Source organism: Streptomyces sp. BE303, from assembly GCF_036290945.1.
Classification (GTDB): domain Bacteria; phylum Actinomycetota; class Actinomycetes; order Streptomycetales; family Streptomycetaceae; genus Kitasatospora.
Genome location: NZ_JAQYWZ010000283.1, coordinates 1 through 56,662 on the forward strand (window position 1 = coordinate 1; position 56,662 = coordinate 56,662).

Genomic DNA, 56,662 nt, shown 5'->3' on the forward strand with positions numbered 1-56,662 from the left:
ACATTCCGAACCCGGAAGCTAAGCCTCACAGCGCCGATGGTACTGCAGGGGGGACCCTGTGGGAGAGTAGGACGCCGCCGAACAATCATTGTGGAGAACCCCCGTCCGGGATACGGACGGGGGTTCTTTGCGTTTCCGGGGGATTCCGGGCGAAGGGATCAGCCGTAGATGCCGGCGTAGAGGTCCTGGATCTGGTCGGCGGTGGGCACGGCGGGATTGTTGGCGGGGGAGCCGGAGGCCAGGGCCTGCTCGGCCATGAGGGGCGTCAGGCGGGTCCAGGCCTCCTGGTCGATGCCGTGGGCGCGGGGTGTGGGCACGTCCAGGTCGTGGCAGAGGCCGCGGAGCGCGTCGACGAGCTTCCCGGCGGCCACCTCGTCGGCGTCCGTGGCGGTCGCGGCTCCCAGGGCACGGGCGCAGTCGGCGTACCGGCCGGGCGCCGCGTGCACCGAGAAGGCGGTCACGGCGGGGAACAGCATCGCGTTCGACAGACCGTGGGCGACGTGGAAGTGGGCGCCGATCGGACGGCTCATGCCGTGCACGAGGGCGACGCTGGAGTTCGAGAAGGCGATGCCGGCCTGGGTCGCGGCGAGCATCATGGCCTCGCGGGCCCGAACGTCCGAGCCGTCGGTGTAGGCGGGGCGCAGGTGGCGGCCGATGGTGCCGATCGCGGTGAGGGCGAGGCCGTCGGAGAAGGGGTTGGCCTTGCGGCTCACGTACGCCTCGACGGCGTGGGTGAGCGCGTCGATGCCGGTGTCGGCGGTCAGCCGGGGCGGCATCGACATGGTCAGCTCCACGTCGACCACGGCGGCGATCGGCAGGAACGCGGGGCCCAGACAGAGCATCTTCTCGTCCGTGCCGCTGTCGGTGATGACCGTGAACTGGGTCGCCTCCGATCCGCTGCCGGCGGTGGTGGGGACCGCGATCACCGGGAGCGCCGGGCCGAGGTTGACGCGCGGCGCCTTGTAGTCGCGCATGTGACCGCCCTGCACGCCGAGGAGGGCGAGGGCCTTGGCGGTGTCCATCGGGCTTCCGCCGCCGAACCCGATGACCGAGTCCGCCTCGTGGTCGTGCAGAGCCTTCAGTCCCGGGGCGAGGGAGTCGGTCGTCGGGTCGGGCACGGTGTCGGAGAACAGCCGCGGGCTGAGTCCGGCCTTGAGCAGGGCCGCCGCAAGGCGTTCCGCCGCACCGCTTCCGACCAGGTACGCATCCGTGACGAGGAGCGGCCGGCTCAGCCCCAGCCCCGCGATGACGTTGCCGAGTTCCTCGGCGGCGCCGCGGCCGACGCGCATGATCCGTGGCAGGGACAGGCTGGCAACCATGGAGAACCCCTCAACGCTGGGAGGAACTTGGGGAGGAACCTCGGAAGGAACCGGGGGACGGACGGCGGCCGGGTACGCCGGCCGGGAAGGTTCGACTGTGACCCCCGTGAGGTTGTGCGTTCAATCGCCAATCGTGCAGACGAGGTGTGCGGAAATGCAGATACGCTGATCGCGTGCGCTCCCGTTCCCGCCCGGTCGGTGATGATCCGGCTCCGGCTCCGGCGCAGGTCCCGCCCACGCGGACGGACCGTAGCGGTCTCGATCCGCGCAGACTCCGCGCGGACGACCTGCGTTACCTGCTCGCGGTCGCCCGTACGGGGCGTCTGGTGACCGCCGCCGAGGTACTCGGGGTGGACCACACCACCGTGTCCCGCCGCATCACCGCACTGGAGAAGAGCCTCGGGGTGCGGCTGATGGAACGCGGTGCGGAGGGCTGGGCCCTGACGGACGCCGGGAAGGCCGTCTCCGCGAGCGCCCGCACGATCGAGGACGCCCTCGTCCGCGTCGTCGACGCGGTGTCCGGTCAGGACGCGCCGTCACTCCTCGGCACCGTCCGGGTCAGCGCTCCGGACGGCTTCGGCACCGTCTTCGCCACCCCGGCCCTGGCCCGGGTGCGCCGGCGCCACCCCCGACTGCACGTCGAACTCATCACCGCAACCCGTCAGTTGAACCTTCGACCGGCCGGCTTCGACCTCACCCTGACCATCGGCAGGCCGCCGAGGAGCCGTCTGGTGACCGAGCACCTCACCGACTACGCGCTGGGGCTGTACGCCAGCGACGAGTACCTCGCGCGGTGCGGGCCCCCCGGCGAGGTCGCCGACCTGCGCGAGCATCCGCTGATCTTCTACATCGAGTCGATGCTCCAGGTCGGCGACCTCGACATCGAACGTCATCTTCCGGGCATGACACCCGCGTTCTCCTCCACCAACGTCTTCGCCCAGCTCGAAGCCACCCGGGTGGGTGCCGGGGTCGGTGTGCTGCCGGCCTTCCTCGCCGATCGGGCCGGGTTGCGGCGGCTGCTGGTCGACGAGGTCGACATCCGACTGCCGATCACGCTGGCCGTGCGACGGGAAGCGGTGACCCACCCCGCCGTCCGGGCCGTGCGCGACGCCCTGCACCACGAGGTGGCCGACCGCACCGCCGAACTGCTCCCGGGGGAGTCCGGCCGCACGCCCCGGTCGAACGCGCGCCTGCTCTGACGGGCGACGGGGACGGGCGACGGCGACGGTAACGGGTGCCGGGTGACGGGTCCGACGGCGCACGTGACGGGGGGTGTCCGGTAGGGCCCACCGACGTCGGTGCCGCGCGAGCGCGCAGGTCAGGAGCAGGGCCGGTGGCGCGCGGGACGCCCGGCGGCCACGAGAATGGTGCGGACGATTCCACGGAAGTACAGAGAAAGTGAACCCCCACATGGACCTCGGCGTGCGCTGGAAGCTGCACGGTGACGGGCGGACGCCCGCACCGGGAGCGGTCGTCCGCCCCGACGAACGACTCTCCTGGCCACGGACGGCAGGGCTCGGCGCCCAGCACGTGGTGGCCATGTTCGGCGCGAGCTTCGTGGCGCCCGTGCTGATGGGGCTGGACCCCAACCTGGCGATCATGATGTCCGGCGTCGCGACCGTCATCTTCCTGCTGGCGACCCGCGGCCGGGTGCCCAGCTACCTCGGCTGCTCGCTGTCCTTCGTCGGCGTGGCCGCGGTGATCCGGGCGCAGGGCGGTACCAGTGCCACGGTCACCGGCGCCGTGTTCGTGGTGGGCGTGGCGCTGTTCCTGGTGGGCCTGGCGGTCCAGCGGTTCGGGGCACGGATCATCCACGCCGCGATGCCCCCGATCGTCACCGGCGCCGTCGTCATGCTGATCGGCTTCAACCTCGCGCCCGTCACCGCCTCGACCTACTGGCCGCAGGACCAGTGGACGGCGTTGCTGGTGATGTCGTTCACCGGGTTGGCCGTGGTGTGCCTGCGGGGCTTCTGGTCGCGCGTGGCGATCTTCCTCGGGCTGCTCTTCGGGTACGGGATCTCCTGGCTGTTCGACCGGATCTTCGGGAAGATCCACTCGGTGGACGCGAGCGGACAGCTCACCGACCACTGGCGTCTGGACCTGTCGGGCGTGGGCACGGCGGACTGGATCGGCCTGCCCGCCTTCCACGGCCCCTCCTTCCAGTGGTCCGCGATCCTGGTGGCCCTGCCCGTGGTGATCGCGCTGGTCGCGGAGAACGCCGGGCACGTCAAGGCGGTGGGGGAGATGACCGGTGAGACCTTGGACGACAAGCTGGGCACCGCGATCTCCGCGGACGGCGTCGGCTCCATGCTCTCCACCGCGCTCGGCGGCCCGCCGAACACCACCTACTCCGAGAACATCGGCGTCATGGCCGCCACCCGTGTGTACTCCACCGCCGCCTACTGGGCGGCCGCCGGCTTCGCGCTGCTGTTCGGAATCTGCCCGAAGTTCGGTGCCGTCGTGGCCGCGGTCCCCGGCGGGGTCCTCGGCGGCATCACCGTCATCCTGTACGGCATGATCGGCCTGCTCGGCGCGCAGATCTGGACCAAGTCCGGCGTGGACCTGCGCAACCCGCTGAACCTCGTGCCGGCCGCCGCGGGCATCATCATCGGGGTCGGCAACGTCACCATGACGTTCACCGACACCTTCAGCCTCAGCGGCATCGCGCTGGGGACCGTGGTCGTCATCACCGGCTACCACGTGCTGCGAGCGCTGGCGCCCGCGCACCTCAAGACGCAGGAACCCCTGCTGGACGCGGGCACCTCCTCGTACGACGCGGGCACGGAGGACTCCGGAGAACCCGGCGGGGCGCCGCCGCGCAGCTGACCGCTTCCGCGGCGGCCTTCCGGGTGGCCTCGGCCTCCCGCGTCGTCGCGTCCGTGTGCCGTCCCGCCACGGCCGACGACAGGTGCGGGCGAAGCCCACGGCGTGGGCCCGGGGAGCCGGACCGGTGGAGTCCCGGTCGGTCAGCCGGTGTGCGCGGCCCGGTCGCAGTGCGGGCAGACCTTCCCGCTCCCGTGCCACTTGGGCGGGTACCAGGAGGAGCCGGGTTCGGCCGGGCGGTAGTCCACGGCCTGCATCCGTCGGGTGTCGGCACCGCACAGGGTGGAACCACCGGGAGCGCCGGGCACGGACGGGTCGGCCCCGGCCGCGTGCACGGCGCGCACGCCCTCGACGTACTCGTCGGCGGCGCCGCCGAAGGGGGCCACCCGCTGGAGCTCCGGTTCGAGGAGCACGATGAGTCTCATCACCCCACCTTCGTGGTGAGGACGGCCGCGCGCACCCGTAACGCGCCCCGGGGAGGAGGAAGCCGGTCCCGGCCTCCTTCTCCGAAAGCGAAAGCGGGAGCGGGAGCGGCAGGGGTCGGTGAGGTCGAGGGCGCTCTCGACCGGGGAGCGCCCACGGCACCCGGGGGCCGCCGCCGTGACCGCGGAGACCTTGCCCCCGGTGCCCGCGGTCGACCGGTGGGAGTGCCCGAAAGGGCCGCTGCCGGTCGGCCTGCTGGCCCGACCGGCCGTCAGGTGGTCGAATCGACGGATGCGTTCGGGCCGGCCGGCCCGGGCGGCGTCCGCTTCCGCCACTCATCCACCCGGGAGAGGTATGTCCTTTCTGTCCCACCACCGCAGGACCGCCGTCGGAGTCGTGGCCCTCACCACGCTCGCGATCGCGGCCGGTTCGGTCACCGCGAGCAGCTCGGCCGCCGCCGCGGGCAAGGTCCTGTGGACCCCCAGCACCAGCAAGGGCCCGTCCTCCTTCGCCGCCGTCCAGTGCGCGTCGGGTGACTTCGGCGTCGTCCAGGACTCCGCCAAGGGCAGCGTGTGGCGGGCGTTCCAGGCCGCGGGCGCGGAGCGCTGCGAGACGCTCGGCCCCGACCTGAAGGAGGGGGACACCTTCTACCTCGGCTGGTCGTCCAAGGTGGACATCCAGGACACGAACAGCCGCTACGTCTTCCAGCTCAAGTGCTCGCCGAGCACCGGTACGGCGAACCACCCGATCGAGATCGACGCGACGGCCGGGCGCATCCGCCTCCAGGAGTGGGACACCGAGCACGTCGCCCACACGCTGTGGACCGCGCCGACCGCCAACAACCAGTGGCACTCCTACGCGCTGAAGATCCGCCTGGGCCGCACCGACGGCACCATCGACTTCTGGTTCGACGGGGTGAAGCAGTCCTTCACGACCGGCTCCGGCACCTTCAGGGGCACCACGTGGGACGGCACCCGCAACTACCTCAAGTGGGGTTCCTACCACCTCTCCTCGGGGGCCGCGACGAACACCTTCACCAGCCCGGTCATGGCGACCACGCTGGAGACGGCCACCGCCGGCTCGTGACGGACGGACCGCGCGCCGCGGCGGTCCGCGGACGGCGGCCCGCCGCCCGGGGAAGGCGGGGAGGCCGTCTGCTCAGTCCGTCCCGGTGGTGAGGCGGACGCGGTCGGGGTCCGCGCCGTGGAAGGTGGCGAGGGCCCGTGCTTCGGCGTGGACCTCGTCCCGTTCCGGGGCGGACAGGGGGCGCAGCGCGGTGACGGTGAGCTGTTCGTCGCGCAGGGTCCAGGTGGCGGCGACGCGTCCGTCGACGAGGACGGCGCGTCGGCCGGCGACGGAGAGGCCGAGGTGGGCGTCGTCGATGATGCGGCTGCGGTCCTGGTAGCCGAGGATCGCGTTGTCGAAGGCCGGGAGGAAGCGGACGGGTGCGGGGGTGTCCGGGTCCGGGCGCGGCGCGTCGGGCAGGTCGAGCAGTTCGCGGCCGCGTTCGTCGCGGAAGGTGACGAGTTCCCCGCGGACGGCCTTGACCGCGGCGGGCAGTCCGGCGAGTCCGCACCAGGCACGGAGGTCCGCGGTGGCGGCGGGGCCGTGGGCGGCGAGGTAGCGCCGGACGAGCCGGCGCCCGACGGGATCGCTCTCGTCGGGTGAGAGCGGCGGGATCTCGCGCCCCAGCCAGGCGGCCAGGGGAAGGTTGCGGACGCCCGCGGTGGTGCGCCACAGGCCGCGGGGCGGGAGCTGGGCCATCGGGACGAGGGCGGCGACGAGCACCTCGCCCAGGGCGCGGCGCGGGGGCGCGGGCCAGCGGCCTTCGACTTCCCGGACGAGTTCGGTCATGGTGCGGGGTTGCGCGTCGGCCATGACCGCCCTTCCTGCGGCGGCGAGTTCGTCCAGGTCGACGCCCGCGAGCTCGCGCCGGTAGGCGGCCGTCGACCGCTGGCGCAGCATGGCGTCGTGGCGTGCCCGCCAGGCCAGCGCGTCGTCGGCGGTGACGAGGTGGACGGTGCGGCGCATCAGGTGCGTGCGTACGACCGTGCGCCCGGTCAGTGCGTCGTCCAGGTCCTGTGGCTGGAACGCCCTCAGCCGGGACCACAGGCCCGTGAACGGTTCCTGGGGTTCCTGCGCCTGCAGGCCGCACAGGTGCGCCACGGCGTCGCGGACGGGCGTGTCCTCGCGCGCGAGCAGGTACTGGCGGGCGAGGGCGGCGCGGTTGAGGGCGCGGGTGCCGAGGACGGTCATGCGGTCTGCTCCTGGCGTCGGGTCGGACGGTCGGGCGCCGGTCGGACGGTCGGCCGCCGGTCGGGTTGGGTGTCCTCGACCGGCGGCCCGGTCATCACCGTGGCAGACGTGGCGGACAGGAGGTGTCCTCGACTCGGGTGCGCCCGGAGGCCGGGACACCGCGCCCGGGGTGCTCCGGCCGGCTGCCCGAGGTCGTGGATCAGGTGCGGTTGAGGGTTCTGCTGATGCCCGAGATGACGGCGGTGGTCAGGAGCCAGCCGATGGCGATCAGGGTGTAGCCGAACCACTGCTGGGGTCCCGTCCAGTACCACGCGGTGCGCTGGCCGAGTCCGCCGATCGGGATGAGCAGGTCGAGCGTGTAGACGAGGGGGCTGAACGGGACGCTCTCGCCGCGCTTCACCTCGTGGGGTGTGCCCTGCCCGAAGACGAGGGCGCCGAGCAGGGCGAGTCCGAGGAGCCACAGCACGGCCTGCCAGGGGCGGTAGCCGTAGCCGACGGTGACGTCCAGCAGCCGGCTCCAGAGCCGGCCGGGCGGGCCGAGGGTGGGGCGGCGCCGGCGCTGCTTCGCGAGGAGGACCCGTCGGGCGTCGTCCTCGTGGCCGATCCTCCGGTACCAGGAGGCGAGTTGCTCGTACGCCTGGGGCGAGTATCCCTGGAGGCGGGCCAGCCAGGCCAGGCGGTCGGCGACGGGACCGGGTCCGGCGGCCGGGGCCTGGATCGAGGTGTAGGTGAAGCCGTCGAGGCGGGTGTCGGCGGGCCAGCTGTGCTCGTTGTCGTGCAGGACGACGGCCTGTGCGTCCTGAAGGTCGACCGCGCCGGTCGGTGGGGTGGCCGGGGTCAGCTGGAGGTCGCCGGTCGTGAGCCGGTCGGCGGCCAGCGCCACGGCGCCGCCGTTCAGGACGGCGGAGTCCAACGAGAGCCTGCTGCGGATCACCGCCCCGGGGAGCCGGATCGATCCCGTGGCCGTGAAGCCGTCGGAGAGGACGACGGTGGAGGCGGAGAGGTCGTCGCCGGTGAGCGCGTCACCGTCGGGGTTGTCGATGCGGGCCCGTTCCATGAAGAGACCGCCGTTGAACCGGGCACCGACCAGCCGCAGGCCCCCGCGGGAGCGGAACCCCTTGCGGGCGTCGCCTGACGGACCGGTGGCTTGCATCGGCACGAACTACCGGGTTCACCGGGTATGCGATATGACTGGCCCTCATCATCTGATCGCCTGCGGTGTTCACCGTGTGCGAATCTGAATTCAGAAAGAGTGATTGTGGACAAATCACCTGTGAGGGCCGTTGTGCCCTCCCTGGTCGGTCTTCTGCTCGCCGCCCTCATACCGGGAACGGCGGCGGCCGTGGAGCCGCCCCCGTCCGTCTGGGTGGCGAGCGGCTACGACCACGTGTTCTCGGCCTCTCCCGCTCCGGATCGTCCCACCCGCGCGGTCGGGCTCTTCGCGGCCCGCAACGAGACCCAGGCCGCCCAGATCGCGGTCCGCTCCGGCCACCGGCTGACGGGGGTGCAGGTGGTGGCCGGCGACCTCGCCGGGCCGGCCGGTGCCACCATCCCGGCGTCCCGGATCACCGTGAACCGGGAGTACAACCACCCGCGCGTCGCCAAGGTCACTCCCTGGAACGGCATCGGGCAGCCCGGCTACCAGGAGCCGCCGGACGGCGGGACCAGCTACTACGACGCCCTGGTGGAGAACACCCCGTACGAGCTGGCCCCCGACACGACGCAGCCGTACCACTACAGCGTCGCGGTGCCCGCCGGCCAGGCTCCCGGTACCTACACCGGCAAGGCCACCGTGCAGAGTTCGGACGGCGCGGTGGACGTCCCGGTCTCGGTGACGGTCTACGACGCCGCGCTCCCGCCGGTCAACCGGTCGACGCTCCGGATGAACAACTGGTTCACCTCGGTCGGCTGGGACTACGGCTGGACCGCGCAGGACATCCGCGCGCAGTACGGCGTCGAGGACTACAGCGAGGGCTGGTGGGAGGTCATGAGGAACTTCGCCGCCAACCACGCCAAGCACCGGAACAACGTGATCTTCGCGGATTTCCAGGCACTGGCGATCCCGGACACCACCCTGGTCGACGGTCAGTACACGTTCACGTGGCAGAACCTCGACCGCTTCCTCCAGCTCTTCCAGGACGCCGGAGCCCTCCAGTACATCTACACGCCGCACCTGATCGAGGGCAGCGGCAACGTGCTGGAGCAGCTGGTCGGTGACGGCCAGGGCGGCGTCAGGAAGGCCGACGTCCTGATCGACACGCCCGAGCGCAGGGCGGCGAGCGCCGTGTACCTCGACACGATCCTCGCCTCGCTGAAGGCCCACCTCGACACCAAGTGCCTGGACGCCGGGCCCACCTGCGCCCCCGGCCGGCGCTGGAGCGACGTCTTCTACATGAGCGCCCTCGACGAGCCGGGCGGCAACCTGACCGACCAGAACGTGACCTCGCCGTGGGTCTACCAGCAGTTCCGCAAGCACTTCCCCAGCGGCCTGACCAACGAGGCCCACACCACGGCCGTCCCCACCATCGACGCGGCCCTCGGCACCGTCACGCCGCTGCTCAACAGCGACTACGACGCCAACGCCGGCTACTACCAGAGCCTGCGGCTCGCCGGGAAGGAGCTCTGGCTCTACCACTCCAGCTCGCCGACGGACAACCACCTCAACCGGTTCATCAGCTACCCGCTGTCCGACTCCCGGCTGACGCCCTGGATGGTGGCGGCCGTCGGAGGCACCGGCTACCTGCACTGGGGCTGGAACCACTGGACCGACCCGAACACCTACGCCGCCGTGAACACCTTCGACGACTGGGAGACCGGCGACAACATGCTGGTCCGGCCCAACGCCGGTGACGCCACGCACCGGAAGTACGAGGTCTACGACAGCGTCCGCAGTGAGGCCCTGCTGGCGGGCATCCAGGACTACGAACTGCTCCACCAGCTCGCCGCCACCAAGCCCGTGCTCGCCCGCGCCCTGATCGGCTCGCTGATCACCGGCACCACGTCGTTCTCCACCTCCGGCACCGAGACCGACCACCGCCACAAGCAGATCCTGGACGCGCTCACCTCCACGGCCCCCGACGCCGCCTTCCCCTTCGCCGACGACTTCTCCGGCGGCACCGACGGCGAGTGGCGCCACACCAGGGGCACCTGGTCGGTGACCGCCGACGGCGCGTACGTCCAGAGCGACCCGCTCAGCGGCTGGGAGACGACGTCCGCGGTGGCCGGCCGCGCCTACCGGGACGCCGCGGTCTCCGTCGACGTCCGGATCACCGGGGTCGACGCCAACGACGGCGGTGACACCAACTGGGCGGGTCTCACGCTGCACAGCCAGAACCCGACCGACACCCAGACCGGCTACCTGGTCGGCCTGCGCAACAACGGCACGGTGTTCGTCCACCGCAGCGGCACGACCCTCGCCACGGCCGCCGTCCCCGGGTACGCCCCGGGACGGACCGTCAGCCTGCGGGTCATCAGCCAGGGCGACACCCTGCGGGTCTTCGACGGCGCGACGCTCCTGCTCACCGTCACCGACGGCAGCTACCCGGTGGGCAACGTCGCGCTCGCCACCGGCCACGCGGCCGCCCGGTTCGACAACGTGCGGATCAACCCGGGGACCAACCCCGCCGAGGGCGCCGTCGTCACCGCGTCCAGCTCCTACGAGGCGGACGGCTGGGGCAGGGCCGCCGCCACCGACGGCCGCCGCGGCCTGGCGGACGGCAGCAAGGGCTGGAGCAGCATCGACAACCTCGGTGCCGACCACACCGAATGGGTGACGGTCGACCTCGGCTCCACCCGGCGGACCGGCCGCGTGGACCTCTACCCGCGGGCCGACGGCGACGCCACCGGGCAGGGCTTCCCGGTGGACTTCACCGTGCAGGTCTCGGCCGACAACGCCACCTGGACCACCGTCGCGTCCCGGACCGGCCACCCGAAGCCCGACGCCTCGGCGCAGTCCTTCGCGTTCCCGCCCGCGGACGTCCGCTACATCCGGGTGACGGGGACCAAGTTGCGTACCGACCCCCACGGCAACTACCACCTGCAGTTCGCCGAGATCGAGGCCGGCGGCCGGGAACCGGCCCTCGGCCGACCGGTCACCAGCTCCAGCTCCGTGGAGTCCTCGGGCTGGAAGCGCAGCGCGGCGACCGACGGCGTGCTGAACTCCGCGCTCGGCTACTCGATGGGGTGGAGCAGCGCCAAGTCCCCGACCGCGACCGCCCACGAGTGGGTCACCGTCGACCTCCAGGGTGCCAACGTGCTCAGCCAGGTCAGGCTCACCCCCCGCACCGACGGGGTGAACACCGGACTGGGCTTCCCGGTGGACTTCACCGTGCAGGTCTCGGCCGACAACGCCACCTGGACCACCGTCGCGTCCCGGACCGGCTACCCGCGCCCCGGGGCGGTGACCCAGGACTTCGCCTTCACCCCGGTCACGGCGCGCTACGTGCGGATCACCGGTACCCGCCTGAGCGCCGACCAGTTCGGCGACCACTACCTCCAGCTGGGCGAGATCGGCGTCGGCTGACCCACCACCGGCGGGCCGCCCGGCCCGTCGTACGGCCCGTCGCACGGCCTCGCCGGGTCGTCTCCCACCGCCCCCGGTCCGCCGCCCGTCACCCGGGCGGCGGGCCGGGGGCTCCGTGCTCCGGGCCCTCCCTGCGGAGGCCCGGCGGAGGCCCGGAGCCCCGCCCGGCCGCAGCGCCCGCCGTCCGGCCGCCCCGGGAGACCCCGGTGCCGGTGCCCGCCCCGTGATGCCGGACCCGGTCCGGTCCCCGATGATCGGTCGAGACAGCAGTGTGCGACCGGCCGGCGGCCTTCCGCGGCAGCCCGGTCCGGGCCGCCGATCACCCGCGCCGGTCGGACGCCACCGTGGCCGCCGGCCGATCAGGAGGTCTGTGATGCCACGGGAAGCCGGACCGGCGATGCGCGCCGTGCGACACGCCACGCCCGAGGAGCGGGCGGCCCTCGGCAGGGCCGCCCGCCGCCGCGCCCCCCGCTCGTCGCACGCCGCGTACGAGCCGCCGAAGGGCCGGCCGGACCCGTTGGGCATCCTGGAGTCGCAGTCGGCCCGCCGGGTCCCCGAACTGGTGCCCATCCGCTACAGCCGGATGAGCGAGTCCCCGTTCCGGTTCTACCGGGGCGCCGCCGCGATCATGGCCTCCGACCTGGCCGGCTCGCCGGACTCCGGGATCAGGGCCCAGCTGTGCGGCGACGCCCACATGCTGAACTTCCGGCTGCTCGCCTCCCCGGAGCGGCAACTGCTCTTCGACATCAACGACTTCGACGAGACCCTGCCCGGCCCCTGGGAGTGGGACGTCAAGCGGCTGTCGGCCAGCCTGGCCATCGCCGGGCGGGCGAACGGCTTCGACGACGACGAGCGCTCGGACATCGTGCGGGCCACGGTGCGGTCGTACCGCGAGGCGATGGCGCGGTTCGCGGGCATGCACAACCTCGACGTCTGGTACGCCAGGATGGACGCGGCCCGCGTCCAGGCGCTGGCCACCGGCCGGATCCACAAGCGCGGGCAGAAGCAGCTCGCGCGCGCCATGGCCAAGGCCCGTACCCGCGACAGCCTGCAGGCCTTCGAGAAGCTCACCGAGACGGTGGACGGGCAGGCCCGGATCGCCGCCGACCCGCCGTTGCTCGTCCCGATCTCGGACCTGCTCACGGGCGTCACCCGCGACACGTTGCAGGGCCAGCTCCTCGACCTGGTCGGACGCTACGGCCACACCCTCTCCTCGGACCGGCGCACCCTCCTGGAGGACTACCGGCTCGTGGACGTGGCCCGCAAGGTGGTCGGCGTGGGCAGCGTCGGCACCCGTTGCTGGATCTTCCTGCTGCTCGGCCGGGACGGCCGGGACCCGCTGTTCCTCCAGGCGAAGGAGGCCGACACCTCCGTCCTGGCCGCCCACGTCGGAGCCGGCCGGTACTCCAACCAGGGCGAGCGCGTGGTTTCGGGGCAGCGGCTGATGCAGGCCGCGAGCGACATCTTCCTCGGCTGGGAACGGGTCGAGGGCATCGACGGCCGGCGCCGGGACTTCTACGTCCGCCAGCTGCGCGACTGGAAGGGCATCGCCGTGGCCGAGGACATGGTGCCGGCCGGCATGCGGGCGTTCGGCGAGCTGTGCGGCGCCACCCTGGCCCGCGCACACGCCAGGTCCGGCGACCGGATCGCGATCGCCGCCTACCTCGGGCGCGGTGACTCCTTCGACCGCGCGGTCGCGGGGTTCGCCGAGTCCTACGCCGACCAGAACGAGCGCGACCACGCGGCGCTCCTGGACGCGATCCGGTCCGGCCGGCTGCCGGCCGAGGACGTGCGGCCCTCGGGGTGATCCGGGCCGGGGGGCCGGGGGCCGGGGGAGAGGGCGCGGAGGCGTCGGCCGGACCGGTCGTCCGCGCGCGTTCCGGAGATCAACCGGTTGATTTCCGGGTGGATTCCGGGCATCTGTCGGTCCGGTGAGGGAATCGGCCGCTTCCCGGCCGGTGGCTCGGCATAGTGGCCGTAGGCACAGGGGTGAGCTCGGAACCGGGAAGGCGGGGGCGCCGGTGGGTGACGCGGAGGACGGCGGCGTGCGGGGGCTGCGCGCATGGGTCGTGGACGCGGAGGAACGGGTCAGGCGGATGCTCCCCGCGGTGGGCGGGGTGGCGCCGTCGGCGCGGGAGTGCGAGGCGTCCGTCGGCGAACTCGAAGAGCTGACGAGGCTGTTGGAGTACGACCCCGAGCTGCACAGCGTGGCGGCCGGCTCGCTGGGGGCGGCACTCGCCGACCTGATCGCGAGTGTGAACCCGGCCGGGGAGCCCGTCGCGGACCGGATGCGGCAGACCCTGAACCGGCTCCTCGGCGCGGTGGACGGCGCCCCGGACCCGGACCCGGACCCCGAGCCGGCCCCCGATCCGTCGGAGTTCCTCACCCCCGACGCCCTGCACCGCCTCGCCGCCGCCCTGGACGCAGTGAGCGCCGCCAGGTACGGCCTCCAGGACGCCCTGAACGGCGAGGACCCGCACGGGGCGATCAACGAGCTGCTCGGCCGGCTGCGTGCGGTCCAGGACCGGCCGCCCCCGGGACCCGACCAGTCCGCCGGCCTGGAGGCACTCCGGGCGATGCTGCTCGGCATCAGCGCCGCGGCCGGCGGCACCTACCAGGACCAGGCGGCGGGCCGTCACCACCGGGCGGCGACCTTCGGCCACCTCGGCGAGCTCGCCGACCTGCTGCCGCCCGGCGCCGGGGATCCCGGAGTCCTGGACCGCGTCCGGGAGTTGTACGGCCGGATCATGGACGCCGGGCAGACGGGGGACACCGACGCCGACGTACGGGTGGCGCTCGGTCTGCTGGCCGAGGCCGAGACGCTGGCGGAGGACGTCCCGGACGGGGCATTCCGAGGATTCGTCCTGGCGACGCTGGGGGCGGCACACGGGAAGCTGGGCGTCGTCACGCGTGATCCGGAGGCGGCTCTGCGGGCCATGGCGTCCATGAAGGAGGGCATGGCTGCGGTCAGGGCGAGCGGACTGCCGTTCGGCGACCTGATCCCGATGCCCCGCCTTCCGGACTTCGACCTGCTGCAGGCCGCTCTGGCCGGCGACCCGACGGTTCCGCTGCCCGAGCACGTCCCCCCGCCTCCGCGGTCCTCGACGGAGGAGGTGTACGGCTCCGCGCGCGAGCTGGGCCTGCGGTACGGCCTGAGCCCCGACGGGCAGCTCCTCGACCGGCTGATCGCGGAGCTGGAGCGGGTCAGGGACGGTGTGCGGGAGGGCCGGGCCCCGCGGATCGCCGCCGAGGCCCTGTGGAGCCTCGCCGAGGCGTACCGGGAGCGGGGCGTCCGCAACGAGGACGTGTCGGACCTCTCGGCCCTGGCGGCGGCCACGGAGGCGCTGACCGCCCTCTTTGCGGACGTGCTCCTGCAGAGCGGTGCCGAGCACGGGTTGCTCGCGGCCCGCGACGGCGCCAGCCGAGGTCTCCAGGGTGCGCTGTGGGCCGCCTCCCAGGGGCGGCTGCACGAGGCGGTGGCCGCGCTGGAGCTGGGCCGAGCCCTGGTGTTGCAGGCGACGTCCACCGCCCTGGCCGTCCCCGAACTCCTCGAACGGCGCGGCCACCACGAGCTCGCCGACGCCTGGCGGACCGCCACCGGGACCCAGGACGACGGGGCCGCCGGTGGCGGCGGGGTGCCCGGTGGCGGTGGGGTGCCCGGCGAACTGCCCAGCACGCTACGCCGCCGGGCCCTGGAGGCACTCGGCTACCGGCACGAGGGCGCCCTCGTGCGGACTCCCACGCTGAGCGAGCTCGCGGACGGGCTGGCGGAGGGCGGGGCGGACGCGCTGCTCTACCTGGTCCCCGGCGACTCCGTCAGCCCCGGGGTCGTGATCGTCGTGGGCCCGGAGCTCGGGGCCGGTCTGTGGATCTGCGAGCCGCTGTCCCGGGCCGGGAGCGGCCCGCTCGAACGCTACCTCGACGCCACGGCCGGGCACGACGCCGCCGTACGCGCCGCCGCGCGCGACGGCGATGCGGTGGACCCCGGTGCGCGGCGGACCTGGGAGGACGCGCTCGGCGGGCTCTGCGACTGGGCCCACGAGGTCCTCGACCCGGTCCTCGCGGGCATCACCGAACGGCTGGGGGGCGAACGGCCCGGCGCCGAACGGCCGGGGCCCGAACGGCCGGGTCCCGGGGCCCGGCAGCTCCGGTTCGTCCTCGTGCCCTGCGGGCGGCTGGGCATCGTCCCCTGGCACGCCGCACGGTCCCCCGGCGAACCGCCCCGCGCGTACCTCTGCCAGTCCGCGGTGGTCAGCTACGCCGCGTCGGGGAGCCAGTTCCTGCGCACCCTGCGCCGCGCCCCTCGGCCTCCGGCGGCCGAACCGGTGCTGGTCGCCGATCCGGGGCAGAGCCTGATGTACGCCGAGATCGAGGTCCTGGCCCTGCGGGACTCCTTCTACCCGGGCGCCCGGCTCTGCGGGGCGATCTCGGAGCCGGGCGTGGACGCGACGGCTCCCTGCACGCCCGAGGCCGTCCTCGGGTACCTCGCCGACGGGGCCTCGCTGCTCCACGTGGCCTCGCACGGCACGGCCGGTACGAGCCCCACGGCCTCGGCCCTCGACCTGACGGTCCCCGGGCACGCCCCCCGGCCCGACCGGGATCCGCGGGCGCCCGGCCCGGACCCCGCTCCCGGTCTGCTCACGGTCACCCGGCTCCTCGACCGGCCGGACACCGGGCACGGGCCGGGGGACGGCCCGCTGGTCGTGCTGAGCGCCTGTCAGACGGACCTCTCGATGCGCGACCACGACGAGGCGCTCACCCTCACCACGGGCTTCGTCACGGCCGGGGCCCGGGACGTCGTCGGCTCGCGCTGGGCCGCCCCGGACGGCGCGTCGGCCCTGCTCATGGCCGTGTTCCACCACTACCTGAACGTCGACCGGCTCAGTCCCGTCGACGCGCTCGGGGCCGCCCAGCGCTGGATGCTCGACCCGGACCGGCGGAACCCGGGCTCGCTCCACGGCGACCTGCTCCGGGAGATGGACCGTCCGGGCCTCGACCGGATCGCGTCGTGGGCGGCCTTCGTCCACCAGGGCCACCCGGGGGCGGGCCCGGGGGCGCGAGCGGGCGTCGACGCCACCGGTGACGGCGTGGAGAACGACGAAGCCGCGGGGCGCTCCGGTGCCGCGGAGAAGACCGTCCGAGAAGGGGGAGAGGCGTGAACGACGACGGGACGGGTGGGCGCGGGGGGCGGTCGGCGAACCGGCTCCTCGGCCTCATCCACACGCACCGGGACACCGTCCGCGAGCGGCTCGGCGAAGAGCGCTACGCCGTACTGGTCGTCCGGGTGGAGGCGCTCGCCGCCGTGGCCCCGGACGACGAGATGGGCTGGCGCCGGGCGCTCCAGGGCGTTCGGCTGGCCCTGCTGCCGCTGCCGTTCGACCATCCGGTCCGGGTCTCCCTGGACTCCTTCCGGCAGGTCGCCGCGCCACCGGGGCCGGCGAGCGTGGCCGAGGTGCGCGAGCTGCTGGCCTGGCTGTCGGCCCCGGCGGCCGGGGCGGCCGACCCCGGGGAGGCCGGGCGGGACGGCCACCCGCTGCTCGACGCGCCGTCGTTCTCGGCGGCGCAGGCGCGGGACCGCTGCGGCGGCCCGCCGCCGCCCGAACTGATCAGAGTGCCGAACGCCCGCTCCGGCGACCGCTATCCGCAGTTCCAGTTCGGCGCGGACGGCGGCCTCCCGCACCGGGTCGTCCTGGAGGTCAACCGGTTGCTGCTCGCGGACGTCGACCCCTGGGGCGCCGGAACGTGGTGGCTCAGCGAGAACAGCTGGCTGGGCGGCGTGCCCGCGTCGCTGCTCGGCCGGCTGCCCGACCACCGACTGGTCGGGGCGGCCACCCAACTGGTGGAGGGAGAATGATGAAGGACGGTCTCTTCCCGTGGAAGGAAAGCCCCTTCCCACTGATCGACTTCGCCCTGTACCCGAACGTCACGACGGTCCCGGCGGGTACGGAGCTGTGGCGGGTGCACAAGTCCCGCTACGCGCCGGACGAGTTCAACCCGAGGCTCTCGGACCTCCACTTCGACGGGGGGCGCTTCGAGGGCACGGTGCTCGACCCGTACCACTACCTGTACCTGGCGCACACCCCGGTCACGGCTCTCGCCGAGAGCCTGCTGCGCTCCCTGCCGTACGGCTCGTTCGGCACCCGGGAGGTCTCCTACGCCACGGTGCACGGCCGCTCGCTGAGTTGCCTGCGCGCCCGGTACGACCTCACGCTCGTCTCCCTGGTCACCGGGGCGGACCTGGCCGCCGTCCGCCAGGAGCCCACACTCCTGGAGGACGAGCGGAACTACGCCGCGGCCCGGCGCTGGTCGAGCGAGATCCGGGCGCAGGCGCCGGACGCGCAGGGCCTCGTCTGGGACTCCCGCCGGAACCGGGGCGAGCGCGCGCTGGTGCTCTACCGCGACCGCTTCGAGCACGCCGACGGCGGACCGCTGGAGGTGGTGCCGGGCAGCGGGGTTCCGGACCTCGGATCACCGGAAGGCCGGGAGCGGGTCAACGAGTTGATCGCTCCCCTGTGGGCGGAGGTCTCCAAGCCCGTGGGGTGGTGACGCGGTCGGCCGGTCCCCGGCGGTGGGCCCGCCCGGCGCCGTCGGGCCGGCCCGACGCCGGGGACCGGACCGGTCAGTGGGCGGTGCGGACCGGCGGCCGGACGCCCCGGAACTCCCAGTCGCCACCGAGGGCGGTGGAGAGCACCTCCTCGGAGGCGGTCAGCTGGGCGCCGACGTCGGTGCGGACGGGCACCGGACCGGCCACCACGTGGTTGCGGAGCCGGCCGAGCCCCTCGACCTCGACCTCGACGACGTCGCCCGGCTGCACCGGCCGGGAGTTGGCGGGTGTGCCGGAGAGCAGCACGTCGCCGGGGTGGAGCGTGATGGTGCGGGCGATGTCGGCCACCAGGTAGTGCATGTCCCACTCCATCTCGTCGGTGGAGCCGTCCTGGACGATCGTCCCGTTCACGTAGGTGCGCAGGTACTTGCCGCGGAAGTCCCAGTCGGTGACCAGGCCGGGGCCGAGCGGGCCGAGGGTGTCGGAGCCCTTCACCCGGAGCATCGATCCGGCGTCGGTGTCGCGGAAGTCGTGCAGGCCGAAGTCGTTGGCGACGGTGTACCCGGCGATGTACGCCCCGGCGTCGGCGGGGGCGATGTTGCGGCAGGTGCGGCCGATCACGATCGCCACCTCGCCCTCGTAGTTGAGGTAGCGGCAGCCTTCGGGCCGGACCACGGCGCCCTCGTGGGAGTTGAGCGCCGAGACGGGCTTGTGGAAGTAGGTCGGGGCCGGGGTGAGCCTGATGCCGAACTCCTCGACCCGGCTGCGGTGGTTGAGGTGGACGGCGATGATCTTGCTGGGGACGACCGGCGGCAGGTGGTGGGCGGACTCGGCGGAGACCCGGCGGCCGTCGCCGGCGACCAGGTCGGCGCCCTCGCGCCGTACCTCGACCACGGCGCCGTCGAGCAGGATCCGGCGGTACTCAGGCATGGGGGAGCTCCTCGGTGCGGGGGCCGGCGGGACCGTCGACCTGGTGCGGATCGTCGCGGTGCGGTCCGTCGTGGTGCGGGTCGACGTGGTGGTGCGGGTCGTGGCGGGCGGGCCCGGGCCGCGGCGCGGTCCAGCCGGCGGCGGGCCGGTCGAACCAGAGCAGCGCCTGTCCGGTGCCCACGGAGTTCTCGTACTCGCCGTACTGGCGGGCGGGCGCGGTGCAGCGCTGCTCGCCGAGGGCGCCGGCCAGCATCAGGTAGTGGCCGAAGCCGGCCTCGGGCTTGAAGGCCCGGAACTCGTCCATGGTGTCGAGGACGCGGTCGTGCCGGCCCTGGCGGAACCAGTCGATCCGCTGCTCGTCGGCGGCCCGGGCCTGCGGGGTGAAGATGTGGCTCGGGTCGCTGGCCTCGTGGTCGCGCAGCTCGCGCAGCGGCCAGAAGGTGTGCGACAGCGCGCCGGAGGCGATCACGAGGACCTTCCGGTCGACGGCCGCGATGCCGTCGGCGAGCGCCCGGCCGAGGCGCAGGTGGTCCTCGGCGTCGCCGGTCTGGCAGACCCCGATGCTGACCCAGCGCTTGTCCGGCAGGCCCTCGCCGAGGTGCTTCCAGAGGTTGACGGTCGCGTAGTAGACCGGGAGCCAGGGATCGTCGATCGGGGTGATCCAGGTGCCGTGGCGGTCGGCGAACCGGGCGACGGAGTGGGCGAGTTCCTGGTCCCCGGGGTAGTCGTAGGGCATCCGGCGCATGCCGCGCGGCAGCTCCTCGGAGGTGAACAGGCCGGCCCGGCGCTGCTGGGCGGCGACCACGAACTCGACGGTGGTGGCCCAGTGCGAGTCGAGGAGGACGACCGTGTCGTAGTCGACCGTCTCGAAGACGTCCCGGCGCAGCTCCCGGAGGCCGGTGACCAGGCTGATCTCGCGGCCTCCGTTGAGCTCGCGCCGGGTGGCCTCGGGCAGCACGATGGTGGGGACGTGGGCGAGCAGCCCGGCGCCGACGATCTCACCCATGGTGGGCCCAGCCCTTCGGTGCGGTGACGGTGTTGCGCAGGTCGCAGTAGAAGTCGAAGCTCCAGTCGCCGCCCTCGCGGCCGACGCCCGACTCGCGCGAGCCGCCGAACGGCGCGCGCAGGTCGCGGACGAAGAAGCAGTTGACCCAGACGGTGCCGGCCACCAGCTGGTCGGCGACCCGGTCGGCGCGCTCCCGGTCGCCGGTGACGACCGTGGCCGCGAGGCCGAAGCGGGTGTCGTTGGCGAGGGTGACGGCCTCCTCCTCGGTGGCGAAGGTCTGCAGCGTGAGCACCGGTCCGAAGACCTCCTCCTGGACGATCTCGGAGGACTGGTGGACGTCGGTGAGCAGGGTCGGGCGGTAGTAGAGGCCGCCCAGCTCCTCGTTCGGCCCGCCGCCGAAGACCGCGCGGGCGCCGTTGCCCAGGGCGCGCCGGACGTAGCCGTCGATCCGCTCCAGCTGGCGGGGGTGGATGTTCGGTCCGACGTCGGTCGTCTCCTCGCGCGGGTCGCCCTGGCGCAGTGCGGCGGCGCGGGCGGTGAGCCGGGCGGTGAACTCCTCGGCCACCGACGCCTCGACCAGCAGGCGGGTGGCGGCGAGGCAGACCTGGCCGGCGTTGTCGAACTGTTCGGCGGCGAGGTCGGCGGCGAGGTCGAGGTCCGCGTCGGCGAAGACCAGCAGCGGCGACTTGCCGCCGAGTTCGAGGCTGGTCGGGGTGAGGTGGTGGCCGGCGGACACGGCGATCTGCCGGGCGGTGGGGACGGAGCCGGTGAAGCTGATCCGCCGGACGTCGGGGTGGGCGGTGAGCGGCGCGCCCACCTCGGCGCCGTAGCCCTGGACGACGTTGAGGACGCCGTCGGGCAGGCCGGCCGCGGCGGCGATGTCCGCGAGCAGCGAGGCGGTGAGCGGTGACCACTCGGCGGGCTTGAGCACGACGGTGTTCCCGGCGGCGAGGGCGGGGGCCACCTTCCAGGTCGCCAGCATCAGCGGCGCGTTCCAGGGGGTGATGAGGACGCACGGGCCGGCCGGGTCCCAGCTGACCCGGTTGGTGTGGCCGCGGGTGTCGAGCTCCGGGTGGGCGAGGGTGAGCAGCCGGTCGGCGAAGAACCGGAAGTTGTGGGCCACGCGCGGCATGACACCGCGTCGGTGCGAGCGCAGCAGGGCGCCGTTGTCGGCGGTCTCGACGGCGGCGAGGTCCTCCAGCCGGGCCTCGACGCCGTCGGCGATCGCGTGCAGCAGCCGGGCGCGCTCGGCGGGCGCGGTGGCGGCCCAGCCGGGCTGGGCGGCGGTGGCGGCGAGGACGGCGGCCCGCGCCTCGGCGGCGGACCCCCGGGCGATCCGGGCGAGCTCGGTGCCGTCGACGGGGGAGTGGTCGGCGAAGGTGTCGGCGGAGGCGACGCGGCGTCCGCCGATCCAGTGGCGGGTGTCCACGGGGACCCCGGCCACCGTGGCGAGGTGGGGCGGCGGCGCGTCGACGGTGGCCGCGGGGTGGACGGGCATGCGCGCCCTCCTTCTACTCGTTTGGTTCCAAACAACATAGGGGCGGCGCTCGGCGAGGTCAACCCTTTGACGTGACGCTGTCGTTGGCTATCGTTTGCTTCCAAATGAAGCTCCCGGCGGCATTCGCCGCGACCTGAACCGGAGGCACCGTGACGGGCGGAACGCAGCACGGCGGCACGTACGAGGACTGGCAGCGGCGCGCCCGCGAGCTCGCCCTCCCCACCGCCCACCTGATCGGCGGCACGCAGGAACCCGGCGGCGGCGCCACCTTCGAGGTGGTCTCCCCGCGGGACGGCCGCGTCCTGGCGGAGGTCGCCGCCGGCGGCGACGCGGAGGCGGACGCCGCGGTGGCCGCCGCCCGCCGGGCCTTCGACCACGGCCCGTGGCCGCGGACCGCCCCGGCCGACCGCGGGCGCGCACTCCAGCGACTGGCCGACCTGGTCGAGCTGCACCGCGACGAACTCGCCCTGCTGATCAGCCTGGAGATGGGCAAGCCGGTCGCCGAGGCGCGGGACATCGAACTGCGCGCGGTGGCCGCCACCTTCCGCTGGTACGGACAGCTCGCCGACAAGCTGGTCGACGAGGCCCCGCACACCCCCGGCGACGCCCTCGCGCTCGTCACCCGCGAGCCGGTCGGCGTCGTGGCGGCCGTCGTGCCGTGGAACTTCCCCCTCACCATGGCCGCCTGGAAGACCGCGCCGGCCCTCGCCGCCGGCTGCACCGTGGTGCTCAAGCCCGCCGAACAGTCCCCGCTCTCCGCGCTGCGCCTCGGTGCGCTCGCCGCCGAGGCCGGACTGCCGGACGGCGTCCTCAACGTGCTGGCCGGCCAGGGCCCGGAGGCCGGCCGCGCACTCGGCCGCCACCCGGACGTCGACGCGCTCGCCTTCACCGGCTCCACCGGGGTCGGGCGCCACTTCCTGCGGTACGCCGCCGACTCCAACCTCAAGCGGGTCTGGCTCGAACTCGGCGGCAAGTCCCCGAACATCGTGCTGCCGGACGCCCCCGACCTGGACCGCGCGGCGGCCACCGCCGCCTGGGGGATCTTCTTCAACCAGGGGGAGATGTGCACCGCGCCGTCCAGGCTGCTGGTGCACCGCGCGGTGGCCGACCGGGTGGTGGACGCCGTCGTGGCCCGCGCCCGCACGCTGCGGGTCGGCGACCCGCTCGACCCGGCCACCGAGATGGGCCCGCTGGTCACGGCGGCCCACCGCGAGCGCGTCCTCGGGCACGTCGGGGCCGCCCACGAGGACGGGGCCCGGCTGCGGGCCGGCGGCGCCGCCACCCTCGCGGAGACCGGCGGGCACTACCTGCTGCCGACCGTGTTCGACCGGGTCGCGGCGGACTCCCGGCTCGCCCGCGACGAGGTGTTCGGCCCGGTCCTCGCCGTCCAGGTCTTCGACACCCCCGAGGAGGCCGTCCGGCTCGCCAACGACAGCGTCTACGGGCTGGCCGCCGGGCTCTGGACCGCGGACCTCTCCACCGCCCACCGGATGTCGCGGGCGCTGCGGGCCGGGACGGTCTGGGTCAACTGCTACGAGGAGGGCGGGCTCGAAGTGCCGTTCGGGGGCGTCAAGCAGTCCGGCCACGGCCGCGACAAGTCCGCCCACGCGCTGGACAAGTACACCGACCTCAAGACCACCTGGATCCGGCTGTGAGCGCGGCCCGGCCGCTGATCGCCCTGCCCGCCCGGTACTCGGCCTCGGCCTCGGCGCTGCGGTACGCCGCGCTGGTGACCGCCGAGGCGCTGGCCGAGGCCGTCTACCGGGCGGGCGGCGAGCCGTTCATGATGCTGCCCGCCGGGCCCCGCGCGCCGGGGGCCGCCGGCGCGGAGGAGATCGCCGAGCGACTCGCGCGCTGCGCGGGCCTGCTGCTTCCCGGCGGCGGGGACCTCGACCCGGCGCACTACGGCGGGGCCGACCGGCACCCCGAGGTCTACGACCTGCACCCCGGCCAGGACGCCTTCGACCTCGCGCTCGCCGGGTACGCCCTGGTGGCCGGCCTGCCGACGCTGGCCGTCTGCCGCGGCCTCCAGGTGGTCAACACGGTGCTCGGCGGCTCCCTGGAGCAGGACATGGGAGGCCCGGGGCGGGACCACCGGCACGTGCTCCACCGGCTGGCGCCGGTCGGCGGGAGCCTGCTGGCGTCGGTCACCGGCGCGGGGGAGCGGGAGGTGTCCTGCTACCACCACCAGCGCGTCGACCGGCTCGGGCGCGGACTCCGGGTGACGGCGCGGGCGGCCGACGGCACCGTGGAGGCGGTCGAACTCGCCTCGCCGGCCGGGTGGTTCCTCGGGGTGCAGTGGCACCCCGAGGACACCTCGGCCGCCGACCCGGGCCGGCGGGCCGTCTTCGAGGCCCTCGTCGAGGCCGCCGCCGCCGAGAGCCGCCGGGGCTGAGCGCCACCGGGGTCGAACGCGGCCGGCCCGGTCCTCCGAGGGGGGACCGGGCCGGCCGCGAGGGGCCGAGGGGGTGCCGGCGCGTCGGGGCGGGGGCCGGAGGGCTTAGGCCTCGCGCCGGCGGCGACCGCCCGGGCGGGGCGGCGGGGGAGCGTCGGCGGTCAGCTCGGAGCGGCGGTTCCCGCCGTCCCGCTCCAGTGTGCCGACGACGCGGCGCAGCAGGCCGGCCAGTTGCTCGCACTCGTCGTCGGAGAGCGCGCCGGCCACGAACGCCTCCTCCTGGTTGAACCGCGGGAACAGCTCGGCCATCAGGGACTCCCCGGCGGGGGTGAGCCGCAGCAGCACCATCCGCCCGTCCGACGGGTGGCCGACCCGCTCGACCAGGCCGCGGGATTCGAGCGTGCGGGCGACGCCGGTGAGCGTGCCCTTGGAGATGCCGGCCTCCTCGGCGACGTACCGGGTCTCCATCTCGCCCCAGATCCAGACCACCCAGAGCACCACGAACGAGGTCCAGGTCAGCTGGGCGCCGCGCAGGACGGAGTTCTCCAGGTGCTGGCGGACGGCGGCGGCCGCCCGGTGGATGTTGGAGACGGCGGCCATCTGCGCCCGCAGCAGCGGAACCTGGCCCAGCTTGGCCAGGACGGCCCGCTCGGTCTCCTCGATGGTGCGGTTGGTCACCGGTCGTCCCTCCCACGCGGCGGGGCCGCGGTTCTGTCGTCGGCCGAATCTAGCGTGCCGGGCACTCCATTTGCACCCGTACGACCTGCGTCCGGGGCCCGGGGGTCCCGGGGCCCGGGACGCAGGATCAGCCCGTCGTGGCCGCCGACTCCAGCAGGCGACCGCCGTTCCAGACCACGCCGACCTGCCGGTAGTAGGCGGCGATCGGCTCCTCGATCCGCAGCGCGGCGAGCTCCTCCGTGGGCGCCTCGAACAGCTCCAGCTCGGCGCTGCCGCGCCAGGCCGGTCCGGCCTCGAAGGCGGCGGCCCCGCTCTCGACCAGCTCGTCCAGCGCGAAGGCGCCCGGCCGGTCGATGGCCGGCAGCCGGCGGTGGTGGGCCATCGGGTGGCCGTTCACGAAGCCGTTGGTCCGGGACTCCTCCTCCAGCGTGACCACCGCCTGCGCGAGCCGCCTGTCGGCCGCCGCGAGGGTGGCCCCGAACCGGGCGCCGGGGGCGAGCCGGGGCGCCGGGCCGAAGGGGTGCGGGCGGGTCTGGTGGATCGAGCCCAGCTTCTTCGGATAGCCCTGGTGCAGGCCGCGCGCGATCGCGAAGTCCTTGTCCACCCAGATGTAGACGCAGCGGGAGTAGGTCCGGCCCCGGTAGCTGCAGCGCACCACGGCGAAGCACTCCCGGTACTGGGAGCGGACCGGGTCGAGCAGCTCCGCGCCGTCGGCGGCGCAGGACTGCCAGTCGGCCCAGATCAGGGCGACCGCGCCGGGGTCCTCCTCGGCCGGCGACAGCGGCGCGGGGAGCAGCTCGGCGACCCGGGCCGGGTCGGTGCGGTACTCGATCGTCAGCAGGTCGCCCGAGTAGTGCCAGGGCGGGGCCGGGACGAGGGAGGAGCGGCCGGTGGCCGTCCTGGGGTGAAAGAAGCCGTGCACGGTGGCCACGGCACCTCCTGGTTCGGGGTGGCTGGGGCGGGTGGCGGGCGGGTCGGTGGGCGCGGCGGCGTGGCCGCGGAAGCGGCGCGGCGGCGGGGGCGCGACCTGCGGGGGTTTCTCGTTTGGGGCCATACGATATGCCGCGACGGGCCGTCTGTCACCCCCTCCTCCCCGATTGCGCGGATCCGGCCCGGACTCTTGCCGAACGGGGCACCCGGGCCTAATGTTTGATCCCAAACGAGAGTCCGAGGCCGGTGCTGTCCGCTCGCCCGCCCGGACCGCAGGTGCACTCCCTCCCCCACGCCAGCCTCACGAGGAGGCCCGCAGTGACCGACCAGGTCGCCACCCCCGCATCCCCCGCCGGGACCACCCCCGACGCCGGGACCGCCCCGGTCGCCGGCCCGAACGCCGCAGGCCCGAGCGTCGCCGAGACGGTCGCCGCGCTCAAGGCCCAGGGCGTCGACGTCGTCCGCGTGACCTACCCGGACCTCATGGGCACCGACCGGGGCCGCGACGTCCTCGTCGACGCCCTGCCCGACGCGGTCGGCCACGGCCTCGCCTTCTGCCGCGCGATCTACCACACCGGACCGCTCGGCGAGGTCGTCCCGGTCGAGGGCGGCCTGGACGCGGGCCTGCCCGACATCACCTTCCACCCCGACCTCGCCACCCTGGTCCCGCTGCCCTGGGAGCCCGGCGTCGCCTGGTGCCTCGGCCGCACCACCGACCCGCGCACCGGCCGCCCGGGCCCGGAGTCGCCCCGCGAGGTCCTGCACACCGTCACCGAACGCCTCGCCGGGCTCGGGCTCACCGCCGTCGTCGGACCGGAGCTGGAGTACTTCCTCTGCGACCCGGACCCGACCGCGCCGAGCGGCTGGCGGCCCTACGCGGACGCCCCGGGCAACGTCTACGCGGCCGGCCGGCGCGGCGACCCGGACGGCCACCTGCTGCGCACCCTGCGTCAGCTCGGCCGGCTCGGCATCGGCGTCACCATGGGCAACCACGAGTTCTCCGGCGGCCAGTTCGAGATCAACCTCACTCACTCCGAGGCCGTGGACGCCGCGGACCGGGCGTTCCGGTTCAAGGCCGCCGTCAAGGAGCTCGCCCGGGTGGAGGGCCGGCTGGCCACCTTCATGGCCAAGCCGTTCAACGCCGAGGGCGGCTCCGGGTTCCACCTGCACGTCTCCTGCCTCGACACCGCGGGGCGGAACGTGTTCGCCGACCCCGGCGCGCCCGACGGCCTCTCCGCCACCGCCCGGCACGCGATCGGCGGCGTCCTGCGGCACGCGCCCGCGCTGGCCGCGCTGCTCAACCCCACCGTGAACTCCTACAAGCGGTTCGGGCCGGACACCCTGGCGCCCTGGCTCATCGACTGGGGCCTGGACAACCGCAGTGCGATGGTGCGCATCCCGCCGGAGCGCGGCGGCGCGACCCGGCTGGAGGTGCGCCTGGGCGACGCGACCGCCAACCCCTACCTGGCGGTCGCCGGCCTCGTCGCCGCGCTCGCGCTCGGCGTCGAGGACGCGGTGGAACCGTCCGCGCCGCTGGAGGGCTACGGCTACGACGCCGCCAGGGCGCCGGTGCTGCCCGGCTCGCTGGGCGCGGCACTGGACGCGCTGGAGGCCGACACGGCCCTCTGCGAGGCGCTCGGCAAGGACTTCACCGGGGCCTTCCTGGCCTTCAAGCGGGCCGAGCTGGAGCGCTTCGACCGCTACGTGACCGACTGGGAGTTCCGGGAGTACGGCTACCACCTCTGAGCTTGTCGTCCCACCCCTGACGGACCCGCACCCCCGACGGACCCGACGCCCGCCCCGGGCGGCGGGTCCGTCGCCGTTCCCGCAGCTCGCCGCCCGGGGCCGGGCCCCGCAGGCCATTCCCGGTCCGCAGCAGCCTCGGCGGTCGCCACCGCCCCCCGCCGGTGCCCGCCCGGGAACGACGCTGCCGCCCCAGGCGGACCCGGGGCGGCAGCGGCGTCGTTCGGCGGGGTGCGGGCCGGTCAGCCCTCCGCGGCCGGCACGGCCGCCGGGATGTTCCCCAGCCCGTCCGCGCCGACCTGGACCGCCGACTCGTCCAGCGCGGCCGAGACGACCGGCTGCGGCTTCCCGTCGAGGTCCAGCACCGGCACCGCCTCCTTGTACCAGGACTCGATGACGGCGTTGCCCCAGAAGTCCCGGCGCCGGTCGTCGTTCACGTTCCAGCGGAAGGTCTCGTGGTCCGGGTCGCCGGTGTAGTAGTCGGAGGTGTAGATCTCCACCCGGTGGCCGTCCGGGTCGCGCAGGTACACGTAGAAGGCGTTGGACACGCCGTGGCGCCCGGGCCCGCGCTCGATGTGGTGCTCGGCCCGCAGCGAGCCGAAGATGTCGGCCGTCCGCAGCACCTGGTGCGCCTCGGGGGCGAAGACCCCGACGTGGTGCAGCCGCGGCCCGGCGCCGCTGGTGAACGCGACGTCGTGGACGGTCTGCTTGCGGAACATCCAGGCCGCGTACAGCTCGTGCTCGTCGCCCTCGATGGTCTCCGAGCAGCCGAAGCCGAGGGAGCGGTAGTGCTCGTAGGCGGCGGGTATGTCCGGCACCACGATGTTGAAGTGGTCCAGCCGGGCGACCTCCGCCCCCCGGCGCAGGTCGTACCGCTGGATGAGCCGCTCGGCCCGCTCGATCGCGTGGAAGAACTCGACGGTGAAGCCGAGCGGGTCCACCACGCGGACGGCGTCGCCGACGCCGCGGGTGCCGGTGCCGGCCGGGACCCGGCGCACGGGGCAGCCGAGTGCGGTGAAGAACTCCTCGGCGTGGTCCAGGTCCTCCGGGGTGCGCACCCGGTAGGCGAGGTGGTCCAGCGCGGCGGCGTCGCCCACCCGCAGGACGAGGCTGTGGTGGGTGAGCTCGTCGGTGCCCCGCAGGTACAGCGTGCGGTCGTCCTCGTACTGGACGTGGAAGCCGAGCATGTCGACCCAGAACCAGCGGGTCCGGGGCAGGTCGGTGACGACCAGCTGGGCGTAGGCGGAGCGTACGACGTCCGGGGGGGTGGGCATCTCCGTGACCTCCATCTGCGGGTCAGTGCTGCTCGTCGGCGCCGAAGCGGGGGGTGTGGACCTCACCGAGCATCACGTGGACGATCTTGGACTCGGTGTAGAAGTCGATGCTGTGCGCACCGCCCTCGCGACCGAGGCCGCTGGCCTTGACCCCGCCGAACGGCGTGCGGAGGTCGCGGACGTTGTGGGAGTTGATCCAGACCATGCCGGACTCCACGGCGTGGGCGACCCGGTGACCCCGCTTGAGGTCGGACGTCCACACGTAGGCGGCCAGACCGTACTCGGTGGCGTTGGCCAGGTCAATGGCCTCGTGTTCGTCGTCGAACGGGGCGACCGCGACCACCGGGCCGAAGATCTCCTCCTGGAAGATCCGGGCGTCGCGCGGCACGTCCGCGAAGACGGTCGGCCGGAGGTAGTTCCCCTCGGGCAGGTGCTCCGGGCGTCCGCCGCCGGCGACCAGCCGGGCCTCCGTGCGTCCGGTCTCGACGTAGTCCAGCACCCGCCGGTAGTGCTCGGGGTGCACCAGCGCGCCGACCTCGGTCGCCGGGTCGCCCGGCAGGCCGACCCTGACCCGCTCGGCCCGCTCGGCCAGCCGGCGGGTGAACTCCTCGTACAGCGGGCGCTCGACAAGGACCCGGGAGCCGGCCGTGCAGCGCTCGCCGTTGAGCGAGAAGACGCCGAACACCACCGAGTCCAGGGCGGCCTCGACGTCCGCGTCGGCGAAGACCACGACCGGGGACTTGCCGCCCAGCTCCATGGAGACGGTCTTCAGCCGGTTCGCCGAGCAGCGCACGATGTGCCGGCCGGTGGCGGTGGAGCCGGTGAACGACAGGATCGGCACGTCCGGGTGGTCGACCAGGGCCTGACCGGCCTCCGGGCCGAGCCCGTGCACGATGTTGACCACGCCGGCCGGCACGCCCGCCTCGGTGAGGATCTGCGGCCAGAGGCTGGCGGACAGCGGGGTCCACTCGGCGGGCTTGAGCACCAGGGTGCAGCCGGAGGCGATGGCCGGTGCCAGCTTCCAGCTCTCCAGCATGAACGGGGTGTTCCACGGGGTGATCAGTCCGGCCACGCCGACCGGGGTGCGCACCACGTAGTTCAGCTGCTGGCTCCCGACCCGGAACGCCTCCTCGCCGAGGGCGACGACGACGTCGGCGAAGTAGCGGAAGTTCTCGGCGGCTCGCCGGGCCTGGCCGCGCGCCTGGGTGATCGGCAGGCCGGTGTCGAAGGACTCGAACGCGGCCAGCTCCTCCTCGCGGGCCTCGACGGCGTCGGCGATCCGGTTGAGCACGGTGGCCCGCTCGCGGTTGCCGAGTGCCGCCCACGCGGGGAAGGCGGCCCTGGCCGCCGCGACGGCGCGCTCGACGTCGGCCGCGCCGCCCGCGGCGAGGGTGGCGTAGGGGGTGTTGGAGACCGGGTCGGCGACGTCGAGGACGCGGCCGTCGGCGGAGGGGGCGGCCGCTCCGCCGATCCAGTGCAGGATCGCGCCGGGCAGTCCGGCCGGGCGGGCCGGCGTGCCGGCGGGGTCGGCGGCGGCCTCCGGGGTCGCCTGGGTGCTGGTGGTCATCTCGTCTCCTGCTCTCGTGGTGGGCGGGGCCGCCGGCCCCGGGGTCACAGCTGCTGGGTCAGGTCGCCGCCCGCGGCGAGGAGCGCGCGGATCCGCTCCAGGCCGGCGTCGGTCGGGGCGGTGAGCGGCGGACGGACGTGGTCGGAGGCGATCCGCCCCTGCCGGGCCAGGACCCACTTGGCGGGGGCCGGGTTGGTCTCCACGAACAGCAGGTCCACCAGCGGGTGGAGCCGGTAGTGCAACGCGCGGGCGCCGGCGTGGTCGCCCTGCTCCCACAGTTCGTACATCCGGGCCACGGCGGCGGGTGCGAGGTTGGCGACTGCGCTGATGAACCCGGCCCCGCCGAGCGCCATCAGGGGCAGGCAGAGCAGCTCGATGCCGGACCAGACGAGCAGTTCGGGGCCGCAGGCGTGCAGGACGCGCGAGAAGTGCTCGAAGTCCTTGGTGGTCTCCTTGACGCCGACGACGTTGTCGAAGTCGGTGAACAGCCGGCGCACCGTCTCCGGCTCGATGTCCACGGCGGTGCGCGAGGGCACGTTGTAGATCACCAGCGGCAGGTCGGGGAACTCCCGGGCCACCGTGGCGTACCACCGGTAGAGCGCCTCCTGGGTGGGCCGCGCGTAGTACGGGGTGATCACCAGCGCGGCGTCGGCGCCGAGTTCGGCCGCGGCGGCGGTGAGTTCGAGGGTCTCGTCGAGCTTGGCGGAGCCGGTCCCGGGCAGGAACGGCACCCGGTCGGCGATCTCGTCGGCGGCGGTGCGCATCGCGGCGATCCGCTCCGCGACGCTCTGCGCGCTCGGCTCGCCGGTGGAGCCGCCCAGCGAGATGCCGTGCGAGCCGGAGTCGAGCTGCCAGCGGACGAGGGCGCGCAGCGAGTCGTGGTCCACGGCGCCGGCGTCGGTGAAGGGGGTGACCACGGGGGCGAGGGAGCCGCGGATCACGGACGGGTCGCTTCGGAACTTCATCGGTTCTCCGTCGGGAGTGGGGGAGGAGAGGGGGAGGAGAGGGGGAGGAGAGGGGGAGAGGGGCGGGGAAGTGCGGGAGGGGGCGGGGGTCAGCCGCCCTGCGGCCGGTGCTCGCGCAGGTAGAGCGCGCGCCAGTGCTCGTCCATCGGGTAGAGCCCCTTGATGCCGGCGCCCCGGTCCACCTGGCGCAGGATGAAGCGCTCCTCGTCCTCCTGCGCGACGGCGGCCCGGGCGACCTCGGCGGCCAGTGCGGGCGGGATGACCACGACCCCCTCGGCGTCGCCGACCAGCACGTCGCCGGGCATGACGAGCACCCCGCCGCAGGCGACCGGCACCTGCGAGTCCATCGGGACGTGCCGGCGGCCCAGCACGGCGGCGTGCGCGACGGCGTAGTAGGAGGGCAGGTCGAGCTCGGCGAAGGCCGGGCTGTCGCGCAGCCCGCCGTCGGTGACCACCCCGGCCGCGCCGCGGCGCAGCGCGCGCAGCGCGAGGATGTCGCCGAGGGTGCCGGAGCCGTGCTCGCCGCGGGCCTCGATGACCAGCACCTCGCCGGGCAGGATCTCCTCGACGGTGCTCTTCTGGGCGTTCATCCCGCCGCCGCGCTCGGCGAACACGTCCTCGCGCAGCGGAAGGTAGCGCAGGGTGCGGGCGACGCCGACCATCCGCAGGTCGGGGCGGGCCGGGCGGACGCCCTCGATGAAGTGGTGGTCGATGCCGCGTGCGCGCAGCTGGCTGGAGAGCGTGGCGGTGGAGACGGTGCGCAGCGCGGCGGCGGTCTCCTCGTCGAGGCCGGCCGGGCCCGCGGGGGCGGCGGCGCGTCCGGCGGCCGGCGGCGGGTGGCCGGCGTCGTGCGCGGATCCGTAGGCCGCCTGCCGGGCGGCCTCGGTCGCCCGCGGCAGCGCGCCGTACTCGGTGACGCCGGGTTCCTCGGCGACGATCTCGTTGCGCAGCCGGCCGCTCTCCTCCAGCTCGACCTCCACCACGTCGCCGGGGCGGACGACGGTGGAGCCGGCCGGCGTGCCGATCAGCAGGACGTCGCCCGGCTCCAGGGTGGTCGAGCGGGACAGGTCGGCGATCAGCAGGTCGACGGGGAAGAGGAGTTCCTCGGTGGAGGCGTCCTGGACGAGCAGGCCGTTGACCCAGGTGCGCAGCCGCAGCCGGGCCGGATCGACGTCGGTGAGCAGGGCGGGGCCGACCGGGGTGTAGCCGTCGCGACCCTTGGCCCGCAGGTTGGCGCCGAGGTCGGCGTGCTTGAGGTCGTAGACGCCGAAGTCGTTGGCGGCGGCGTAGCCGGCCACGTGCTCCAGGGCGTTCTCCCGGGAGACCCGGTGGGCGCGGGTGCCGATCACCACGGCGATCTCGCCCTCGAAGGCGAGCAGTTCGCAGCCCGCCGGGCGGACGACGGGCCGTCCGCTCCAGGAGAGCGAGGTGGGGGGCTTGAGGAAGTAGGAGGGGGCGTCCGGTGTCCGGCCGCGTTCAGCCGCGCGGCTGCGGTAGTTGAGGTGGACCGCGATGATCTTTCCCGGCGCCAGCCCTAGGGGGTGCTCCACGTTGCCCTCCTGTAATCGTATACGGCATCATGCACGATAGCGGACGCGATGGGCGCTGACCATGGTTGATCGGATGCGACTTCGTACATGATCCGTGGGCGCAGATCGACCCTGTCGAGGTCATGACCGGGGAGGGTGCGTGCAGTACTATCAAAAATCGTATGCGAAAACTGGGGAGAGGTGCAGGGGCATGAGAGAGATCGACGGCCTGGCGGTGCGGATCATCACGCCGGCGGAGGGCGACGTGCGGACCACCGGAGGGGAGCCGCCCGTCGTCCTGCTGCACGGCTTCGTCTCCGACGGCGTGACCGACTGGATCGCACCGGGCACCGCCGCCGCGCTCGCCGCCACCGGCCGTACCGTCGTGGTGCCGGACCTGCCCGGCCACGGCGCCTCGGCCGACCCGGTCGACGCCGCCGAGATGGGCGCGGGCGCCCTGGCGGACCGTCTGCTGGCGGCCCTGGACGCCCTCGGGGTGGGGGAGTTCGACCTCGTGGGCTACTCCCTCGGCGCCCGGCTGGCCTGGGAGTTCCCGGCCGTCGCGCCCGGGCGGGTGGGGCGCGTGGTGCTCGGCGGGCTCAGCCCGCGCGAGCCGTTCGCGGCCGTCGACGTCGAGGCGCTGCACCGCGCGGTGGCCGGCGGCGGCGAGCCCGAGGACCCCTTCACCGGCATGGTCGCCGGCCTGGTCCGCTCGCGCGGCGACCGGGCCCCTGCCCTCGCCCGCTGCGTCGAGGGGCTGCGCAACACCCCCTTCGCGCCGGGCGGTTGGGCCGGCCGGGTCGCGCCGGTCGTGGTCGTCGGCGCGGACGATGTGATGACCCGGGGCATCGAGAGTATCGTTGCTCCCCTTGACGGGGCGGAGCTGGTGACCGTCCCCGGCGATCACCTGGGGGCCGTGGCCGGTGCGGAGTTCCGCCGTGTCGTACTGAAGGCCCTCGCACGGTGACCGCACGGGGCGCGCGGACCGCCGAGCGGTCCGCCACGGGGGCGATGGCCGGTGTGAGGAAGGACGAGGGAACGGCGTTGGGTTCCGCGAAGGACCGATCCACCGGCGGGTCGAAGGCCGAGCAGAGTTACGAGCTGCTCCGCTCACGCATCCTCGACGGCACGTACGGGCCGGGCTACCGGCTGGTCATGAACCAGCTCGCGCAGGAGACCGGGGTGAGCACCATCCCGCTGCGCGAGGCGCTGCGCCGGCTCCAGTCGGACGGCCTGGTCGAGGTGGTGCGCAACATCGGGGCCCGGGTCGCGGTCTTCGAGTCCGTCCAGGTCGAGCACTCGCTGCAGATCCTGGCCCGGCTGGAGGGGTACGCGACGGCCATCTGCGCGCCGCTGCTGACGCCGGACCAGATCGCCGCCTCGCGCGAGATCAACGCCCGGATGGTGGCCGCGCTGGACGAGTTCGACCCGGCCGCGTTCACCGCCCTCAACCGCACCTTCCACTTCTCCATCTACCAGCACTGCCCGGACGCGCACCTGCGGTCGCTGCTGGAGGCCGAGTGGGCCAGGCTGGACCACATGCGGCGCTCCACCTTCACCTACGTCCCGGGCCGGGCCCGGCGCTCGGTGGTGGAGCACGAGCACATCCTCGACCTGATCGAGCGGGGTGCCGACATGGCGGAGATCGAGCGCGTGGCCTGTGCCCACAAGGCGGCCACCGCCGACGCGCTGCACCAGGCGAAGCCGTCGGGCTGAGCCGGACCCGGCGTCCGGACCCGGGTCCGGACGCCGAGCGGGGCGCCGAGCCCGCAGCAGGGGCGGCACGCGGAAGGGGCGGGAGTCCGAGGACTCCCGCCCCTTCCGGGTTCTGCGAGGGGTCACACCAGCAGCTGGCCGCCGTCCACCTGCACCACGGCGCCGGTGATGTGCCGGGCCTGTCCGGAGGCCAGGAACAGCACCAGGGGCGTCAGGTCGGACGTCTCGGCGATCCGGCCGAGCGGGATGCGCGTCTCCCAGAGACCGCGCGCCGTCTCGTCCTCCATCAGCGGCGCCGTCATCGGCGTGTGCACCGGCCCGGGGGCGACGCCGTTGACCCGGATGCCGTGCCCGGCGAGTTCGAGGGCCGCGGTCCGGGTGAGGGCGTCCACCCCGGCCTTGGTGGCCTCGTAGTGGCCGAGCCCCGGGGTCGGCTGGCGGGCCCCGATCGAGCTGATGTTGACGATCGCCCCGCCCCGGCCGGTGTCGGCCATCTGCCGGCCGACCACCTGGGTCACCGTGAAGGTGCCACGCAGGTTGACCGAGACGACCAGGTCGAAGATCTCGGCGGGCAGGTCGAGCAGCGGACCGCCGCCGCCGGCCAGGCCCGCGTTGTTGACCAGGACCTCGACCGGGCCGAACCGCGCGGTGGCCTCGGCCAGGGCGGCGGTCACGCTCTCCCGGTCGGTGACGTCCATGGTGACGGCGAGCGCGCCGGCGCCGATCCCCTCCGCCACCGTGTCGGCCGCCGCACGGTTCAGGTCGGCGACCACCACCCGGTCGCCGGCCGCCGCGAACGCCTCGGCGACCGCGCGGCCGATGCCGCTGCCCGCCCCGGTGACCAGGACGACGCGCCCTTCGGTGCTCATCGTGCCTCCGCGATGAGGATGCGCGGGCTGCCGGGCAGCGCGCGGGTCTCGACGGGCTCCCAGCCGGCCTCGCGCAGCCAGCCTCGGACCTCGTCCTCCGGGTAGACGATCGTGCCGTCGATCACCAGGTACTCGCCGGCGTGCAGGGCGTCGATGCCGCGCTGCTGCTCGTCGGAGTCGAGGAAGAAGTCGAGCAGGACCAGCTTCGCACCCTCGGCCGCCGCCGCGCGCGCCCGGCGGACGATGGCGCGGTTCTGCTCGGCGTCGAAGCGGTGGGCCACGTGCTCCAGCAGCACCAGGTCGAAGCCTCCCGGGACGTCGCCCGTGACGGCGTCGCCCTCGACGATCTCCACCCGGTCGTCCACCCCGGCGCCGGCCAGCACGCCCCGGGCGTGGCCGACCAGCTCGCCGGCCGAGAGGAAGGTGCCCCTGAGGCCGGGGGCGGCCTTGAGGGCCTCGGCCAGGAACGAGCCGGAGAGGCCGCCGAGGTCCAGCACCCGCTCGTGCGCGGTGAAGTCGTAGTGCTCGGCGAGCTGGCGGGCGTGCAGCGCGTTGTAGGTCATCACGCCGGCCAGGAAGGTGGTCATCCGGTCGCCGCCGAGGTCCAGCCGGTTGGGCTCGGCGGTCCGGCTGGTCTCGCCGAAGCCCAGCCAGTGGCCGTAGCTGATCTCGTCGAGGAAGGTCAGGAAGGGGCGCAGGTCGATCTCGCCCTCGGCGCCGGTGAGGTAGGCGGCGGTGCTCGCGGAGTTCGCGTACCGTCCGGCCGTGCGCTCCAGCAGTCCGAGGCCGGCCATCGCGTCGGCCAGGATGCGGCTGGTGCGTTCCGGCAGGCCGGTGCGGGCGGCGATCTGCGGGACGTCCTGCGGGCCGTCGGCGAGCGCGGCGAACAGGCCCGCGTCGGCGGCGGCGAAGAGCTGCTTGGCGGCCATGTAGCCGACGGCCACGTCGACGATCGGCGTCGGGTCCGCGGAACGGGGGGATTCCGGACGAAGGGACATATCGCGTCCTCCTTGACGGTCAAAGAATATGCCGGATGCTATACGATCGTCTTCCCGGCGGCCAGAGCCGGACTACTCGGATCCCAGGAGGTTGACGTGGAGCTCTCGCAGGCTGACTCCCCCCACGGCGGTGCGGGCGCGCCGGACGGTGCGTCCGCGACGGACCGCGTGCCCCGGCGCAGGCTCGGCGCCGACGGCCCGGAGGTGCCGGTGTTCGGCCTCGGCTCGTGGAACACCTGGGACCGGATGACCACCGACGAGGCCGCCGAACTGGTCTCCCGCGCCGTCGCCCGCGGGGTCGACCTGTTCGACGTCGCCCACTACAACTTCGGGCCGCACGCGGAGAACGCGGTCACCGACATCATCTTCGGCGAGGCGGTCCGCACCGCCGGTCTGGCCCGCGAGGACTACCTGCTCTGCGGGAAGCTCTGGCTCTGGGACTACCCGAAGGCGTCGTTCGCGGAGCAGCTGGACGTCTCGCTGGCCCGGGTCGGCACCGACCGCGCCGACTTCGTGGTGGCCGGCGACCACCTCGGCGAGCTGGACGTCCACTCCGTGGTCACCGACGTCGCCGAGCTGGTGCGGGCCGGGCGGTTCACCACCTGGGGCGTCAACAACTGGTCCGCCGACGACCTGTGGGCCGCCCGCCGGTTCGCGCTCGCCGAGGGCATGGTCCCGCCGTCGTTCGCCCAGCTCAAGTACAGCCTGGCCCGCCGCTCGGTGCCCGAGGGGGAGCCCTACGGCCGGCTCTTCGACGAGGCCGGGCTCGGCCTCCAGGCCTCCGACGTCTTCGAGGGCGGCATCCTGGCCGGCAAGCTGCACCCGCAGCGCAAGATCGGCGCCGACCCGGGCGGCATCCGCGAGCGGATCCGGGAGTCCTACCCGGAGGTGCTGCGGGTCGCGGAACGCTTCGGCGCCACGCCGGCCCAGCTGGCCGTCGCCTTCACGCTCACCCACCGGGCGGCCGCCAGCGTGCTGTTCGGCGCCAGCAGCATCGAGCAGTTCGAGACCAACCTCGGCGCGCTGGACCTGCTGGAGCGCCACGGCGGCGAACTGCGCGAGGCGGTCGCCGGTCTCTGGCTGGACCGCGACGTCGTCCACCCCGGCGCCTCCTGGGGCACCGACGCCCCGGCCCGCTGACGCCCGTCCGGCAGGGCCCGGCGGTTCCGCAGCGGCGACGGGCGCGCCCCGGACATCCACCGTGCGAGGTCCGGGGCGCGCCCGTCGGGTCCGTTCCGTCCGTCCTGCCCGTCGCGTCCGCCGGGCCGCGGCGGTCGCCGCTCCGGGCTCAGACCTCGTGCACCACCCGGCCGTCGACCACGGTCATCGCCACCGGGACCTCGGGCAGCGCACCCGGGTCGACGTCCCGCAGGTCCGCGCCGAGCAGGCAGAGGTCGGCGACCTTCCCGGCCTCCAGGGTGCCCTTCCAGCGCTCGGCGCCGTCCTGCCGGGCCGGCGCCACGGTGTAGGCGTACAGCGCCTCGTCGAGCGCGAGCCGCTGCCCGCGGCCTCCCGCGGTGCCGTCGGCCCCGGCCCGGGTGGCCGCCGCCGCCACGCCGGCCCTCCAGTCCGGAGCGAGCACCGGCGCGTCCGAGCTGAGGCAGAGCGGGACACCGGCGGTCAGCGCGTCGCGCACCGGCCAGGCGTGGGCGAGGGCGTCCGGGCCGAGGGCCCCGGCGAGCATCGGGGCGGTCGCGGCGGCGATGCCCGGCTGGGTGTTCAGCCCGACCCCGGCGGCGGCCATCGCGGCGAGCGTCGCCGGGTGGACGACGTCGCCGTGGATGAGGTAGTGGCGGCCGTCCCGGCCGTCCGTCGCGCGGGCCTCGGCGAAGACCCCGGTGACCACCCGGGTGGTTCGGCTGCCGGTGGCGTGCACCCCGATCTGGTGACCGGCCGCGTGCGCGGCGCGGATCATCGAGCGCAGGTTCACCTCGCGCTCGCCGGCGTCGGCGCCGTCCACCAGCAGGGCGCCGTGGCCGCCGTCGGCGTACGGCTCCTCGCTCCACGCGCTGCCCATCGGCGGGATGCCGTCGGCGAAGATCTTCACCCCGGCGACGCGGAACCAGCCGGGGACCTCGGCCGGCGCCCGGAACCCGGCCAGGCCGCGCAGCAGGTCGGTGGCGCTGCTCGCGCCGTCCAGCAGGCCGAACAGCAGCAGCGCGGTGACCCGGGCGCGCAGCAGTCCCTCGGCGGCCAGCTCGGCGTACTCGTGCAGGACGGCGGAGGAGAAGCAGCCGGTGGGTCCGGCGTCCTCGCCGGGTCCGAGGCCCGGTTCGGTGTAGCTGGTGACGCCGAGCGAGGCGAGCAGGTCGCCGGTGCGGAGGATCGCGCGGCGCCGCTCGGCGGGGGTGGTGAGGGCGGCGAGCGCCGGCCCCTCGCCCGCGTGGTCGTGCCCGTGCCCGTCGTGCCCGTGCGCGTCGTGCCCGTGCGCGTCGTGCCCGTGCCCGCCTCCGGGGTGGTCCGGCCCGCCGCCGGTCGGGGCGGCCGCGGCGAGCTGGGCCATCAGGGTGTCCGGCCACATGGTGCCGAGCCACGCCCCGTGCAGGTGCGAGTCGTTGATCCCGGGGATCAGCGAGCGTCCGCGCAGCTCCACCACCCGGGTACCGGGTCCGACGAGCGGCGCGACCTCGGCGTCGGTGCCGGTCCGGAGGATGGTCCCCCCGCTGACCGCGAGCGCCTGGGCGACCGTCCGGGCGCCGTCCATCGTGTGGACACGGCCACCCCTCATGACCAGGTCAGCCGTGGTGATTCCGGTCTGGAGTCCGTTGCGCATCTTCTTGCTCCCAGCTCTGGACACCGTGGATTGTGACTCTTAACGTACATGGAATCAGATACGATTTGCGAGTGCCGGACCCCTACGACGGCACCCGGGCAATCGGAGGTAAACGATGCCCCTGCACCCCGAGGCACAGCTGATCATCGACCGGGCCGGTGCGGCGGAGCAGCCCGCCCAGCCCGTCGAACTCGATGCCCAGACCATGCGCGAACAGTTCCGCACCACCTGGACCATGCCCGAGACGCTCCCGGCCGTCGGTTCGGTGGCCGACACCACCGTGCCGGGCCCGGCGGGCGACATCCCCGTACGGATCTACACCCCCGAGGGCGAGGGCCCCTTCCCGGCCTTCGTCTGGCTGCACGGCGGCGGATGGACCATCGGCTGTCTCGACGAGAACGAGTACTCCTGCCGCGCCGTCTGCGCCGCCTCCGGCGCGGTGGTCGTCTCGGTGGACTACCGGCTCGCGCCGGAACACCCCTACCCGGCCGCCGCGGACGACTGCTACGCCGTCCTCACCTGGCTCCACGAGCACGGCGCCACCATCGGCGTCGACCCCGGGCGGCTCGCCGTCGGCGGGGAGAGCGCGGGCGGCAACCTCGCCGCCGTCACCGGTCTGCGCGCCCGCGACCTCGGCGGCCCCCGGATCTCCCTCCAGGTCCTGATCTCCCCGGTGGTCGCCCACCCCGACGAGGGCCGGCTCTCCTACCGAGACTTCGCCGACGGCTACTTCCTGTCCAAGGACAGCATGGACTGGTTCTTCACCCAGTACCCGCGCGACGAGGCGGACCTCGCCGACCCGTACCTGCTCCCGCTGCGCGCCCGCGACCTCTCCGGACTGCCCCGCGCACTCGTCCTGGAGGCCGAGTACGACGTGCTCCGCGACGAGGGCGAGGAGTACGCCCGGGCGCTCGCCGCGGCCGGGGTCGAGACCTCCCTGGTCCGGTTCGACGGCCTCATCCACGGCTTCTTCGGCCTGCTCGCCACCGACCTCACCGACGCCGCCCGGGCCCACGCCCTGGTCGCCGACGCCATCCGCTCCGCCTGCGGCGGAGCCGCGTGATGACGCCCGCGCTCGCACTGCGCGACGTCAGCATCAGCCGGGCCGAGGCCCCGGTCGTCCACGGGGTCAGCCTGGACGTCGCCCCCGCCTCGGTGACCGTCCTGCTCGGGGCCAACGGCGCCGGGAAGACCACCCTGATGGACGGCATCGCCGGCCTGGTCCGCTGCACCTCCGGCACCGTCACCCTCGACGGCAAACCCCTCGACAAACTCTCCACCTACCGCCGCGCCACCTCCGGCCTGGCCTACGTGGAGCAGTCCCGCAGCGTCTTCCGCACCCTGACGGTCGAGCAGAACCTGCTGGTCGCCCAGCGGCAGGGCGCCGACCTCGACACGGCGTACCGGCTCTTCCCCGAGCTGGACAAGCGGCGCGGCCTTCAGGCCGGCCACCTCTCCGGCGGCGAGCAGCAGATGCTCGTCCTCGGGCGGGCCCTGGTCGCCGGGCCGAAGACGATCCTGATCGACGAGATGTCCTCCGGCCTCGCGCCGGTGGTCGTCCACCGCCTGATGAAGGCCGTCGCCGACCTGGTGGACCTCGGCATCGCGGTGCTGCTCATCGAGCAGTTCGCCCATCTCGCGCTGGAGATCGGCAGCCGCGCGTACGTGCTCAGCAAGGGCCGGCTGGCCTTCGACGGCCCGTGCGCCGAGCTTCGCGGTGACGCGGAGCGCCTGCACGACTTCTACTTCGGCGCGACCCCGGCACCCGCCGCCGCGGCGGCGGGCGCCCACAGCCCGGGCAGCGCCCCGGCGGAAAGCGAGGGAGCATGAGCCTCACCGAGAGACTGGCCACCGACCGCCGGGCGCTCGTCACCGGCCTCGGCGCCGCCGTCGCCGCCTGCGTCCTGGTGCCGGCCCTGCTGCCGCCCTACTGGGTGTACCTGGCGATCACCGCCGTGGTCAGCGCCGTCATCATGCAGAGCTACGGCGTCATCGTCGGCCGGGTCGGCGTGATGTCGCTCTGCCAGATGTCCTTCGCCTCGATCGGCGCCTGGGTGGTGCTGAGGCTCAACGTCGCGCAGGCCCCCGGCGGGTTCCTGGTCTGGCTGGTGCTCGGCGGTCTGGCCGCCGTCCCGGTCGGGGTCGCCATCGGGCTCCCGGCGCTGCGGATCCGGGGCGTCAACCTGGCCGTGGTGACCTTCGGCTTCGCGGTCTCGGCCGACATCGTGCTGAACGCCAACCAGTTCCCCGGCATGTCCGAGCTCAAGACCCTGGAGCGGCCCGCCCTGTTCGAGGACGACGGCGGCTACTTCGTCCTGGTCGTGATCGTCTTCACCGTGCTGGCCCTCGGGCTCGCCCTGCTGAACCGCACCCGGCTCGGGATGTCCTGGGCCGAGCTGCGGCACTCCGAGCGGGCCGCCGCCGCGCACGGCGTCTCGGTCGCCCGCGCCAAGCTGGCCGCGTTCGCGATCAGCGCCTTCGTCGCGGGTGTCGGCGGCGGTCTGATGGCCGGACAGTTCGGCCTGGTCGTGCCCGGCAACTTCGCCATGATGCAGTCGCTCGCACTGTTCGCGGTCGCCGTCCTGATCGGCCCGCACAACCCCGAGGGCGCCGTGATGGGCGGGGTCTTCGGCGCGGTGATGGCCACCGTGCTGGAGAAGCTGGACCTGCCGCAGGACCTCGGCGGCATGCTGTTCGGGGTCGGCGCCGTCCTGGCCCTGCGCAGCGGGGTCAGCCAGACCGACTTCACCCGGGCCCGCAAGCGCGAACGCGCGGCGCGGAGGTTCCTGGAGACCCACGAGGCCCGGCCGGCCGCCGGGCTCCCGGCCGCCGAGGACCTGCCGGGGCCGCCCGCCGCATCCGCCCCCGTGGCATCCGCTCCCGCTGCGGCCGGCGGCGAACCGGCCCTGACCGTACGGGGGTTGACCGTCCGCTACGGGTCGGTGACCGCCCTGGAGGGCGTCGACCTGACCGTCCCGCGGGGCGCCGTGGTCGGACTCATCGGCCCCAACGGCGCCGGCAAGTCCACCTTCATCGCCGCCGTCACCGGTTTCGTCGGCGGCTACGAGGGGAGCGTGGCGCTCGTCGGATCCCCGATCGACCGGCTCAGCCCCAGCGCCCGCGCCACCCGCGGCCTGCGCCGCACCTTCCAGACCACCACCATCGCCCCGGAACTCACCCAGTACGAGTACCTCACCATCGGCGCCGGGCGCCGGCTCTCCACGGAGGAGGCCGACGAACTGCTCGCGTTCTTCGGCTGCCCGCCCGGCCGGCTGCCGGTCTCGATGGTCGACGCGGGTGCCCGCCGCCTGCTGGACGTCGCCGCCGCCGTCGCCGCCCGGCCCGCCGTCGCCCTGCTCGACGAGCCCGCCGCCGGTCAGTCCGCCGCCGAGTCGCTCGCCCTCGGCCGCCGGCTGGCGCAGGTCCCGGCCCGGTTCGGCGTCTCCGTCCTGCTCGTCGAGCACGACATGGACCTCGTCCAGGCCGCCTGCTCCGAGGTCACCGTCCTCGACTTCGGCCACGTCATCGCCACCGGCCCGACCGGCGAGGTGCTCGCCGACCCGACCGTGATGGCCGCCTACCTCGGCACCGCGGACCTCCCGGTCGGCTGACCGCCGCCCGCCGCCCGCCGCTCCACCGGCCCGGCCCGTACCACCCTCGCACCCCCGCGACACCCACCCCCACCCTCGTGCGGAACCGCGCAACCCCGTTCCGGCGCGCCCCCACAGACGGAAATGAGTGCACCAATGAAGCATGCACGGCTGACCGCCGCCCTCGCCGCCGCCACCGCACTGGCCCTCGGCGCCACCGCCTGTGACAGCGGATCCGGCTCGGACACCGGCCCGATCAAGGTCGGTGCGATCAACGGGATCACCGGACTCTTCCAGACCCCCGAGGTCCCGCAGGCGGTCAAGGCCGTCTTCGACGAGGTCAACGCCGCCGGCGGCATCAACGGCCGCAAGCTGGAACTGCTCAGCATGGACGACGCGATGAACCCGCAGCGCGCCACCGAGGCCGCCGTCGACCTCGTCAAGTCCAAGAACGTCGTCGCCCTGGTCGGCTCCTCCAGCGCCGTCGACTGCGGCCTCAACCGCGCGGCCTACAGCAAGGCCCAGGTCGTCTCGATCCCCGCCGTCGGCGTCGACCCCGCCTGCTTCACCAGCCCCAACATCGCGCCGGTCAACCCCGGTCCGTTCAACCTGCTGACCGCCAACCTCTACTACGCCTCCGAGGTGCTCAAGCGGGACAAGGTCTGCCTCGACTACACCGTGCTGCCCGGCAGCGGCGGCGGCATCGAGGACGCGATCAAGAAGTGGACCGAGCTCACCGGCAAGCAGCTCGCCCACAAGGAGCTCGCCATCGCCGAGGGCGACCCGACCAAGTACCTCGTCGCCGACAAGGGCGCCGGCTGCCAGGCCGTCCTCTACAACGGCATCGTCGGCCCCTACTTCGCCCAGGCCAGGACCCAGGGCATGGACGACGTCGACTTCATCGTCGGCGCCAACACCTACACCGACGCCAACGCGCAGGCGATCCCGGCCGGCCTCAAGGTCTACGCCGGCACCGAGTGGCAGCCCTACACCGACACCACCCTGCCGGGCAACGAGCGCTGGTCCCAGCTGGTCGACAAGAACAAGATCCAGAAGACCGCCTTCAGCCAGGGCGGCGTGATGGCCGCCGACGTCTTCGTCCAGGTCCTCAAGGGCATCTCCGGGCCGATCACCCGCGAGTCCGTCACCAAGGCCTTCAAGTCCATGAAGCCGATCGACTACCCGATGGTCGGCACCCCCTGGGTCTTCGGCGAGGGCGACACCCACAACCCCGTCCAGGGCAGCCGCTTCGTCCAGGCCGTCAACGGCAGCTGGCAGGTGCTCCCCGAGGGCTTCGTCGTCCCCGGCAAGAAGTGACCCCGGCCGGCCCTGACCCGGCCGCAGCCCGCCGTCCCCCCACCCCGGACCGTGCGCCGCGCCCCGGTGCACGACCGGACCCCAGGACCCCAGGAGGTGTCCCATGCTCAACTCCACGCTCGCGGGCCTGACCGGTGGCGGCGTCTACGCCCTCCTCGGCCTGTGCGTCGTGCTGACCTACCGGCTCGTCGCCACGGTCAACTTCGCGATGGCCGCCGTCGGCGCGATCGGCGCCTTCGTCATGGTCGGCCTGACCGACGGGGGAGTGAGCCCCTGGCTCGCCCTGCCGGTCGGCGTGCTGGCCGGGGCGGCGCTGTCCGCCCTGCTCGGTACCGTCCTGGTGCGCTGGTTCGCCGATCACTCGCAGAACACCAAGGCGGCCGTCACCGTCGCCGTCTACGTCGCCGTGATGGCCGTCGGCCTGCGGCTGTTCGGCTCCACCACCACCGGCGCGCACAGCTTCCCCAGCCCCTTCGAGAGGCCCGTGCTCACCCTCGGCGGCGTCGTGATCCCGCAGTCGGTGCTGGTCACCATCGCCTTCGCCGCAGTCATCACCGTCGGCGTCGGCCTGCTGCTCGGCCGTACCCGGCTCGGCCTGCGCCTCCAGGCGCTCTCCGAGCGGCCCGCCACCGCGGAGGTGGTCGGCATCCCGGTGGCCCGCCTCGCCGTCGCCGTCTGGGCCGCGATCGGCGCCGTCACCACGCTGGTCGTGGTGCTCGCCGCACCGCGCCTCGGCGGGGACTTCTCCACCCTCGGCAAGCTCATCAACACCGCGCTGGCGGTCGCCATGCTCGGCGCCTTCCGCAGCCTGCCGCTCACCCTTCTCGGCGGCCTCGTACTGGGCTGCCTGGAGGGCTTCTCCGCCTCCGTCGAGGCGATCCAGAAGTACCAGGGCGTGGTGCCCTTCCTGGTGATCGTGGTGCTGCTCTGGTGGCGCAGCCGCAACGAGGTCTGGGACACCGCGCACAGCCGATGACCGGTCCGGGCAGCAGCCCGGACCCCGGACCGGGGGAACGAAGGAGAGACCGACCATGACCCGAGTGACCAGCACCAGGGCCGCCGTGCTGCGCACCCACGGCAAGCCGCTGGAGATCGAGGAACTCCCGCTGCCCGAGCGGATCGAACCGGGCGCCGCCCTCGTGCGGATCGACTGCGCCACCCTCTGCGCGACCGACGTCCACCTGTGGAGCGGGGCGATGTCGATGCCCGGCATGCTGCCCCTGGTCCTCGGCCACGAGATGGTCGGCACCGTCGTCGCCGTCGGCGAGGGCACCGTCGACGCGCTGGGCCGCCCGGTCGGGGTCGGCCGGCGGATCGGCTGGTCGGAGTCCACCTGCGGGTACTGCCACGGCTGCACCGTGCTGCGCACCCCGGTGGCCTGCGAGGACCGCGGCTACGGCTTCCGCCAGCGTGCCGACCGGTACCCGTACGCCACCGCCGGGCTCGCCGAGTACAACTACGTCGTCCCGCAGGCGCAGAAGTACCTGCTGCCCGACGAGGTCGAGTCCACCTGGGCCGCCGCGGCCGGCTGCGCCGTCAAGACGGTGCTGCACGCCTTCGACCGGGCGGGCGGCACCCGGCCCGGCTCCTCGGTGGTGATCCAGGGCGCCGGCGCGCTCGGCATCGTGGCCACCGCCGTGGCCAAGGCCGGCGGCGCCGGACCGGTGATCACCATCGGCGCCCCGGACAGCCGGCTCGCACTCGCCGAGGAGTTCGGCGCCGATCTGACCCTCGGTCTGGCCGACGGCCCCGAGGCCCGTCGCGAGGCGGTGCTCGCCGCGACCGGCGGGCGCGGCGCCGACCTGGTGATCGACCTCGCCGGTGCCCCCGGCGTCGGCGCCGAGGCCGTCGACCTCGCCGCCTGGGGCGGCCGGTTCGTGATCGTCGGATCGACCGGTCCGGCTCCGCAGGAGCTGCCGCTGGGCACCGTCATGGGCAAGGAGCTGACCGTGCTCGGCTCGCTCAACGGCGATGTCGGCGACTACCACCGGGCCATCGGGTTCCTGCGCGACTTCCGCTCCCGGTTCGACTGGGACGCGCTGTTCAGCGCCCCGGTCGGCCTGAGCGGCGCCTCCGCGGCCATCGAGGCGATGGCCAGGCTGGAGCAGACCAAGGCCGTCGTCCACCCCTGGCTGCCCTGACCCGCCGTCCGGTCCCCGCCCGGCCGCACCACGGCCGGGACGACCGCCCCGTCCACACCCGTCCGCCCGTCCGGGCGGACCCGCCGCGCGGACCGCCGCACCACCGGCGCCCCGCCGCCCGGCCCCCTCGCCGCCCGGCGCCCCGGGACCCCACCCTCCGTGTGTCCCAGCCCGGGGCGCCGGGTGCCCGCCGGCCGTACTCCGGCCGGCCACCGCACCCGCCGTACGCCCGCCGACCGCTCCCGAAACCCACGAGGACCGCCATGCCCATCGTCCCCCGCCGCAGGCTCGGCACCGCCGGCCCCGAGGTGTCCGCCCTCTCCCTCGGCTCCTGGCACACCTACGACCGGATGGACTTCGGCGACGCCGTCGCCATGGTCCGCCACGCCGTGGACCTCGGCGTCAACCTCTTCGACGTGGCCGTCTACGGCCTGCCCGGCCATCCGCCGGTCTTCACGGACGTGCTGTTCTCCGCGATCGTCCGGGCGGCCGGCCTCGCCCGCGAGGAGTACCTGCTGTCGGTGAAGCTGTGGCTGGAGCCCTACCCCGCGCAGTCGCTGCGCGACCAGCTGGCCAACGCGCTGTTCCGGGCCGGTGCCGAGCACGCCGACGTCGCGGTCCTCGGCGACATCCGCCGCGACGACCTCGACCTGCGCGGCATCGCCGAGGAACTCGCCGTCCTGGAGGCGGAGGGTCTGATCGGCTGCTGGGGCGTCAACAACTGGTCCGCCACCGCGATCCGCACCGTCCGCGACCACGCCCGGGCCGCCGGCTCGCCCGGCCCGCAGCTCGCCCAGCTCAAGTACAGCCCCTGCCGCCGCGCCATCCCGGACGGCGGGCCGTTCGCCGCGCTCTTCGCCGAGGGCCTGACGATGCAGGCCTCCGACGTCCTGGAGGGCGGCATCCTCGCCGGCCGGACCAGCCCGTCGCGCGAGATCGGCCGCGACCCGGGCGGGATCCGCGACCGGATCACCGGGGCCGCCCCGGGCCTGGCCGCCGTCGCCGCCGAGCTCGGCGCCACCCCCGCCCAGCTCTGCGTCGCCTTCACCCTCACCCACCCCGCCACCGCCACCGTGCTGTTCGGCGCCAGCCGGATGCGGCAGCTGACCGAGAACGTCGGCGCCCTCGACCTGCTCGACCGGGTCGGCGCCGACCGGCTGCGCGAGCTGGTCGCCCCGTACTGGGCGGACCGCGACGCCGTCGACCCCGAGGGGCCCTGACACCCCGTGGCCCGCCCCGCCCCGACCGGCGTTCCCCGAACCGGCCCGACCCCGGGCCCGCCCCCAGGAGAGACCGTGGACCGGCCCGCCGACCTCGTCCTCGTCGACGGCGACGTACTGACCGCCGACGCGGACTTCACCACCGCCCAGGCCCTGGCCGTCCGTGACGGCCTGATCACCGCCGTCGGCAGCACCGCCGCCGTCCTCGCCCACGCCGGACCCGCCACCCGGGTCGTCGACCTGCGCGGACGCACCGTCCTGCCCGGCATCAACGACTCCCACCTGCACGGCCACGCCTGGGGCCTCAACCGTCCGCCCCTCGCCCTCGACCTCAACTTCCCCGCCGTCCGCTCGATCGCCGACATCGTCGCGGCCGTCGCCGCCGCGGCCCGCGCCACCGCCCCCGGCGAGTGGATCGTCGGCCGCGGCTGGGACGTCGGCTACCTCACCGAGTGCCGCGACGGCAGCCGGGACCTGCCCGACCGTGCCGACCTCGACGCCGCGGCCCCGGACAACCCGGTCTGCCTGACCGACTTCTCCGACCACATGGCCTGGGTCAACTCGGCGGCCCTGCGTGCCGCCGGCATCGACCGCGGCACCCGGCCCCCGCCGGGCGGCACGATCGACACGGACCCGACCGGCCACCCCACCGGCATCCTGCGGGAGGCCGCGCAGCGCGCCGTCCACGCGCACATCCCCCGGGCCGACGGGCGCCGCCGCCGCGCGGCGATCACCGGAGCCGTCCGCGCCCTGCACGCCCTCGGCACCACCAGCTACACCGAACCCGGCCTCGGCCCCGGCGGCGAGGGCATCATGTCCGGCGCGATGGGCACCGGCGCGCTCCACACCTACCTGGACCTCGCCCGGGCCGGCGAACTGGACGCCCGGGTGGGCGTCCTGCTGCTGCCCTCCCCGATGGGCGGCGGCGTCCGGGACCTGCGGGCCGGCCTCGCCGAGCTGGCCGGCGTGCCGCTGGACGGCATCGACCCGCGCCGGCTCGCCGTCCTCGGCGTCAAGCTGTTCGCGGACGGGGTGCCGCCGAACCGCACCGCCTGGATGCACGAGGCCTACCCCGGGGGCGGCCACGGCGCGCTCTGCGTCCACGGCGCCGCACCGGCGCTGCAGGCCGCCGAACTCACCGCCATGATCGACGCCGTCCACGCGGCCGGCCACCAGATCGGCGTGCACGTCACCGGGGACCGGGCGATCGACACGGTCGTCGACGCCTTCGCCGCCGCCCGGCTCGCCCACCCGCGACCCGACGCCCGGCACTACCTGATCCACGGCGACTTCGCGACCCCGCACAGCCTGGCCGTGCTGGCCGCGCACGGCTACGGCGTCAACATGAACCCGGCGATCAAGTGGACCATCTCCGACCTGATGGACGAGGTGGTCGGCGAGGAACGGTCCGGGCGGATGTGGCCGGTGCGGTCCGCCCTCACGGCGGGCGTCCGGGTCTGCGCCAGCTCCGACGCGCCGATCACCGAACCGGACTGGCGGCAGGGCGTCGCCTCGATGCTGCTGCGGGAGTCCAAGGCGACCGGCCGGGCGAGCGGCCCGGGGGAGCGGGTCGGCCTGCGCGAGGCCGTCCGCGCCTACACCGCCGAACCCGCCGTCCAGGACTTCGCCGAGCGCTGGAAGGGCACCGTCGAGGTCGGCAAGGTCGCCGACCTGTGCGTGCTCGGCGGGCGCCTCGCCGACACCTCCCCGCACGACCTGCCGGGGCTGCCGGTCGACCTCACCTACTTCGACGGCCGGCTGGTCCACGGCGCCCACTGAGCGTCGGCCCGTGGGGGAGGGACTCCGGGCGCCTCCCCCACGGGCGGCGCGCCGCCGCGTGGGACCGGGCCGAGCGCGGCCCGGATCCCTAGGGTGGTGCGTGTGAACCGCCTACTCCCGTGGCCGCACAGACCCGACCCGGCCGGCGGGCCGCCGGTGCGGACCGACTACGCCGGGGCCCTCTACGGGTCACTCCTCGCCGCCTCCGTGATCGCCTCGGCGAGTGTGGTCGGCGACTTCCCGCGCGTCCAGGCCGTCGTGCTGCTCCTCGTGACCGGCCTGGTCTTCTGGGCCGCCCACGTCTACGCGAACCTCGCCGGCGAACGACGGGTCGGCCGGCGGCCCGGCTGGGCCGAGATCCGGCGGGTGGGGCGGCACGAGTGGCCCATCGTGGAGGCCGCCCTGCTGCCCGCGGCGGCTGTCGCCGTGAGCCCCCTCCTGGGGCTGGGGCTGAGCGGCGCGGCGTGGCTCGCGCTGGGGATCGCGGTGGCGCAGCAGGTCGGCTGGGCCTGCGTCGGGGCCGTGCAGGCCGGGGCCACCCGCACGGAGGTGGTGGTCGAGGGCGTGATCAACCTGGTTCTCGGGCTGGTCCTGGTGGCGGCGAAGGCGGCCCTCGGCCACTGAGTGGCGAGGACCGCACGCACCCGCACGCACCCCGTACGCACCCCGCACCGAGCCCGTACGCGCCCCGTGCGGTCCGGCGCGTGGCCCGTGCGGTCCGGGGAGTTGCCCGCGCGTCGGCCGGGGGTGACCGGCCGTGGCCGGTCAGACGGCGCCGAGGTCGATCGCGTAGACCTTGCGGAGCGTCTCGTGCACCGTCCAGGTGGTCCGGTCGCCCTCCCGCAGGACGGCCACGTCGCCGGGCCCGACCTCCAGGGTGGGCCCGTTCTCGACCTCGACGGTGGCCCGGCCGCTGACCACGACGAACAGCTCGTCGGCCTCGGTGTCGGTGACCACCCCGGGGGTGATCTGCCAGACGCCGCGCGACCGCCGGCCGTCGGGGGACTCCCAGAGCACCCGGCCGGTGACCTGCGGGTCACCGGAGACGATCTGGTCCGGGTCCAGCGGGTCGGGGAGGAGGTCGACGTCGGCCACGTGCAGGGCGAAGCTGTGGATCATGCCCCGACGCTATCCGGCGGAGCCGGGCGGCGGACCTCGCAACCTGTCCGCTCTTCGGCGGCGTGCCTGACAGGTCGCCAACCGGCCTCCCCTCGGTACCGCCGGCCGGTCCTCGCGTCCGACCTGCCTCCGACCAAGCAGGTCAGATCGGCATCAATCGTCCGAAGGATGGGTATCACCGGAAACGGAGCGGTCGCGGAAGCCCGCACCCCGCTCCGGCACCCCGTCGGGGTGCCACCGGGACCGTCGCTTGAAGAAGCCGGGCAGTGGCCCTCGGGAAGACAACCCGCGGCGCGCGGGCGCGATCCGCCTCCCGCGCGGTCCGAGGGATGCCCGCTGCCCTGGAGCCAGTTGTGCCCACCACCCTTCCCGGCGTGCTGCCGACCGCCGCGCCGCCCCGTCCGGCCCACCACCCCGCAGCCGGTCCGACCACCGGTCCGGGGAGCCCGACCCCGCAGGCCCCGTCCGATCCGCCGGTGTCCGAACTGCCGCCGCGCCCCACCGAGCAGGAACTGCGCGCGATGGGCAAGACCGAGGCCCGCGAGCTGAGCGACGCCCTCTTCGAGCGCCTCACCGGGCTGGCCCGCGAGAGCCACGCCTACAGCTACGTCCGCGGCACCGTCATCGAGCTCAACATGCCGCTGGTGCGTTTCATCGCGGGCCGCTTCCGTCACCGCCCGGAGGAGATGGACGACATCCTCCAGGTCGGCACCATCGGCCTGATCAAGGCCGTGGACGGCTTCGACCCGCAGCGCGGCGTCGAGTTCGTCACCTATGCCATCCCCACCATCGCCGGCGAGATCAAGCGGTTCTTCCGCGACACCTCCTGGCCGGTGCGCGTCCCCCGGCGGATGCAGGAGCTGTACCTGAGCGTCGTGCGCGGCTCCGACCGGCTCGAACAGCGGCTGGGCCGTCTGCCGCAGCCCGCGGAGCTCGCCGAGTACCTCCACCTCACCGTCGACGAGGTGATCGAGGGGCTGGTCGCCGGCCGGGTCTACCGACCCGACTCGCTGGACGCGCTGCGGGACAACGACACCGACGAGACCGGCAGCGCCATGCTCGACCGGCTCGGCTCCTGCGACCCCGGCATCGAACTCGCCGACTTCCGCACCGCCGTCCGGCCCCTCCTCGGCCGGCTGCCGGAACGCGAGCGGACCGTGCTCAAGCTGCGGTTCTGGGACGACCGGACCCAGTCCGAGATCGCCGAACGGGTCGGCGTCTCCCAGATGCACGTCTCCCGGCTGCTCTCCGCCACCCTCACCCGCCTGCGCGAGCAGCTGGAGGACCGCGACGCCCCGGGCTGGACGGAGGACCCCGCCGGAACGGGCTGACGGGGGCCGTGCCGTGCCGGCGCCCCGGCCGTGCCCGGTGTCCGGGCCGCCGCCGACGGCAGCCCGGTCGAACGCGCCCGGCCCCGGCCGCGCGTCGCGCGCATGCCCGAACTCGCCAACACCGCCGAGGTGTTCGCCCTGCGCACCGCCTCGCCGTCCTGGGCGGGGGAGTCCGCGTGTAGCCGGGCCGGGCTTGGGCAGACGCCGGGCATGAACGCATCGGTCCGGGCTTCGCCGGTCCGGAGCGGTACCGTGCCGGTCCGGCCGCTCCGCGCCGTCCGCGCGGCCCCGCCTCCCGCGCGGCATCATGGTCGGGACGGCACCGTGCCGTCCCGAACGGACCGGGAGCCGATCATGCAGCTGCCTGCCGGGGAAGGACGCGGGCCGGCGGACGACGCGCTGGAGCCGGGGGTGCTGAAGGTCGCGGCGCGCCGTGAGGGGTCCGTGCTGATCGTCGCCCTGACGGGGGAGCTGGACCACACCTCGACGGACGGTCTGCGGACGGCGCTCGCCGCGCCACCGGAGGGCGGCCTCACCCGGATCGTGGTCGACCTCACCGACCTGCGATTCTGCGACTCCACCGGACTGAACACCCTCCTGCGGGCCCGCCCGGAGGCGGAGCGGGCCGGGCTGCGGCTGGAACTCGCCGGGCCGCGCGGGGTCGTCGCCCGGCTGTTCGAGATCACCGGGGTGAACTCCGTGCTGCGGATCCACCCCGGGCTCGACGCCGCGCTGGGCGCCGGGGAGCCGCCGGACCCGCAGACACCGGACCGGCCCTCCGGTCACGGCTGAGGGGCGCCGTGATGACCGTTCCCGGAGTGGGCCCGCCGTCCCGCCGGGACGAGCTCCGGCGGCTGGCCCTGCGCGGCAGTGACGGTGCGGTCCAGCGCTGCCGGGACTTCAGCCGGCGGGCGCTGCTCGACTGGCGGTGGCTGCCTGCCGACGGGGACGAGCGGCAGCCCGACGAGGAACGGCTCGCCGTCGCGCAGGACGTGCTGCTCATGGTGTCGGAACTCGTCACCAACGCCTGCCTGTACGCCCCGGGCGGCCCCCGCGAACTCCGGCTCCGCTGGGACAGCGTCAGGCTCCGGGTCGAGGTCAGCGACGGCAGCCCGGTGCCGCCGAGGCTGCGCCCGCACGCCGATCCGGGCCGGCCGGGCGGGCACGGGCTGCGGGTGGTGGACCGGCTCGCCCGGGTCTGGGGCTCCCGGCCGGAGGGCGGGGGCAAGCAGGTCTGGCTGGAGGTGCCGTCCCCGCTCCACCGCCTCCGGGGCCTCGACGGCCGGGCGAGCTGACCGGTACGGGCAACGCGGCGGGCGGGGAGCCCGGTCCGGGCGACCGTACCGGCGGCGGGGCCGGCCGGTCAGTGCCCGAGGGCTCGGGCCAGCTCGCCCTTGTTCATCGTCGAACGGCCCTTGATGCCGCGCTGTCTGGCCTCGTTGTACAGCTGGTCGTAGGTGGGCCCGGCGGCGCCCGTGTGCGAACGCTTCCCGCCCCGGTGCCCGGAGGAGACGTCCTGGGTCGAGCTGAGGCTCGCGGTCTTCGACTCGCCGTGCCGGGCGCGTTCCTTGTTGACCGTGCGGGCGGCGATCTCCTTCGCCCGGTCCTCGCTCTCGCCCCGGTCGAGGACGCTGTCCTTGATGTGCTCGTACTGGCGCTCCCGCTTGGGGCTGGATCCTCGGGGCATGGCGGCCTCTCCTCCCACGGTCGTGTCCCTGTCCGGGCGCGTCTACCCGGGTGGCCGCGGGCGAACCCGCCCGGGCCGGGCCTTCGCCCGACCGCCGGGCCCGCCCGCCACGCCGCGCCGGTAGGTGGCAGAGTGGGAGGTGAGGCGGTGCCGCCGCCTCCACCGGCCGGGCTGCCCGCGGGGCTCCGGCCGCGCAGCCGATCCGGGCGGTGGACGGATGGACGAACGGGCGGCGCCGGGAGCGGTGCCGGCGGGCCGGAACACCCCGGCCGAACAGGGGCCGCGCGGCCCGACCGTGCTTCACGCCGCCGCCGGCGCCGGTCCCGACCTGCGGCGCGCCGACCCCGAGACCGGTCCCGTCCTGATGGACGTGATGATGCCCGGCCTCGACGGCTACGCCACCGTCGCCGCCGTCCGCGCCGGGGAGCGCTTCGCCCGCCCGCCGGTCGTCGCCGTCACCGCCAGGGCGATGCCCGGGGACCGGGACAGGAGCCGCGCGGCCGGGGCCGACGACCACGTCACCAAGCCGGTGGACACCGACCACCTGCCGGCCCGGATGCGGCACCGGCCGGACGCGTCATGACCGGCGGTCCCTGGCACGGCGACCGACGGCACGGCGGGGCCGGCGAGGGCGACTCCGCGTCCGGCAGCGCCCGGCTGCTGGCCGCCGCCGTCCGGCGGCTCCAGGACGACGCGGCCCGGGCGCGCGCGGAGGAGGGGCCCCGGACCCTCGTCGACCTGGCCACCGGCATGCTCGCCGAACGGCTGGCCGTGCCGCCCGGCGAGGCGGCCGTCCGCCTTGCCGGGCTCGCCCGCACGGCGGGGGTACCGGTCGCCACGCTGGCGGCCGTCATCGTCGGGCGGCAGGAGGACCGGGAGGAGCTGCCGACGCCGTCCGGGCCGTCCGGGCCGTCGGTGCAGCCCGCCCGGAACCCCGCTGCCGAGCGGGCCGCCGAGCCGGCCGCCGCATCGGTCGCCGCCCGGGCGATCGCCGCCGCACCCGACCTGCCGGCCGCCGTCGACGCCCTGCTCCGGCAGATCGCCGGACCGCTCGGCGCCCACGCCGTCGTGGTCTGGCAGCGGTTGCCCGGCGGGGCCCTCGCACTCGCGGCCCAGGCCGGGCTCCGCGCGGACGAGGCCGGAGCCTGGAGCCGCGTCCCGCCGACGGTCGCCACCCCGGCCCAGCGGGCCGTCTCGGAGGGCGTCGAGTGCTGGCCCGACGACGGGACCGCGGGTACCACGGGCCCCGTCCCGGCCGTGCCGTCGGTCGGTGGTGTCGACGCGCCGCGGCTCGTCCTCCCCCTTGTCGACGACGGTCGGCGGCGGGGAGCGCTCGAAGTGCTCTGGCCCGGCCCCGCACCCGTTCTCACCCCGCCGCAGCACCGCCGGCTCCGCGCCCTCGCCGACCTCTGCAGCACCCTGCTCGGCGATCCGGGCGCCCCGGCCGAACCGGACCGGCAGGCCGACGTGCTCGACGGTCTGCTCACGCCCGCCCTGCTGCTCGAACCCGTCCTCAGGGACGGCCGGGTGGTCGACTTCACCATCCTCCGCACCAGCCCGCCGTTCCGCGACCCGCTCGGCCGCCCCCGCAGCGGGCTGGACGGCGCCTCCCTGCTGGAGGTCTACCCGGTCGCCTGCGCCACCGGCCTGCTCGAACCGCTGCTGCGCGCCCACGCGAGCGGCGAACCCCGGTCCGGCGAGCGTCTCCACGTGGTCTTCCGGAGCGGCGGGACGGACGTGCCCGTCACCGTCCGGCTCGCCGTCGCGCCGTTCGGCCGCCGCCTGCTGGTCACCTGGCAGCCCGCGGCCGACCGGCCCGGCGAGTCCGACCAGGCCGCCATGCAGCACCAGGCCCAGCGGCTCGCCCGGGTCGCCGGCTTCCAGGAGCACCCGGGGACCGGCCGGATCCTCTGGGGCGAAGGCCTGGCCGAGCTGTACGGGCGGTCGCCGCACGCCCCCGCCGTTCCGCTGGCCGACCTGGCCGGGCACGTCCACCCCGACGACGAGCCCGCCGTCCGGAGGCTCGTGGACGCCGTCGAGCGCCGCCACCGCACCTCCTCCGCCGTGTTCCGGCTGCGCCACCCCGACGGCACCGAGCACTACACCAGGGTCGTCGTCGAGCCGGTCCTGGACGAGGACGGCCGACTGGACGCCGTCCGCGGGGCGTACCTCGACGTGTCGGCGCAGCACCGGACGGAGATCGCGCTGGGCGCCACCCGGCAGCGGCTCGCCGACAGCGAGCAGGAGACGGTCGAGAGCGAGCAGTTGGCCCTCCGCCTCCAGCGGGCGATCCTGCCCTCCGCGCCGCCGCCGCTCGACACCACGGGCCTGCGGGCCGCCGTCCGCTACCGGCCCGCCGCCAAGCGGGAACGGGTCGGCGGCGACTGGTACGACGTGCTGGTGCTCCCCGGCAAGCGGGTGCTGCTGGCCGTCGGCGACGTCGCGGGGCACGGCGTCGGCGCGGCCACCGGCATGGTCGCGCTCCGGCACGCGCTGCGCGGCCTCGCCGTCACGGGTGCCGGGCCGGGCCGGCTGCTGGAGTGGGCCAACACCGTCGCCCTGCGCGAACCGGGACAGGTCACGGCCACGGCCGCCTGCGTGCTGTTCGACCCGGCCGGTGGCGAGGTGCGCTGGGCCCGGGCCGGGCACCTGCCGCCGATCCTGCTGGGTCCGTCCGGGGCCGAGGTGCTGCCGCTGCCGCACGGGGTGCTGCTCGGGGCCCTGGAGGAGGCCGTGTACGAGGAGCGGACCGTCCAACCGGTCGCCGGCGACGTCCTGCTGCTCTACACCGACGGCCTCGTCGAGCGCCGGGGCCACCCGACGGAGGAGTCCGTCGACCAGCTGATCCGGGCGGCCGGCCCGCCCGGCCACGACCTGGAGCGGTATCTGGACCGCCTGTTGGAGCTCAGCCCGGCCGACACCGACGACGACACCTGCCTCGTCGCCGTCCGGATCGAGTAGCGCGAGGCTGGCCCCCCGTGGAGGGGCCGGCCGTCTTCGCGCGTTAGCCCCGGGGCGGGGAGGGTAGGCGCGGGTCGACGGGGTGGAGCCGGGGTGAACGGGACCGGAGGACATCGCCATGCTGCTGTTCGGACTTCTGCTGATCGTCGCGACCGGGGCCTTCACGGGCCTGCTGATCGCGGACAACCTGTCCGGCGGGCCGGAGTACCAGGTCACGATTCTGGGGCAGGACCTGGTGACGCTCGACGCCCTGGGGATCTTCCTGGCCGGTCTGGCGCTCGCCCTGCTGTTCTGTCTCGGTCTGGCGCTCGCCACGGCCCGGGTCTTCCGTCGGCGTCGTGGCGCCCGACACGCCGCCCGGTCCGGGAAGCACCCGGCCGAGGACGTCCGTCAGGACCGGCCGCCCGTCCGCGAGGAGGCTGCGGACCGTGAGGACTCCGGCGTCCGTGCGGACCCGGCCGTCCGGGACGTCAGGGGCGAGCCGCCCGCCCGTGGGGACGCACCGCGCTCGCCGTCCGTCGACGGGGCGGGCGGCCGCGCCGCCGCGGCACCGGGCGAGGAGGCCTCGCCCGGCGGCGGACTCCGCCGCTTGCCCGGACGCTGACACACGAGTCCGGGGCGCCGGCCGAGCGCCGACGGTGCCCCGGAGAGGACGACGAACCAGGAGGGATCGACTCTGATGACCTGCAGCCGGCTGTACGACGGGCCCGGCACGGCCGGGCTCGGCACCGCCGAACCCGGCACCCCTGCGTCGAGCAC

The 56,662-nt window shown here is 74.6% G+C and carries 48 protein-coding genes and 1 rRNA gene (1 of these 49 cut by a window edge); 31 read left to right on the forward strand and 18 right to left on the reverse strand.

Annotated elements, in window-relative coordinates:
- Nucleotides 1-83 (forward strand): 5S ribosomal RNA (rrf, locus tag PUR56_RS02275); the annotation flags it as partial.
- A gap of 75 nt (nt 84-158) precedes the next feature.
- On the opposite strand, the gene PUR56_RS02280 is transcribed toward rrf, so the two are convergent.
- Nucleotides 159-1,319 (reverse strand): iron-containing alcohol dehydrogenase, encoded by a 1,161-nt coding sequence (locus PUR56_RS02280; RefSeq protein WP_329947624.1) that lies wholly within the window; start codon nt 1,317-1,319, stop codon nt 159-161.
- Between the two features lie 173 nt (nt 1,320-1,492).
- On the opposite strand from PUR56_RS02280, the gene PUR56_RS02285 reads away from it, so the two are divergent.
- The gene (locus tag PUR56_RS02285) at nt 1,493-2,518 is read left to right on the forward strand and encodes a LysR family transcriptional regulator (protein WP_329947625.1); all 1,026 of its coding nucleotides are present in this window, start codon (nt 1,493-1,495) and stop codon (nt 2,516-2,518) included.
- Nucleotides 2,519-2,729: 211 nt separating this feature from the next.
- Nucleotides 2,730-4,145 (forward strand): uracil-xanthine permease family protein, encoded by a 1,416-nt coding sequence (locus tag PUR56_RS02290; RefSeq protein WP_329947626.1) that lies wholly within the window; start codon nt 2,730-2,732, stop codon nt 4,143-4,145.
- 140 nt (nt 4,146-4,285) lie between these two features.
- On the opposite strand, the gene PUR56_RS02295 is transcribed toward PUR56_RS02290, so the two are convergent.
- Nucleotides 4,286-4,567 (reverse strand): hypothetical protein, encoded by a 282-nt coding sequence (locus PUR56_RS02295; RefSeq protein WP_329879802.1) that lies wholly within the window; start codon nt 4,565-4,567, stop codon nt 4,286-4,288.
- Between the two features lie 352 nt (nt 4,568-4,919).
- On the opposite strand from PUR56_RS02295, the gene PUR56_RS02300 reads away from it, so the two are divergent.
- Nucleotides 4,920-5,651 carry a heparin lyase I family protein gene (locus PUR56_RS02300; protein WP_329947627.1) on the forward strand — a complete coding sequence of 244 codons (732 nt, stop codon included), beginning with the start codon at nt 4,920-4,922 and terminating at the stop codon, nt 5,649-5,651.
- A gap of 72 nt (nt 5,652-5,723) precedes the next feature.
- Here the strand turns inward: PUR56_RS02300 and PUR56_RS02305 are convergent, their stop codons facing one another.
- Both PUR56_RS02305 and PUR56_RS02310 read right to left on the reverse strand, forming a co-directional pair.
- The gene (locus PUR56_RS02305) at nt 5,724-6,821 is read right to left on the reverse strand and encodes a winged helix DNA-binding domain-containing protein (protein WP_329947628.1); all 1,098 of its coding nucleotides are present in this window, start codon (nt 6,819-6,821) and stop codon (nt 5,724-5,726) included.
- Between the two features lie 199 nt (nt 6,822-7,020).
- Complete coding sequence (locus tag PUR56_RS02310; RefSeq protein WP_329947629.1) at nt 7,021-7,974, reverse strand: hypothetical protein; 954 nt, start codon at nt 7,972-7,974, stop codon at nt 7,021-7,023.
- Nucleotides 7,975-8,094: 120 nt separating this feature from the next.
- Here PUR56_RS02310 and PUR56_RS02315 point away from each other — a divergent pair, with 120 nt between their 5' ends.
- The 5 genes from PUR56_RS02315 (at nt 8,095) to PUR56_RS02335 (ending at nt 17,889) form a co-directional block, all read left to right on the forward strand.
- Nucleotides 8,095-11,343 (forward strand): discoidin domain-containing protein, encoded by a 3,249-nt coding sequence (locus PUR56_RS02315; RefSeq protein WP_329947630.1) that lies wholly within the window; start codon nt 8,095-8,097, stop codon nt 11,341-11,343.
- A gap of 373 nt (nt 11,344-11,716) precedes the next feature.
- Nucleotides 11,717-13,150 carry a DUF2252 domain-containing protein gene (locus tag PUR56_RS02320; RefSeq protein ID WP_329947631.1) on the forward strand — a complete coding sequence of 478 codons (1,434 nt, stop codon included), beginning with the start codon at nt 11,717-11,719 and terminating at the stop codon, nt 13,148-13,150.
- A gap of 214 nt (nt 13,151-13,364) precedes the next feature.
- Nucleotides 13,365-16,502: a CHAT domain-containing protein gene (locus tag PUR56_RS02325; protein WP_329947632.1), complete on the forward strand. Its 3,138-nt coding sequence runs from the start codon at nt 13,365-13,367 to the stop codon at nt 16,500-16,502.
- A complete protein-coding gene (locus tag PUR56_RS02330) occupies nt 16,499-17,197 on the forward strand; it encodes a hypothetical protein (protein WP_329947633.1) in 699 nt (232 codons plus the stop codon). Before PUR56_RS02325 ends, PUR56_RS02330 begins: the two co-directional genes overlap by 4 nt.
- Entirely contained in the window at nt 17,194-17,889 is a 696-nt protein-coding gene (locus tag PUR56_RS02335) for an RES family NAD+ phosphorylase (RefSeq protein ID WP_329947634.1), read from the forward strand. The genes PUR56_RS02330 and PUR56_RS02335 overlap by 4 nt, the downstream gene beginning before the upstream one ends.
- A 73-nt stretch (nt 17,890-17,962) precedes the next feature.
- Here PUR56_RS02335 and PUR56_RS02340 read toward each other — a convergent pair whose 3' ends face one another.
- From PUR56_RS02340 to PUR56_RS02350, 3 genes are read right to left on the reverse strand one after another with little or no spacing between them, the layout of a single operon-like run.
- Entirely contained in the window at nt 17,963-18,817 is an 855-nt protein-coding gene (locus PUR56_RS02340) for a fumarylacetoacetate hydrolase family protein (protein ID WP_329947635.1), read from the reverse strand.
- Nucleotides 18,810-19,823, reverse strand: a complete 1,014-nt coding sequence (locus PUR56_RS02345) for a 3,4-dihydroxyphenylacetate 2,3-dioxygenase (RefSeq protein WP_329947636.1) — start codon at nt 19,821-19,823, stop codon at nt 18,810-18,812. Before PUR56_RS02345 ends, PUR56_RS02340 begins: the two co-directional genes overlap by 8 nt.
- Nucleotides 19,816-21,321: an aldehyde dehydrogenase gene (locus PUR56_RS02350; protein ID WP_329947637.1), complete on the reverse strand. Its 1,506-nt coding sequence runs from the start codon at nt 21,319-21,321 to the stop codon at nt 19,816-19,818. Before PUR56_RS02350 ends, PUR56_RS02345 begins: the two co-directional genes overlap by 8 nt.
- Before the next feature lie 149 nt (nt 21,322-21,470).
- Between PUR56_RS02350 and PUR56_RS02355 the strand changes: the two genes are divergently transcribed.
- Together PUR56_RS02355 and PUR56_RS02360 are read left to right on the forward strand one after the other, a co-directional pair.
- The gene (locus PUR56_RS02355) at nt 21,471-22,976 is read left to right on the forward strand and encodes an aldehyde dehydrogenase (protein ID WP_329947638.1); all 1,506 of its coding nucleotides are present in this window, start codon (nt 21,471-21,473) and stop codon (nt 22,974-22,976) included.
- Nucleotides 22,973-23,716 (forward strand): gamma-glutamyl-gamma-aminobutyrate hydrolase family protein, encoded by a 744-nt coding sequence (locus PUR56_RS02360; protein WP_329947639.1) that lies wholly within the window; start codon nt 22,973-22,975, stop codon nt 23,714-23,716. Before PUR56_RS02355 ends, PUR56_RS02360 begins: the two co-directional genes overlap by 4 nt.
- 105 nt (nt 23,717-23,821) lie before the next feature.
- Here PUR56_RS02360 and PUR56_RS02365 read toward each other — a convergent pair whose 3' ends face one another.
- Complete coding sequence (locus tag PUR56_RS02365) at nt 23,822-24,394, reverse strand: MarR family winged helix-turn-helix transcriptional regulator (RefSeq protein WP_329947640.1); 573 nt, start codon at nt 24,392-24,394, stop codon at nt 23,822-23,824.
- A gap of 127 nt (nt 24,395-24,521) precedes the next feature.
- Complete coding sequence (locus PUR56_RS02370) at nt 24,522-25,325, reverse strand: acetoacetate decarboxylase family protein (RefSeq protein ID WP_329947641.1); 804 nt, start codon at nt 25,323-25,325, stop codon at nt 24,522-24,524.
- A 482-nt stretch (nt 25,326-25,807) separates the two neighbouring features.
- On the opposite strand from PUR56_RS02370, the gene PUR56_RS02375 reads away from it, so the two are divergent.
- Nucleotides 25,808-27,070 carry a glutamine synthetase family protein gene (locus tag PUR56_RS02375; RefSeq protein ID WP_329947668.1) on the forward strand — a complete coding sequence of 421 codons (1,263 nt, stop codon included), beginning with the start codon at nt 25,808-25,810 and terminating at the stop codon, nt 27,068-27,070.
- A 239-nt stretch (nt 27,071-27,309) separates the two neighbouring features.
- Here the strand turns inward: PUR56_RS02375 and hpaD are convergent, their stop codons facing one another.
- The 4 genes from hpaD to PUR56_RS02395 all read right to left on the reverse strand — a co-directional run bounded on the left by hpaD (nt 27,310) and on the right by PUR56_RS02395 (nt 32,423).
- Nucleotides 27,310-28,341 carry a 3,4-dihydroxyphenylacetate 2,3-dioxygenase gene (gene hpaD / locus PUR56_RS02380; protein ID WP_329879822.1) on the reverse strand — a complete coding sequence of 344 codons (1,032 nt, stop codon included), beginning with the start codon at nt 28,339-28,341 and terminating at the stop codon, nt 27,310-27,312.
- Between the two features lie 22 nt (nt 28,342-28,363).
- Nucleotides 28,364-29,908, reverse strand: a complete 1,545-nt coding sequence (gene hpaE, locus PUR56_RS02385) for a 5-carboxymethyl-2-hydroxymuconate semialdehyde dehydrogenase (protein ID WP_329947642.1) — start codon at nt 29,906-29,908, stop codon at nt 28,364-28,366.
- Between the two features lie 44 nt (nt 29,909-29,952).
- Nucleotides 29,953-30,873, reverse strand: a complete 921-nt coding sequence (gene dapA, locus PUR56_RS02390) for a 4-hydroxy-tetrahydrodipicolinate synthase (protein WP_329947643.1) — start codon at nt 30,871-30,873, stop codon at nt 29,953-29,955.
- A gap of 89 nt (nt 30,874-30,962) precedes the next feature.
- Complete coding sequence (locus PUR56_RS02395) at nt 30,963-32,423, reverse strand: fumarylacetoacetate hydrolase family protein (RefSeq protein WP_329947644.1); 1,461 nt, start codon at nt 32,421-32,423, stop codon at nt 30,963-30,965.
- A 190-nt stretch (nt 32,424-32,613) separates the two neighbouring features.
- Here PUR56_RS02395 and PUR56_RS02400 point away from each other — a divergent pair, with 190 nt between their 5' ends.
- Both PUR56_RS02400 and PUR56_RS02405 read left to right on the forward strand, forming a co-directional pair.
- Nucleotides 32,614-33,369, forward strand: coding sequence for an alpha/beta fold hydrolase (locus tag PUR56_RS02400; protein WP_329947645.1), 756 nt, complete (start codon nt 32,614-32,616; stop codon nt 33,367-33,369).
- A 77-nt stretch (nt 33,370-33,446) separates the two neighbouring features.
- Nucleotides 33,447-34,118: a GntR family transcriptional regulator gene (locus PUR56_RS02405; RefSeq protein ID WP_329947646.1), complete on the forward strand. Its 672-nt coding sequence runs from the start codon at nt 33,447-33,449 to the stop codon at nt 34,116-34,118.
- 122 nt (nt 34,119-34,240) lie between these two features.
- On the opposite strand, the gene PUR56_RS02410 is transcribed toward PUR56_RS02405, so the two are convergent.
- The gene (locus PUR56_RS02410; protein WP_329879829.1) at nt 34,241-34,987 is read right to left on the reverse strand and encodes an SDR family NAD(P)-dependent oxidoreductase; all 747 of its coding nucleotides are present in this window, start codon (nt 34,985-34,987) and stop codon (nt 34,241-34,243) included.
- Nucleotides 34,984-35,985: an SAM-dependent methyltransferase gene (locus PUR56_RS02415; RefSeq protein WP_329947647.1), complete on the reverse strand. Its 1,002-nt coding sequence runs from the start codon at nt 35,983-35,985 to the stop codon at nt 34,984-34,986. Before PUR56_RS02415 ends, PUR56_RS02410 begins: the two co-directional genes overlap by 4 nt.
- A gap of 96 nt (nt 35,986-36,081) precedes the next feature.
- On the opposite strand from PUR56_RS02415, the gene PUR56_RS02420 reads away from it, so the two are divergent.
- Entirely contained in the window at nt 36,082-37,125 is a 1,044-nt protein-coding gene (locus PUR56_RS02420) for an aldo/keto reductase (protein ID WP_329947648.1), read from the forward strand.
- 148 nt (nt 37,126-37,273) lie between these two features.
- Here PUR56_RS02420 and PUR56_RS02425 read toward each other — a convergent pair whose 3' ends face one another.
- A complete protein-coding gene (locus tag PUR56_RS02425; protein ID WP_329947649.1) occupies nt 37,274-38,758 on the reverse strand; it encodes an amidohydrolase in 1,485 nt (494 codons plus the stop codon).
- A 115-nt stretch (nt 38,759-38,873) separates the two neighbouring features.
- Here PUR56_RS02425 and PUR56_RS02430 point away from each other — a divergent pair, with 115 nt between their 5' ends.
- The 9 genes from PUR56_RS02430 to PUR56_RS02470 all read left to right on the forward strand — a co-directional run bounded on the left by PUR56_RS02430 (nt 38,874) and on the right by PUR56_RS02470 (nt 49,429).
- Nucleotides 38,874-39,821: an alpha/beta hydrolase gene (locus tag PUR56_RS02430; RefSeq protein WP_329879833.1), complete on the forward strand. Its 948-nt coding sequence runs from the start codon at nt 38,874-38,876 to the stop codon at nt 39,819-39,821.
- Entirely contained in the window at nt 39,821-40,588 is a 768-nt protein-coding gene (locus PUR56_RS02435; protein WP_329879835.1) for an ABC transporter ATP-binding protein, read from the forward strand. Before PUR56_RS02430 ends, PUR56_RS02435 begins: the two co-directional genes overlap by 1 nt.
- A complete protein-coding gene (locus PUR56_RS02440; protein ID WP_329947650.1) occupies nt 40,585-42,369 on the forward strand; it encodes a branched-chain amino acid ABC transporter ATP-binding protein/permease in 1,785 nt (594 codons plus the stop codon). The genes PUR56_RS02435 and PUR56_RS02440 overlap by 4 nt, the downstream gene beginning before the upstream one ends.
- 135 nt (nt 42,370-42,504) lie before the next feature.
- The gene (locus PUR56_RS02445; protein WP_329947651.1) at nt 42,505-43,665 is read left to right on the forward strand and encodes an ABC transporter substrate-binding protein; all 1,161 of its coding nucleotides are present in this window, start codon (nt 42,505-42,507) and stop codon (nt 43,663-43,665) included.
- Between the two features lie 103 nt (nt 43,666-43,768).
- On the forward strand, nt 43,769-44,641 hold the full coding sequence (locus PUR56_RS02450) for a branched-chain amino acid ABC transporter permease (RefSeq protein ID WP_329947652.1): 873 nt from the start codon (nt 43,769-43,771) through the stop codon (nt 44,639-44,641).
- A gap of 55 nt (nt 44,642-44,696) precedes the next feature.
- The gene (locus PUR56_RS02455) at nt 44,697-45,806 is read left to right on the forward strand and encodes a zinc-binding dehydrogenase (protein WP_329947653.1); all 1,110 of its coding nucleotides are present in this window, start codon (nt 44,697-44,699) and stop codon (nt 45,804-45,806) included.
- A gap of 263 nt (nt 45,807-46,069) precedes the next feature.
- A complete protein-coding gene (locus PUR56_RS02460; protein WP_329947654.1) occupies nt 46,070-47,026 on the forward strand; it encodes an aldo/keto reductase in 957 nt (318 codons plus the stop codon).
- A 75-nt stretch (nt 47,027-47,101) separates the two neighbouring features.
- A complete protein-coding gene (locus PUR56_RS02465) occupies nt 47,102-48,805 on the forward strand; it encodes an amidohydrolase (RefSeq protein ID WP_329947655.1) in 1,704 nt (567 codons plus the stop codon).
- Nucleotides 48,806-48,907: 102 nt separating this feature from the next.
- Nucleotides 48,908-49,429 carry a hypothetical protein gene (locus PUR56_RS02470; protein ID WP_329947656.1) on the forward strand — a complete coding sequence of 174 codons (522 nt, stop codon included), beginning with the start codon at nt 48,908-48,910 and terminating at the stop codon, nt 49,427-49,429.
- 141 nt (nt 49,430-49,570) lie between these two features.
- On the opposite strand, the gene PUR56_RS02475 is transcribed toward PUR56_RS02470, so the two are convergent.
- Entirely contained in the window at nt 49,571-49,924 is a 354-nt protein-coding gene (locus PUR56_RS02475; RefSeq protein WP_329947657.1) for a cupin domain-containing protein, read from the reverse strand.
- A gap of 329 nt (nt 49,925-50,253) precedes the next feature.
- Here PUR56_RS02475 and PUR56_RS02480 point away from each other — a divergent pair, with 329 nt between their 5' ends.
- The 3 genes from PUR56_RS02480 (at nt 50,254) to PUR56_RS02490 (ending at nt 52,550) form a co-directional block, all read left to right on the forward strand.
- On the forward strand, nt 50,254-51,255 hold the full coding sequence (locus PUR56_RS02480) for a SigB/SigF/SigG family RNA polymerase sigma factor (RefSeq protein WP_443034425.1): 1,002 nt from the start codon (nt 50,254-50,256) through the stop codon (nt 51,253-51,255).
- Nucleotides 51,256-51,609: 354 nt separating this feature from the next.
- Nucleotides 51,610-52,047: an STAS domain-containing protein gene (locus PUR56_RS02485; protein WP_329947659.1), complete on the forward strand. Its 438-nt coding sequence runs from the start codon at nt 51,610-51,612 to the stop codon at nt 52,045-52,047.
- A gap of 11 nt (nt 52,048-52,058) precedes the next feature.
- Nucleotides 52,059-52,550, forward strand: coding sequence for an ATP-binding protein (locus PUR56_RS02490; protein ID WP_329879849.1), 492 nt, complete (start codon nt 52,059-52,061; stop codon nt 52,548-52,550).
- Nucleotides 52,551-52,618: 68 nt separating this feature from the next.
- Here the strand turns inward: PUR56_RS02490 and PUR56_RS02495 are convergent, their stop codons facing one another.
- Nucleotides 52,619-52,942 (reverse strand): plasmid stabilization protein, encoded by a 324-nt coding sequence (locus PUR56_RS02495; RefSeq protein WP_329947660.1) that lies wholly within the window; start codon nt 52,940-52,942, stop codon nt 52,619-52,621.
- A gap of 217 nt (nt 52,943-53,159) precedes the next feature.
- Between PUR56_RS02495 and PUR56_RS02500 the strand changes: the two genes are divergently transcribed.
- The 4 genes from PUR56_RS02500 to PUR56_RS02515 all read left to right on the forward strand — a co-directional run.
- Nucleotides 53,160-53,525: a response regulator gene (locus PUR56_RS02500; RefSeq protein WP_329947661.1), complete on the forward strand. Its 366-nt coding sequence runs from the start codon at nt 53,160-53,162 to the stop codon at nt 53,523-53,525.
- Nucleotides 53,522-55,903, forward strand: coding sequence for a SpoIIE family protein phosphatase (locus tag PUR56_RS02505; protein ID WP_329947662.1), 2,382 nt, complete (start codon nt 53,522-53,524; stop codon nt 55,901-55,903). Before PUR56_RS02500 ends, PUR56_RS02505 begins: the two co-directional genes overlap by 4 nt.
- Nucleotides 55,904-56,021: 118 nt before the next feature.
- Nucleotides 56,022-56,507, forward strand: coding sequence for a hypothetical protein (locus tag PUR56_RS02510; RefSeq protein ID WP_329947663.1), 486 nt, complete (start codon nt 56,022-56,024; stop codon nt 56,505-56,507).
- 75 nt (nt 56,508-56,582) lie between these two features.
- A protein-coding gene (locus PUR56_RS02515) for an ATP-binding protein (protein WP_329947664.1) crosses the window boundary here: on the forward strand, nt 56,583-56,662 show its 5' end (the start). Its footprint extends 406 nt past the window's final position; only the first 80 of its 486 coding nucleotides appear in the window; the start codon lies at nt 56,583-56,585; its stop codon lies off the right edge, out of view.

Excerpts from the sequence above, each read along its gene's own strand:
- PUR56_RS02340 (WP_329947635.1), bottom strand. The coding sequence starts at position 18,817 with ATGCCTGAGTACCGCCGGATCCTGCTCGACGGCGCCGTGGTCGAGGTA.
- hpaE (WP_329947642.1), bottom strand. The coding sequence starts at position 29,908 with ATGACCACCAGCACCCAGGCGACCCCGGAGGCCGCCGCCGACCCCGCC.
- PUR56_RS02375 (WP_329947668.1), top strand. The coding sequence starts at position 25,808 with ATGGGCACCGACCGGGGCCGCGACGTCCTCGTCGACGCCCTGCCCGAC.
- PUR56_RS02300 (WP_329947627.1), top strand. The coding sequence starts at position 4,920 with ATGTCCTTTCTGTCCCACCACCGCAGGACCGCCGTCGGAGTCGTGGCC.
- PUR56_RS02305 (WP_329947628.1), bottom strand. The coding sequence starts at position 6,821 with ATGACCGTCCTCGGCACCCGCGCCCTCAACCGCGCCGCCCTCGCCCGC.
- PUR56_RS02290 (WP_329947626.1), top strand. The coding sequence starts at position 2,730 with ATGGACCTCGGCGTGCGCTGGAAGCTGCACGGTGACGGGCGGACGCCC.
- PUR56_RS02320 (WP_329947631.1), top strand. The coding sequence starts at position 11,717 with ATGCCACGGGAAGCCGGACCGGCGATGCGCGCCGTGCGACACGCCACG.
- PUR56_RS02295 (WP_329879802.1), bottom strand. The coding sequence starts at position 4,567 with ATGAGACTCATCGTGCTCCTCGAACCGGAGCTCCAGCGGGTGGCCCCC.
- PUR56_RS02495 (WP_329947660.1), bottom strand. The coding sequence starts at position 52,942 with ATGCCCCGAGGATCCAGCCCCAAGCGGGAGCGCCAGTACGAGCACATC.
- PUR56_RS02400 (WP_329947645.1), top strand. The coding sequence starts at position 32,614 with ATGAGAGAGATCGACGGCCTGGCGGTGCGGATCATCACGCCGGCGGAG.
- PUR56_RS02440 (WP_329947650.1), top strand. The coding sequence starts at position 40,585 with ATGAGCCTCACCGAGAGACTGGCCACCGACCGCCGGGCGCTCGTCACC.
- PUR56_RS02410 (WP_329879829.1), bottom strand. The coding sequence starts at position 34,987 with ATGAGCACCGAAGGGCGCGTCGTCCTGGTCACCGGGGCGGGCAGCGGC.
- PUR56_RS02445 (WP_329947651.1), top strand. The coding sequence starts at position 42,505 with ATGAAGCATGCACGGCTGACCGCCGCCCTCGCCGCCGCCACCGCACTG.
- PUR56_RS02510 (WP_329947663.1), top strand. The coding sequence starts at position 56,022 with ATGCTGCTGTTCGGACTTCTGCTGATCGTCGCGACCGGGGCCTTCACG.
- PUR56_RS02505 (WP_329947662.1), top strand. The coding sequence starts at position 53,522 with ATGACCGGCGGTCCCTGGCACGGCGACCGACGGCACGGCGGGGCCGGC.
- dapA (WP_329947643.1), bottom strand. The coding sequence starts at position 30,873 with ATGAAGTTCCGAAGCGACCCGTCCGTGATCCGCGGCTCCCTCGCCCCC.
- PUR56_RS02460 (WP_329947654.1), top strand. The coding sequence starts at position 46,070 with ATGCCCATCGTCCCCCGCCGCAGGCTCGGCACCGCCGGCCCCGAGGTG.
- PUR56_RS02335 (WP_329947634.1), top strand. The coding sequence starts at position 17,194 with ATGATGAAGGACGGTCTCTTCCCGTGGAAGGAAAGCCCCTTCCCACTG.
- PUR56_RS02475 (WP_329947657.1), bottom strand. The coding sequence starts at position 49,924 with ATGATCCACAGCTTCGCCCTGCACGTGGCCGACGTCGACCTCCTCCCC.
- PUR56_RS02450 (WP_329947652.1), top strand. The coding sequence starts at position 43,769 with ATGCTCAACTCCACGCTCGCGGGCCTGACCGGTGGCGGCGTCTACGCC.
- PUR56_RS02425 (WP_329947649.1), bottom strand. The coding sequence starts at position 38,758 with ATGCGCAACGGACTCCAGACCGGAATCACCACGGCTGACCTGGTCATG.
- PUR56_RS02485 (WP_329947659.1), top strand. The coding sequence starts at position 51,610 with ATGCAGCTGCCTGCCGGGGAAGGACGCGGGCCGGCGGACGACGCGCTG.
- PUR56_RS02490 (WP_329879849.1), top strand. The coding sequence starts at position 52,059 with ATGACCGTTCCCGGAGTGGGCCCGCCGTCCCGCCGGGACGAGCTCCGG.
- PUR56_RS02500 (WP_329947661.1), top strand. The coding sequence starts at position 53,160 with ATGGACGAACGGGCGGCGCCGGGAGCGGTGCCGGCGGGCCGGAACACC.
- PUR56_RS02280 (WP_329947624.1), bottom strand. The coding sequence starts at position 1,319 with ATGGTTGCCAGCCTGTCCCTGCCACGGATCATGCGCGTCGGCCGCGGC.
- PUR56_RS02430 (WP_329879833.1), top strand. The coding sequence starts at position 38,874 with ATGCCCCTGCACCCCGAGGCACAGCTGATCATCGACCGGGCCGGTGCG.
- PUR56_RS02435 (WP_329879835.1), top strand. The coding sequence starts at position 39,821 with ATGACGCCCGCGCTCGCACTGCGCGACGTCAGCATCAGCCGGGCCGAG.
- PUR56_RS02480 (WP_443034425.1), top strand. The coding sequence starts at position 50,254 with ATGCCCGCTGCCCTGGAGCCAGTTGTGCCCACCACCCTTCCCGGCGTG.
- hpaD (WP_329879822.1), bottom strand. The coding sequence starts at position 28,341 with ATGCCCACCCCCCCGGACGTCGTACGCTCCGCCTACGCCCAGCTGGTC.
- PUR56_RS02345 (WP_329947636.1), bottom strand. The coding sequence starts at position 19,823 with ATGGGTGAGATCGTCGGCGCCGGGCTGCTCGCCCACGTCCCCACCATC.
- PUR56_RS02350 (WP_329947637.1), bottom strand. The coding sequence starts at position 21,321 with ATGCCCGTCCACCCCGCGGCCACCGTCGACGCGCCGCCGCCCCACCTC.
- PUR56_RS02455 (WP_329947653.1), top strand. The coding sequence starts at position 44,697 with ATGACCCGAGTGACCAGCACCAGGGCCGCCGTGCTGCGCACCCACGGC.
- PUR56_RS02310 (WP_329947629.1), bottom strand. The coding sequence starts at position 7,974 with ATGCAAGCCACCGGTCCGTCAGGCGACGCCCGCAAGGGGTTCCGCTCC.
- PUR56_RS02415 (WP_329947647.1), bottom strand. The coding sequence starts at position 35,985 with ATGTCCCTTCGTCCGGAATCCCCCCGTTCCGCGGACCCGACGCCGATC.